Source organism: Streptomyces sp. NPDC107765, assembly GCF_055657085.1.
This window is the reverse complement of record NZ_JBVKBL010000018.1, coordinates 1-57,671: the sequence shown is the minus strand read 5'-3', so window position 1 is coordinate 57,671 and position 57,671 is coordinate 1. Positions and strand designations below refer to the sequence as shown.

Annotated in this window: 47 protein-coding genes and 6 pseudogenes (1 of these 53 running past the window's edge); 29 read left to right on the top strand and 24 right to left on the bottom strand. The window is 68.7% G+C overall.

Annotated features, from left to right (window positions below; genetic code table 11):
* From ACZ7MX_RS33290 to ACZ7MX_RS33240, 11 genes and pseudogenes are all read left to right on the top strand, one after another.
* A pseudogene (locus ACZ7MX_RS33290) lies at positions 1-695 on the top strand (salicylate synthase) (it extends 609 nt beyond the left edge of the window).
* Positions 696-1,031: 336 nt separating this feature from the next.
* Positions 1,032-1,349, top strand: a pseudogene (locus tag ACZ7MX_RS33285) (P-loop NTPase family protein); the annotation flags it as partial.
* Positions 1,303-2,130, top strand: a pseudogene (locus tag ACZ7MX_RS33280) (urease accessory protein UreD). The pseudogenes ACZ7MX_RS33285 and ACZ7MX_RS33280, both read left to right, overlap by 47 nt.
* A gap of 2,026 nt (positions 2,131-4,156) precedes the next feature.
* The gene (locus ACZ7MX_RS33275) at positions 4,157-7,093 is read left to right on the top strand and encodes an HD domain-containing protein (RefSeq protein WP_472137599.1); all 2,937 of its coding nucleotides are present in this window, start codon (positions 4,157-4,159) and stop codon (positions 7,091-7,093) included.
* A gap of 520 nt (positions 7,094-7,613) precedes the next feature.
* Positions 7,614-9,200, top strand: a complete 1,587-nt coding sequence (casA, locus tag ACZ7MX_RS33270; protein WP_472137597.1) for a type I-E CRISPR-associated protein Cse1/CasA — start codon at positions 7,614-7,616, stop codon at positions 9,198-9,200.
* Complete coding sequence (locus ACZ7MX_RS33265) at positions 9,200-9,925, top strand: hypothetical protein (RefSeq protein WP_472137595.1); 726 nt, start codon at positions 9,200-9,202, stop codon at positions 9,923-9,925. Before casA ends, ACZ7MX_RS33265 begins: the two co-directional genes overlap by 1 nt.
* 4 nt (positions 9,926-9,929) lie before the next feature.
* Positions 9,930-11,093 carry a type I-E CRISPR-associated protein Cas7/Cse4/CasC gene (gene cas7e, locus ACZ7MX_RS33260; protein ID WP_472137593.1) on the top strand — a complete coding sequence of 388 codons (1,164 nt, stop codon included), beginning with the start codon at positions 9,930-9,932 and terminating at the stop codon, positions 11,091-11,093.
* Positions 11,090-11,884: a type I-E CRISPR-associated protein Cas5/CasD gene (gene cas5e / locus ACZ7MX_RS33255; protein ID WP_472137591.1), complete on the top strand. Its 795-nt coding sequence runs from the start codon at positions 11,090-11,092 to the stop codon at positions 11,882-11,884. Before cas7e ends, cas5e begins: the two co-directional genes overlap by 4 nt.
* Positions 11,875-12,519 carry a type I-E CRISPR-associated protein Cas6/Cse3/CasE gene (locus ACZ7MX_RS33250; RefSeq protein ID WP_472137589.1) on the top strand — a complete coding sequence of 215 codons (645 nt, stop codon included), beginning with the start codon at positions 11,875-11,877 and terminating at the stop codon, positions 12,517-12,519. The genes cas5e and ACZ7MX_RS33250 overlap by 10 nt, the downstream gene beginning before the upstream one ends.
* A gap of 108 nt (positions 12,520-12,627) precedes the next feature.
* A complete protein-coding gene (locus ACZ7MX_RS33245) occupies positions 12,628-14,142 on the top strand; it encodes a Mu transposase C-terminal domain-containing protein (RefSeq protein WP_472137587.1) in 1,515 nt (504 codons plus the stop codon).
* Complete coding sequence (locus ACZ7MX_RS33240) at positions 14,139-14,972, top strand: AAA family ATPase (RefSeq protein WP_472137585.1); 834 nt, start codon at positions 14,139-14,141, stop codon at positions 14,970-14,972. The genes ACZ7MX_RS33245 and ACZ7MX_RS33240 overlap by 4 nt, the downstream gene beginning before the upstream one ends.
* A gap of 247 nt (positions 14,973-15,219) precedes the next feature.
* Here ACZ7MX_RS33240 and ACZ7MX_RS33235 read toward each other — a convergent pair whose 3' ends face one another.
* Positions 15,220-15,678 (bottom strand): hypothetical protein, encoded by a 459-nt coding sequence (locus ACZ7MX_RS33235; RefSeq protein WP_472137583.1) that lies wholly within the window; start codon positions 15,676-15,678, stop codon positions 15,220-15,222.
* A 775-nt stretch (positions 15,679-16,453) separates the two neighbouring features.
* Between ACZ7MX_RS33235 and ACZ7MX_RS33230 the strand changes: the two genes are divergently transcribed.
* The 3 genes from ACZ7MX_RS33230 to ACZ7MX_RS33220 all read left to right on the top strand — a co-directional run bounded on the left by ACZ7MX_RS33230 (position 16,454) and on the right by ACZ7MX_RS33220 (position 19,260).
* Positions 16,454-16,717 carry a helix-turn-helix transcriptional regulator gene (locus ACZ7MX_RS33230; protein WP_472137581.1) on the top strand — a complete coding sequence of 88 codons (264 nt, stop codon included), beginning with the start codon at positions 16,454-16,456 and terminating at the stop codon, positions 16,715-16,717.
* Positions 16,718-16,876: 159 nt separating this feature from the next.
* Positions 16,877-17,743 carry a DUF6083 domain-containing protein gene (locus tag ACZ7MX_RS33225; RefSeq protein ID WP_472137579.1) on the top strand — a complete coding sequence of 289 codons (867 nt, stop codon included), beginning with the start codon at positions 16,877-16,879 and terminating at the stop codon, positions 17,741-17,743.
* Positions 17,744-17,793: 50 nt separating this feature from the next.
* Positions 17,794-19,260: a UvrD-helicase domain-containing protein gene (locus ACZ7MX_RS33220; protein WP_472137578.1), complete on the top strand. Its 1,467-nt coding sequence runs from the start codon at positions 17,794-17,796 to the stop codon at positions 19,258-19,260.
* A 161-nt stretch (positions 19,261-19,421) separates the two neighbouring features.
* On the opposite strand, the gene ACZ7MX_RS33215 is transcribed toward ACZ7MX_RS33220, so the two are convergent.
* Positions 19,422-19,802 carry a hypothetical protein gene (locus ACZ7MX_RS33215; RefSeq protein WP_472137749.1) on the bottom strand — a complete coding sequence of 127 codons (381 nt, stop codon included), beginning with the start codon at positions 19,800-19,802 and terminating at the stop codon, positions 19,422-19,424.
* 51 nt (positions 19,803-19,853) lie between these two features.
* Between ACZ7MX_RS33215 and ACZ7MX_RS33210 the strand changes: the two genes are divergently transcribed.
* Positions 19,854-20,228: a site-specific integrase gene (locus ACZ7MX_RS33210; RefSeq protein WP_472137576.1), complete on the top strand. Its 375-nt coding sequence runs from the start codon at positions 19,854-19,856 to the stop codon at positions 20,226-20,228.
* Positions 20,229-20,544: 316 nt separating this feature from the next.
* Here ACZ7MX_RS33210 and ACZ7MX_RS33205 read toward each other — a convergent pair whose 3' ends face one another.
* The 7 genes from ACZ7MX_RS33205 to ACZ7MX_RS33175 form a co-directional block, all read right to left on the bottom strand.
* The gene (locus ACZ7MX_RS33205; RefSeq protein ID WP_466972962.1) at positions 20,545-20,670 is read right to left on the bottom strand and encodes a hypothetical protein; all 126 of its coding nucleotides are present in this window, start codon (positions 20,668-20,670) and stop codon (positions 20,545-20,547) included.
* 697 nt (positions 20,671-21,367) lie between these two features.
* Positions 21,368-21,838 carry a hypothetical protein gene (locus ACZ7MX_RS33200; RefSeq protein ID WP_472137574.1) on the bottom strand — a complete coding sequence of 157 codons (471 nt, stop codon included), beginning with the start codon at positions 21,836-21,838 and terminating at the stop codon, positions 21,368-21,370.
* Between the two features lie 404 nt (positions 21,839-22,242).
* Entirely contained in the window at positions 22,243-22,677 is a 435-nt protein-coding gene (locus ACZ7MX_RS33195; RefSeq protein WP_472137572.1) for an SMI1/KNR4 family protein, read from the bottom strand.
* 209 nt (positions 22,678-22,886) lie between these two features.
* Positions 22,887-23,714, bottom strand: a complete 828-nt coding sequence (locus ACZ7MX_RS33190) for a phosphotransferase (protein WP_472137570.1) — start codon at positions 23,712-23,714, stop codon at positions 22,887-22,889.
* A complete protein-coding gene (locus ACZ7MX_RS33185) occupies positions 23,686-24,600 on the bottom strand; it encodes an aldo/keto reductase (RefSeq protein WP_472137569.1) in 915 nt (304 codons plus the stop codon). Before ACZ7MX_RS33185 ends, ACZ7MX_RS33190 begins: the two co-directional genes overlap by 29 nt.
* On the bottom strand, positions 24,597-25,793 hold the full coding sequence (locus tag ACZ7MX_RS33180) for a cupin domain-containing protein (protein WP_472137567.1): 1,197 nt from the start codon (positions 25,791-25,793) through the stop codon (positions 24,597-24,599). Before ACZ7MX_RS33180 ends, ACZ7MX_RS33185 begins: the two co-directional genes overlap by 4 nt.
* A 21-nt stretch (positions 25,794-25,814) precedes the next feature.
* Positions 25,815-25,949, bottom strand: coding sequence for a hypothetical protein (locus ACZ7MX_RS33175; protein ID WP_472137565.1), 135 nt, complete (start codon positions 25,947-25,949; stop codon positions 25,815-25,817).
* 203 nt (positions 25,950-26,152) lie between these two features.
* Between ACZ7MX_RS33175 and ACZ7MX_RS33170 the strand changes: the two genes are divergently transcribed.
* The 3 genes from ACZ7MX_RS33170 to ACZ7MX_RS33160 all read left to right on the top strand — a co-directional run bounded on the left by ACZ7MX_RS33170 (position 26,153) and on the right by ACZ7MX_RS33160 (position 30,389).
* The gene (locus ACZ7MX_RS33170; RefSeq protein WP_472137563.1) at positions 26,153-27,595 is read left to right on the top strand and encodes a Twin-arginine translocation pathway signal; all 1,443 of its coding nucleotides are present in this window, start codon (positions 26,153-26,155) and stop codon (positions 27,593-27,595) included.
* A 354-nt stretch (positions 27,596-27,949) separates the two neighbouring features.
* Positions 27,950-29,578: a DEAD/DEAH box helicase family protein gene (locus ACZ7MX_RS33165; protein WP_472137561.1), complete on the top strand. Its 1,629-nt coding sequence runs from the start codon at positions 27,950-27,952 to the stop codon at positions 29,576-29,578.
* Positions 29,579-30,017: 439 nt separating this feature from the next.
* Positions 30,018-30,389: a helicase associated domain-containing protein gene (locus tag ACZ7MX_RS33160; protein ID WP_472137559.1), complete on the top strand. Its 372-nt coding sequence runs from the start codon at positions 30,018-30,020 to the stop codon at positions 30,387-30,389.
* 113 nt (positions 30,390-30,502) lie between these two features.
* Here ACZ7MX_RS33160 and ACZ7MX_RS33155 read toward each other — a convergent pair whose 3' ends face one another.
* The 4 genes from ACZ7MX_RS33155 to ACZ7MX_RS33140 form a co-directional block, all read right to left on the bottom strand.
* The gene (locus tag ACZ7MX_RS33155; RefSeq protein ID WP_472137557.1) at positions 30,503-31,531 is read right to left on the bottom strand and encodes a helix-turn-helix domain-containing protein; all 1,029 of its coding nucleotides are present in this window, start codon (positions 31,529-31,531) and stop codon (positions 30,503-30,505) included.
* 16 nt (positions 31,532-31,547) lie between these two features.
* Positions 31,548-31,817 carry a hypothetical protein gene (locus tag ACZ7MX_RS33150; protein WP_472137555.1) on the bottom strand — a complete coding sequence of 90 codons (270 nt, stop codon included), beginning with the start codon at positions 31,815-31,817 and terminating at the stop codon, positions 31,548-31,550.
* Positions 31,818-32,713: 896 nt separating this feature from the next.
* The gene (locus ACZ7MX_RS33145) at positions 32,714-33,616 is read right to left on the bottom strand and encodes a helix-turn-helix domain-containing protein (RefSeq protein WP_472137553.1); all 903 of its coding nucleotides are present in this window, start codon (positions 33,614-33,616) and stop codon (positions 32,714-32,716) included.
* A 1-nt stretch (position 33,617) separates the two neighbouring features.
* On the bottom strand, positions 33,618-33,881 hold the full coding sequence (locus ACZ7MX_RS33140) for a hypothetical protein (RefSeq protein WP_472137551.1): 264 nt from the start codon (positions 33,879-33,881) through the stop codon (positions 33,618-33,620).
* A gap of 468 nt (positions 33,882-34,349) precedes the next feature.
* Between ACZ7MX_RS33140 and ACZ7MX_RS33135 the strand changes: the two genes are divergently transcribed.
* The 3 genes from ACZ7MX_RS33135 to ACZ7MX_RS33125 all read left to right on the top strand — a co-directional run bounded on the left by ACZ7MX_RS33135 (position 34,350) and on the right by ACZ7MX_RS33125 (position 36,610).
* Entirely contained in the window at positions 34,350-35,633 is a 1,284-nt protein-coding gene (locus ACZ7MX_RS33135; RefSeq protein ID WP_472137549.1) for an AlbA family DNA-binding domain-containing protein, read from the top strand.
* Positions 35,634-35,680: 47 nt separating this feature from the next.
* Positions 35,681-35,881, top strand: a complete 201-nt coding sequence (locus ACZ7MX_RS33130) for a hypothetical protein (RefSeq protein ID WP_472137547.1) — start codon at positions 35,681-35,683, stop codon at positions 35,879-35,881.
* Positions 35,882-36,085: 204 nt separating this feature from the next.
* Positions 36,086-36,610, top strand: a complete 525-nt coding sequence (locus ACZ7MX_RS33125; protein ID WP_472137545.1) for a hypothetical protein — start codon at positions 36,086-36,088, stop codon at positions 36,608-36,610.
* Positions 36,611-36,655: 45 nt separating this feature from the next.
* On the opposite strand, the gene ACZ7MX_RS33120 is transcribed toward ACZ7MX_RS33125, so the two are convergent.
* The 6 genes and pseudogenes from ACZ7MX_RS33120 to ACZ7MX_RS33095 form a co-directional block, all read right to left on the bottom strand.
* The gene (locus ACZ7MX_RS33120) at positions 36,656-38,410 is read right to left on the bottom strand and encodes a hypothetical protein (RefSeq protein ID WP_472137543.1); all 1,755 of its coding nucleotides are present in this window, start codon (positions 38,408-38,410) and stop codon (positions 36,656-36,658) included.
* Positions 38,411-38,968: 558 nt separating this feature from the next.
* Positions 38,969-40,918, bottom strand: coding sequence for a DUF3732 domain-containing protein (locus ACZ7MX_RS33115; protein ID WP_472137541.1), 1,950 nt, complete (start codon positions 40,916-40,918; stop codon positions 38,969-38,971).
* A 23-nt stretch (positions 40,919-40,941) separates the two neighbouring features.
* Positions 40,942-41,429 (bottom strand): annotated as a pseudogene (locus ACZ7MX_RS33110) (three component ABC system middle component).
* 2 nt (positions 41,430-41,431) lie between these two features.
* Positions 41,432-42,670 carry an ABC-three component system protein gene (locus ACZ7MX_RS33105; RefSeq protein ID WP_472137539.1) on the bottom strand — a complete coding sequence of 413 codons (1,239 nt, stop codon included), beginning with the start codon at positions 42,668-42,670 and terminating at the stop codon, positions 41,432-41,434.
* Between the two features lie 197 nt (positions 42,671-42,867).
* Positions 42,868-43,092 (bottom strand): hypothetical protein, encoded by a 225-nt coding sequence (locus ACZ7MX_RS33100; protein WP_472137537.1) that lies wholly within the window; start codon positions 43,090-43,092, stop codon positions 42,868-42,870.
* Entirely contained in the window at positions 43,089-43,616 is a 528-nt protein-coding gene (locus ACZ7MX_RS33095) for a hypothetical protein (protein ID WP_472137535.1), read from the bottom strand. Before ACZ7MX_RS33095 ends, ACZ7MX_RS33100 begins: the two co-directional genes overlap by 4 nt.
* Before the next feature lie 334 nt (positions 43,617-43,950).
* Between ACZ7MX_RS33095 and ACZ7MX_RS33090 the strand changes: the two genes are divergently transcribed.
* The 5 genes from ACZ7MX_RS33090 (at position 43,951) to ACZ7MX_RS33070 (ending at position 50,445) form a co-directional block, all read left to right on the top strand.
* Entirely contained in the window at positions 43,951-45,174 is a 1,224-nt protein-coding gene (locus ACZ7MX_RS33090; RefSeq protein ID WP_472137533.1) for a VWA domain-containing protein, read from the top strand.
* Positions 45,175-45,301: 127 nt separating this feature from the next.
* Positions 45,302-47,728 (top strand): helicase associated domain-containing protein, encoded by a 2,427-nt coding sequence (locus tag ACZ7MX_RS33085; RefSeq protein WP_472137531.1) that lies wholly within the window; start codon positions 45,302-45,304, stop codon positions 47,726-47,728.
* 266 nt (positions 47,729-47,994) lie between these two features.
* The gene (locus tag ACZ7MX_RS33080) at positions 47,995-48,663 is read left to right on the top strand and encodes a hypothetical protein (RefSeq protein WP_472137529.1); all 669 of its coding nucleotides are present in this window, start codon (positions 47,995-47,997) and stop codon (positions 48,661-48,663) included.
* Between the two features lie 306 nt (positions 48,664-48,969).
* Positions 48,970-49,935: a hypothetical protein gene (locus tag ACZ7MX_RS33075; RefSeq protein WP_472137527.1), complete on the top strand. Its 966-nt coding sequence runs from the start codon at positions 48,970-48,972 to the stop codon at positions 49,933-49,935.
* Between the two features lie 84 nt (positions 49,936-50,019).
* Positions 50,020-50,445, top strand: a complete 426-nt coding sequence (locus ACZ7MX_RS33070; RefSeq protein ID WP_472137526.1) for a hypothetical protein — start codon at positions 50,020-50,022, stop codon at positions 50,443-50,445.
* A gap of 522 nt (positions 50,446-50,967) precedes the next feature.
* Here the strand turns inward: ACZ7MX_RS33070 and ACZ7MX_RS33065 are convergent.
* The gene (locus ACZ7MX_RS33065) at positions 50,968-51,912 is read right to left on the bottom strand and encodes a hypothetical protein (RefSeq protein ID WP_472137524.1); all 945 of its coding nucleotides are present in this window, start codon (positions 51,910-51,912) and stop codon (positions 50,968-50,970) included.
* Here ACZ7MX_RS33065 and ACZ7MX_RS33060 point away from each other — a divergent pair.
* Positions 51,911-52,942 (top strand): annotated as a pseudogene (locus ACZ7MX_RS33060) (ISL3 family transposase); the annotation flags it as partial. The gene ACZ7MX_RS33065 and the pseudogene ACZ7MX_RS33060 sit on opposite strands and share 2 nt — an antisense overlap.
* A gap of 247 nt (positions 52,943-53,189) precedes the next feature.
* Positions 53,190-53,825, top strand: a complete 636-nt coding sequence (locus ACZ7MX_RS33055; protein WP_472137741.1) for an ISL3 family transposase — start codon at positions 53,190-53,192, stop codon at positions 53,823-53,825.
* A gap of 27 nt (positions 53,826-53,852) precedes the next feature.
* On the opposite strand, the gene ACZ7MX_RS33050 is transcribed toward ACZ7MX_RS33055, so the two are convergent.
* From ACZ7MX_RS33050 to ACZ7MX_RS33035, 4 genes and pseudogenes are all read right to left on the bottom strand, one after another.
* A complete protein-coding gene (locus tag ACZ7MX_RS33050; protein WP_472137522.1) occupies positions 53,853-54,596 on the bottom strand; it encodes a DUF6193 family natural product biosynthesis protein in 744 nt (247 codons plus the stop codon).
* Positions 54,597-54,835: 239 nt separating this feature from the next.
* Positions 54,836-55,363 carry a GNAT family N-acetyltransferase gene (locus tag ACZ7MX_RS33045; protein ID WP_472137520.1) on the bottom strand — a complete coding sequence of 176 codons (528 nt, stop codon included), beginning with the start codon at positions 55,361-55,363 and terminating at the stop codon, positions 54,836-54,838.
* 50 nt (positions 55,364-55,413) lie between these two features.
* Positions 55,414-55,598: pseudogene (locus ACZ7MX_RS33040) on the bottom strand (ATP-binding protein); the annotation flags it as partial.
* 29 nt (positions 55,599-55,627) lie between these two features.
* Positions 55,628-56,776 carry a hypothetical protein gene (locus tag ACZ7MX_RS33035; RefSeq protein ID WP_472137518.1) on the bottom strand — a complete coding sequence of 383 codons (1,149 nt, stop codon included), beginning with the start codon at positions 56,774-56,776 and terminating at the stop codon, positions 55,628-55,630.
* A 113-nt stretch (positions 56,777-56,889) separates the two neighbouring features.
* On the opposite strand from ACZ7MX_RS33035, the gene ACZ7MX_RS33030 reads away from it, so the two are divergent.
* Positions 56,890-57,156 (top strand): hypothetical protein, encoded by a 267-nt coding sequence (locus ACZ7MX_RS33030; RefSeq protein WP_472137517.1) that lies wholly within the window; start codon positions 56,890-56,892, stop codon positions 57,154-57,156.
* Positions 57,157-57,671: the final 515 nt, after the last annotated feature.

Sequence of the window (57,671 nt, the reverse complement as noted above, 5' to 3'; positions counted from 1 at the left end):
ACCTACGTCGCCGGGCGGCGGGCGAACACCCCTGCCCGTTCCTTCCTCCTCAACCTCGGAGGGATCCAGGCAACCGGCTTCAGCCCGGAGACCGTGGCCGAGGTCGCCCCGGACGGTACGGTCACCACCCGCCCCTTGGCCGGCACCCGAGCTCGTACTGGTTCCGCCCTCGAAGACGCCCGCCTGCGCACCGACTTGCTCAGCGACCCCAAGGAAGTCCACGAGCACGCCATCTCCGTCAAACTCGCCCTGGAAGACCTCGCCGCCGTTTGCGACGCCTCGTCAGCGAGTACATGACGGTCCAGCAGCGCGGCACCGTCCAGCACCTGGCCTCCGCCCTCACCGGCCGACTCCGTGCCGGTTGCGGCCCCTGGGATGCCTTCGCCGCCCTCTTCCCCGCGGTCACCGCCACCGGCATCCCCAAGGCCGCGGCCTACCCCCTCATCCGTTCACTCGAAGGCAGTCCCCGCGGCCTGTACGCGGGCGCCGTCCTCACCTGCGACGCAACCGGCGCCCTCGACGCCGCCCTCGTCCTGCGCAGCATTTTCCAACGCGAAGGCCGTTGCTGGCTCCAGGCCGGAGCCGGCGTCGTAAGCCAGTCGCGGCCCGAACGCGAACACGAGGAGACCTGCGAGAAATTGCGCAGCGTCGCCCACCACCTGGTCCCCGCTGGGGCGCCGTCAGAGGGTGTCTGACGACGGCCGTTCAGAGGTGCGTTGATGTGTCTTGCCGGGTGAGGCTGTGGTGAGGCTGCATCAAGCTGATGGCTAGTCAGGGGCCCCTTGTAGGAGTCGTCGAGAAGACAACGCAGTGGCCCCTAACCTGCCTCAACCGCCCATAGGACAGCCGATCCGGAGTGGGGCGTACGTCCTTGTGCCTGCGCTGGGACGCGGGCCGCCGGAGCAACGAAAGCCGGCAGGGCCTCCCTCGCCCGCTTTGCCGCCGCCTTCTCCTGACATGCCCGTCAGGGCTGATGGGCAGGCGCAGGCAGAGCGACGTGGGTGAGCCCGGAGCCGACCGGGCCGCCCCGCCTGGTCGACTTCCAGATCTTCGTCATCGACGTCGCCGGTGGCGACGACATCCCCCGCAAGGGGCCCCGGCGTGACCACCTCGGACTCCTGGTGATCAACAAGACCGACCTCGCCCCGTACGTCGGCTCCGACCTGGAAGGCATGGCCCGCAACGCCAAGATTCAGCGCGTCGAACTCCCCGTCGCCTTCAGCGCTCTCACCACCGAGGACGGGATCAAGCCGAGCGCCGACTGGATCCGCCAACGCCTCACCGACTGGAGCGCGGGCCCGCATGACCCTCACCACCCCCACCCACCCGAAGACCGCATCCGCCCCTGACCGGACTGCCGTCGGGGTGCGCGCCACCGCCCGCATCCTGGCCACCGACAGGGGCGGCACCACCCTGCCGGTCCTCGACGGCGACGGCCCCTTCGAACGCGCCGCCTGCGCTCGCACGGGGCTCAGGCCCGGGTGTGCATCGCCGGCGCCATGACCGCCCCCTCGGCAGCGACCGGCTAGGTATCGAATCCACCGCCCAAGAAGGCGCAGCGCTCCACATCACCTCCTGCGCCGCGACCCTCGCCCTACGCGGCCCGACCCCCGAGCGCTCCACCGACGACGTGCACCTGACCGTGGGAGAGCACGCCCAGCATCACTGGCTCCCCGAACCGCTGATCTGCGCGGCAGGCAGCGACCTGCGCCAGACCTGGACCATCGACCTCGCCCCCACCGCACGGCTCGTACTTCGCGAGGAACAGATCCTCGGCCGTACCGGCGAACCACCCGGCCATGTGACCACCCGGCTCACCGTCCGCCGCGGTGAGCACACCCTGCTGGACCAACAGGCCGCATACGGACCGGACGAACCCGGCTGGGGCGGCCCAGCCGTCCTCGCCGGCAACCGCGCAATCGGACAACTCCTGGTCGTTGACCCGGCCTTCCAGGAAAACGCCCCTGAAGCGTAGCTTCTCGGCAGCGCCCCGAAGACGGCCAGGCCGTGCTGACGCCGCTCGCCGGCCCGGCTGCCCTCATCCCTGATGTCGCCCCCGACGGCCTCCGCCTGCGCCGCCTCCTCGACACGGCACAGAACACCTACCGCCAACCCGTCACAAGGGGGTGAGGCGCGCTGAAACAGGCTTGACAACCACGGGCCCCGAAGCCCCGACACATGAGCCTCCGGGACCGCCGGCCGGTGATGCCGGCAGCGCGCCACCGGTCACGTCGATGTCGGTGAGGATCCGCATGGCGGTGGGCCCGTCAAGGGCGTAGGCGAAGACGAGCCCGTCGGCCACCAGGCGCGCGTAGCTCAGCGCCAGCCAGTTCCGTGGTGAGGGACTCGACGGGCAGCAGCCGCGCATGCACACCGCTCAGCAGCTCCGCAGCGTTTTCGTCGCCGCGACTGGCCTGCCGCAAATTGGCGAAGTGGGACTCCACGAGCTCGGGCCAGCGGTCCTCAGGCGCTCGGCGGCAAAGGTGAGCCAAGTTGTGCAGGGAGGAGTGGTGACCGTCTTCGATGTAGGGGTCGGCCAGTGCTCGAAGTCGTACTGCCTGTACGGCAGTTAGGATCGCCATTTCCGGATCGGGAGTGCCTGGCGCGTCAAGAGCGTCGTTACGGTCCACCTGTTCGACTCTACTGCGCACTGGGAACGTGGCTGCGGTTGAGGAGCTGCGCGCCGTGAAAGGCAACGGCGCCTGTGATGGCAGAACGCTCCAACCCGTCCCTCAGCGTGTACACGGCCGCATACGGTGCTGAGTCTCACTTCGGTGTCCGGTGAAACTCTCATTCTGATGTCCTGTGCTTCCCTGTTGCCGTAGCCCTTTTCACGTGCTCATTTGCAGATCCTCGGCAGAAACAAGGACGGCAGTCGGCGCGAAACTGATGTGACGTCATATGGGAAATCGCAGGACATTGAAATGAGAATCCCAATAGCGAGACTCGCTGACCTGCAGGTTCTTCTGGGGTGGGGTGAGTTGCATGGGGCTGGATTCCCATTGTTGGTAGTCGTCCCTGCGTGTGCAGGGTGGAGCGACCTCGTCGCCCTGCTGAGGCACTGATGGCCCGCGTCGTCCCTGCGTGTGCGGGGTGAGGTACGTTGCGTCGTCAACCTCGATCAAGAATTGCGAGTCATCCCTGCGTGTGCGGGGTCGAGTCGCCCAGAACCTTCACCGAGCCCAGGTAGCCCGGGTCATCCCTGCTTGTGCGGGGTCGACGCTTTTTGAGCTGGGACGTTATCAGAGCCACATAGTCGTCTCAGTCTGTCTGCGTTGGGCGTGGCGGGTGATGTTGGTGCAGCAGCGAATAGCCCTGCATCGGGGAAGGTGTTTGGCTCATCGGGACGGGATTGCGGGCGACGCCCGATGACGCCTGCGTGCGTGAGAGTCGTCCCTGCGCGTGCGGGGGGGGAGCATCAACAACCACGAAAGCGGCTCCAGGACGTAGTGTCATCCCTGCGCGTGCGGGGCGGTGACGTGGAGGTGCGCGTCGTAGCGGGCGCCGGTGGTGTCATCCCTGCGCGTGCGGGCGGAGAACCGAAAGGTCAGCCGCACTGGCCGGCCTGGCGTGTCATCCCTGCGCGTGCGGGGCGGAGCCGGCGGCCGACCGGGCAGCCGTCGACAGCTACGTGTCATCCCTGCGCGTGCGGTGCGGAGCGTGGAACGGCGTTGTGCCTCTGCGATGGCGGCGTGTCATCCCTGCGCGTGCGGGGCGGAGACCCATGTCCTCGCCGTCGGCCACTGGGGGATCGTGTCATCCCTGCGCGTGCGGGGCGGAGACTTGCTGAGCTGGGATGTTATCAGAGCCCACTGCAGTTTTTGTCTGTCCTCAAGACGGCGGTTTGCGCGGTTGAGTTTGGGCATAGCGGGTGGGACCAATGCGGCAACGGATTGGCCCCGGCGTCCGGGGGATCGGCGTCGTGGCCGGTACGGGATGCCGCCGGGGACGGCATTCGATGGCACTTGCCTACGCCTGAGAGTCGTCCCCGTGTGTACGGGGCGGAGCCCCGGATCCCTCAGCTCGCTGCTCTGCTGGGCGACTCATCCCTGCGGGCGCGGGGCGGGGCGCGCTGGCGCATCAGTGACCTACGGTCATCCCTAGTGTGCTGGCTGTTATGAGAGTTGAGTGTTGCTGGGCTTGAAGGGGGTTACGGGTGGGAGTGGTTGAGGATGCCCGGTTCGCCGGTATCGACCTGGGGGTGTGGGCGGAGTTTGATGCAGCGACTTGGACGTCGTATCCGCTGCTGTTCCGGATGCTCGACGACGCGGCGGTTGCGGCGGTGCTGTGGGACCGGTTCTTAAGCTCTTCGCAGCGTGCGGTGATCGCCGAGGGTCTGGGTGTGGGTATGGAGCAGGCGCGGTCGCTGGCGGCGTTGCTGGCGGGCTTGAGGGACCTGGGCAAGCTCGTACCGGGTTTCCAGCGGCGTGAGCGTGGCGCATGGGAGCGGCTGGGCGAGGATCTGGTGGCCGGGGCGGGCCGTATCTCGCCGGTACCGGTGGAGGTGGACCGGTCCTCGATGCACGTGGCGTTCGGTGAACTGGGCGCGTTTGGCTTCGCCGTCGGCGGCAACAGCAGCCCGGCGGTACGTTGCGCGCAGGTGGTCGGCGGCATGGGGGGCCGCTTCCTGCAGGTCGATGTGGGCGGTGGCGCTGCCGTGCGGAGGGTCGCGGCTACGGCGGGCGGTCCGGCTTGGCGGGAGTTGAGGGCCCGCTACGCGGCGCTGGTGCGGTATCTGACCGGTGCGGTGACGGTTCCGGAGCGTGTTTCGGTGCAGGCTGCGGTTTTGATGGCCGGTGTGGGGATGCTGGCGGGTCGACTGTCCGGGCAGCGCGGGCACTGGCTGGAGGCAGCGCACATGCCGGCGTTCGGTGCGGCCGAGCACTTCGCGGGTGCCCGCACTCGGGCGGTCGACGTGGTCGGTGAGGCGGAGTTGGAGCGTGTCGACCTGGAGCCGGTGCCGTTCGCCACCGCGCACCCGCACTTGACGGAACCCAACGTTCTGCAGGCCTCGCTGATGGCGCAGATTCCCGGCCTGGTAGGCGAGTACGGCGTCGGCATCACGGTGATCGCCGACGGTACGGGATCGGGTAAGAGTATCGGAGCCCTGGAGGTCGGCCGGATCTGCAATGGTGCGTGTGGCACCGCCGGTGTGGCCTGGTTGATGCCGACCACGGCGACCACCAATGCCGCGTGGGAGATGCTGGAAGCGTATGTGCGTGCCCACCGGCCCGAGCGTGCACCAGTCACGCTGGTCCACAGCCACAGCAGGCTGAACGCCGCATACACCGATGCGCGGCTCACCGCCGAGGCGGCCGGTGCGCAAGCTCATCCTGCCGGTGCCCTGACGGCACTGATGCCTGACGGCACCCACCAGGCCGACATCTCGGCACCGGCCGAAGACGGTGCGGTCGGACCGGACAGCGGTGCGCGGGAGGCTACCGAGGCGGGGGAGCGGGTGACCGCGCCGGAGGGCTTCTTGCGCGGCCAGGACGCTGCGCTGCTGGCCCAGTTCAGTGCGGCCACCGTCGATCAGGCGCAGATGGCGGTGCTGCCCGTGCAGTTCAACGTGCAGCGGTTGCTGGCCCTGTCGGGCAAGACGGTGGTCGTCGACGAAGCCCACGCCCTGACTCCGTACAGCCACCTGCAGTTGTTACGGCTGCTGGGCTGGCTGGGGAGTCTACGTACACCAGTGGTGCTGCTGTCGGCGACGATGCCCGCCTCCACCAGCAACGCCATGGTGGCCGCATATCTGGCCGGCGCCGGACATGAGCCTGGCCGGCTTGAGGCTGCGGACTACGCGCCGGCCTTTCCGGGATGGCTGTTCGCTGATGCCGCCACCGGCACTGCCCACCGGATGGAGAACACGGCCCGTATCCGGCATTCCCAGGCCCAGAGCCGTCCACTGCGGGTGACCATGCGCCCGGTGACCTATCGGCGGTTGGGCGACGGGGACCGGGCCGTGCGACCGGACGAGCGGCTCGCCGTTATCGGTAGGACGGTCGGGCAAGTGGCGCGTGAGGGAGGATGCGCAATGGTGGGGTGCGCGACCGTCGCCGACAGCCAGGACACCTACCGGTATCTGCAGCAGTCCTGGACCGGCGATCCGGGGGAGCTGATGCTGCTGCACGCGCGGTTCCCCGGCTGGGTACGCGAACAGCGCACCGGCTGGGTGCGCAGGACTCTGGGGCCGACCGGGCCCCGCCCGGACCGGCTGGTCGTGGTGACCACGAGCATGCTGGACACCAGCCTGGATATCGACGTTGACATGATGATCAGTGATTTGGCCTCGATCGCCCGGCTGCTGCAGCGTGCGGGACGCCTCGCGCGCTTCTACCACTCCTGGCAGAACACCAGCCGCCGCCCGCCATGGTGGAATCCCGGCCGCGTGCCGCACCTGACGGTCCTGCAGCCGCTCGGTGCAGCTGGCGGCACCGCAGTGCCGGCTGAGTGGCGCACCGTGGAGCCGGCAGTCCTGCTGCACACCACCGCGGCCCTCCTGCAGGCCAAGAATCACGACCTGCAGCTGAACCTGCCCGGCGACGTGCAGGATCTAGTCGAGCAGGTCCACGGCGAACATTCCCCGTTCGCCGACGAGACAGCGAACCTGCGCCGGCTGCTGGCCGGGCACCTGGAGCGCACCATGGCCGAGGAACATCTCAGTGGCGTGCACCTGATCCCGCCGCACGACCGGGTATCGGCCCTGGCTGACCTGCATCGCCAGTATCTGACCGCCGGCCAGGCTGCCACCCGCCTGGGCATGCTGCCGCGACGTCTGCTGCCCTGCTACCTGACGACTGGTGGCGAACTGGCCCTGGACCGTGCGGGTACGCAGCCGCTGCCCGACCAGAGGTACCTCAACCCCCGCCTGGTCCGTCATATCCTGCAGCACGCCGTGCCCGTGCCCGCCGCATGGATCGCCCGCCGCGGCCCGCAGCACCGTCCCCCCGCCGGCTGGGGCCAGCATCCGCTGCTTGCCGACCTTGTCCTACTGCCCATCCCTGCCCGCGACCCCGCGCACACCGAGCACTATGGACGTCATCGCCTGCGCATGGACGACGAACTGGGCCTGATTCACGAAAGGGTGAACTGACCCGCCCGACGCCGGTGCTGCAGGACGAGCTGCCGGCGCCGGGGTCGGGCGGACACATGCAAGAAAAGGCAGTACACGGCTCGTCCAGGATCTGCCGCATCACGGTGGCAGGACGAGCCAGAACACCCGTCCAGAAGATGCCGATAATCACACCTTCTCACGCATTGGACACGGTTGGTTACGGTGTGATTGTCTCTGGGTGTTCAGAGAGCTCAGGTTCGGAGAGGGACACAACCGTCACGCCACAAGCATGAGCGGCGGTCCCAGTCCCAATCCGCAGCCGTCGGCATGAACGAGTGGTCTGCGCAGCGAACCCGCAGAGCCGGACAGCACGTTAGGGCGCGGGGCGCCGCACCTGCCCTGATACGTGGTCAGCCCCTCCCTCCCGTCACCCGTCCTTGGCAGGCCGACGCGTAGCACGTCCCCTCTCCTTCCTCCCTTCCTCTACGTGGCCTGCCGTACCCCGGACTGCTGTTCATGGCCCAGGCAGTGCTGTGTCTTGTCCCCAAGGAGACATCCCTTGACGCCCTGTGCTCCCGCCCGTTTCAGCGCCGCCGACGATCCCTGGATCGATGTCCGGCGCGGTACTACCTACCGTCAGGTGGGCCTGCGGGAATTGTTTCTCCACGCCCACACCATCGATGACCTGGCGATGCCGATCGCGCCGTCCGCGTCAGGGCTGCTGCGCATCGCTGCTGCCATCACCGCCCGCATCACCGACCTGGATGATCCGACGTTATCCGCCGACCAGTGGAACGCCCGCCGCTGGACGCTGCTGTCCTCACCCGACGGCTTCAACTCCACAGCGGTGAACGCGTATTTCGACAACAAAGCCCACTGCTTTGAGGCGTTCGACCCAGTGCGCCCCTGGCTGCAGGACCCGCTGCTGGCATCCCAATGCACAGCCACCTCAGGCATCAACAAACTGGTCTTCGGCCGCCCGGCCGGCAACAACCTCGCCTGGCTGAGCCCGCACCACGACCTCGATCCGGCGCCCGTACCGACCGCCCAGGCCCTGCAGCACCTGCTCATCCACCGCTACTACGGTGCCAGCGGCGGCGGAACACCACGCACCGTCGGCCGCCGCGCCCCCCGACACCTGGGCGGGCGGAGCGGCCCACTGCGCTCGACGGTCTCCTTCCACCCGCTGGGCCGCACCCTGTACGAGACGCTGCTGGCCCAGATCCCCAAACTCACCGGAGAACAGACCGGCACCGATCTGTGCCCGTGGGAAGGCCCCGCCCCGCCCGCCCCGGACGCCCCGCCTGTTCCGATGACCTGGCCTGGGCGGATCCTGACCGGCCGCTCCCAGCACGCGCTGCTGCTGGTGCCCGGCCACGACGGCTCCTGCGTCAGCGACGTGTACCTGACCTGGGCCACCGAACGCCCACTGCTCCCAGCCACCGACCCCTACCTTGTCATCCACACCAAAGGGAACACCAAACCCGAACAGCGCCGGTACCCGCGCCGAGCGGACGCAGACAAGGCCTGGTGGCGGGAACTGGACGCACTGCTGCTGGCTCCGGACGAACGCCGCGCCTTCCGCCGCCCGCAGATCTTCGACACCCTCAACGACCTGCCCGAGCACGTGCGCACCAGCCTCCGGGTCCGCGTCCACGGCTTCGACCAGGACGGCAAGGTCAACAACCGCCGCTGGTACACCGCGATCACCCCGCCGATCCTGGCCTGGGCCCAGGAACATGACCCGGAATGCGCCGAGCGGATCGCCGAATGCGTCGCGACGGCAGAACACCATGCCGGGCGGCTGACCTACTTGGCCGGCCAAGCATGGAAGGACACCGTCAACGGCCCCGGCCGCCCCGCCGATGGCCGCACCCGCGGCAGACCCGAGAAGAAGCCCACATCCCCCTGGGCAGCACCTGCCCGTGCGGCGTACTGGCCACTGGCCGAGCACGCATTCTGGCGCCTGCTCGACCAACCGGACCTCTCCGCCCGGCGGGCGTTCGCCACCGCCGCGGAGCAGGCACTGCGCACCGCCACCGCAGGCGACCGTGTCCGCCTGCGACATGCCGCCCGCGCGATTGCCGCCGCCGTGGCCGAACTCCACCGACCCCCACGCACCCGACCGGAAGAGGACCGCCGCTGATGCCCACGGCCGCCGAACGCCGCCGCCACTACCAGGACTTCACCGCCGAGGTCCTCGAACTGTGCACCGACCCCGGCGTGCGCAGAGATCTCCAGGACGGCCGTGGTCGCCCGGTCAAGGAATGCCTGCGGATGCACAAGTACCTGACCGTGCGCACCACCGGCCATGGCCAGCGGCGCGCCCACTACACCGTCGCCTCCCTCATCGCCCTGGCAGACCCGCTCGAAGCACTGCGCAACCGCCCCACCCCCGCCCCGCGGCAACCCGCCGACGAACCCGCAACACACGCCTCCCCGGCTGCCCGTCGCCTGCCCCCAGACGACCCCAGCAGCACTTCTGCGATTCCCTCCCGCACAGCCGCAGACGACCCTGTGCTCAACCCGCCGGACGCCCCCGGACCCGGGGAGTTCATGCCAGACCCCTATGCGATTGCAGCCTGGCGCAAACGCGCCAACCTCGGCGTGACCCTGGCACGCGCGGTGCGCCGCTCCGACTTCAACGAGGACCGCACGGACGACGTCCTGCACGTCATCGTCCGCGTCGGCGACGACCACCTGCACCAGCACCTGCTGCCACCCCTGACCGACCGGCTGCTGCGCGCCGGACTCGCCTGGGACTGGGCCGTCCTGCTCGACGACCTCGCGGCCCGCGTCTTTGACCCGGACCAGGTCGCCACGCGCTGGCTGGATGCCTTCTACCTCACCCTCAACCCCATCAAGGACTAAAGACATGACCACCGGCTCCCGATTCCTGGACCTCCACATCCTCCAGCCGGTCACTGCCAGCAACTTAAACCGCGGCGAAAGCGGACACCCCAAGACGATCAAACTGGGGGACGCCGAACGCGCACTGGTCTCCTCCGCAGCTTGGAAGCGCCCGGTACGCCTGGAAATGGAGGAAGAACTCGGCGAGAGCGCCGCCCGGACCCGCATGGTCCCCCCGGTCCTCGCCGACACCCTGCGCCAGCAGGGCTGGCCGGACGATCTGGCGGCCTTCACCGCCGCGCAGATCGCCCAGAGCGCCAAGACCGGAGGATTGAAGACCAACCCGCAACAAGGCCACCGCACCCAGGCCATGCTCTACCTGCCCGTCGACGTCACCAGCCGTCTGCTGCAGATCTGCGCCGACCACCGCGACGAACTTGAGCAGGCCCTGGCCGACCAGCATGCAACCGGCAAGCAAGCTCCGCCGGTTCTGCCCACCAAGCAGATCGCCACCGAGCTGACCCGCCGCACCACCACCATCAACCTGTTCGGGCGGATGCTCGCCGAGATCCCCACCGGACACGTAGACGGCGCCGTGCAGATGGCACCGGCGTTCACCGTCCACGAGGCCCGCCTGCAACCGGACTTCTTCACCGCCGTCGAGGACTGGCCCCGCCCCAACGAGGCCGGCAGCGCCCACCTGGAGACCGCGTTCCTCACCGCTGGGGTGTTCTACCGCTTCACCACCGTGAACGTCACCGCACTCATCACCAACCTCGACGGCGACACCGCCGCCGCGCAGAAACTGATCGACCTGTTCGTCTGGACGTTCACCATGGCGATGCCCCGGGGCAAGCAGACCTCCACCGCCCCTCACTGCGTACCCGACCTGGTCCACTACGTCGTACGCGACCAGCGGCCGATCTCCTACGGCGCGGCGTTCGAACAGCCCGTGACCGCCCGAGGGCAGGGCTACACCGCCCCCGCCCGACAGACCTTCGCCGACTACGCCGCCACCATCGACCGCCTGGTCGGCACCCGCCGCCGCATCGCGCACGGCCACGCCACCGCCGCCGGCCACCCCATCGAACACCTGGGCACCTGCCACCCGGGATTCGAGGACCTGGCCACAGCATGCGCGGCCGCCGCACTGAACCCCACCCCCCGCCCCACCGGGGACATGGCATGAGCCGTGGGCTGGTACTGCGCCTGGCCGGCCTGCTGCAGTCCTGGGGAGAAACAGCCGCCTTCCCTCACCGCGACACCGCCGCCTTCCCCACCTGCTCCGCGCTCATCGGCATGTTCGCCGCAGCCCAGGGACGCACCCGAGAACAAGCCCTGGACCCCTACCCGGAACTGCCCGGCACCCCCAGCCACCACGACCTGGTCTTCACCCTCCGCATTGACCGGCCCGGCACCCCCCACCGCGACTTCCAGACCGCCGGCGGTGGACGCCCGCACGGGACGGGCCTGCGCACTGCCGCCGGCGAATACCGCAGCCAGGACAAATCGACGCTGGTCACCTACCGCGACTACCTGGCCGGAGCCGTCTTCACCGCCGCCGTACAAGGCCCCCCGCCACTGCTGCAACACATCGCCGACACCCTGACGCAGCCGCGCTTCTCTCCCTACCTCGGCAGACGCAACTGCCTGCCCGACGAACCCCTGATCATCCACACCGACATCCCCGACCCGGTGGCCCAACTGCGCACCGCGGTACCGCTGAGCCTTCAGCGCCCACCCGACCCAGACGCCACCCACATCCCGGTCACCTTCGTCCACGAACACCCCCCGGCCCACGGCGACGTCCCGCACCGCGAAAGCCCCAGCCAGCCCAGCGACTTCGCCGCCCAATCCCGCACGCACCTGCTGCGGCCGTTGTGGCAGACCACTGAAAGCCTGCCGACCGCCCTGTACGCCGGGCCCCAGCCGATCAAGACACTCACCGACTACATCCTCAAGGACATCTCATGCCCATGACCTTGACCCGCATCATCGTCAACCGCAGTCACCGCCAAGCCCGCGATGACCTTGCCAACCGGCCGGGAATGCACAAGACCCTCATGCGGCTTCTTGCCCACCCCGCCGGCCCCACACCTCGCAAGAACGGCGGGCTGCTGTTCCGCCTCGAGCCCGGCCTCGACCCCGTACTGCTCGTGCAGACCGCCGGTACCCCGGACCTAAAAGGCCTACCCGGCGGCTACGGCACCACCGACACCCGCGACCTGACTCCTATGCTGACCGCCCTCACCCCCGGACTGCCGGTCCGCTACCGCATTACCGCGGCTCCCACCGCATACCGCCCCACCGGCGCGCCCCCCGACCCGGTCACCGGCCGCCGCCCCCGAGGCAAGATCACCAGCCTGCAAGGCCAGGACGCACAGGCATGGTGGCAGCGACAGGCCGCCAACGCTGGCCTGTACCTGACCGGGCCCACCGAAGCCCTCCGCCGCCCCTTCCCTAGCCCCGACCGGCCCGCCCCCTTCTACAAACTCACCCAATTCGATGGCACCGCCACCATCGCCGACCCCGACCTGCTGGCCACCGCACTACGCGAAGGCGTCGGCAAGGGCAAGGCATACGGCGCCGGCCTGCTCACCCTCGCCCCCGCCTGACTCCCGCCCCGCCGCCGAGTCCCAGAAGAACACGAGGAACTGATGAAGCACCCGCCCCCACCACCTCCGCCTCCAGACCCGACCCAACTGCGGGCCCTGGCTGTACGTTTGCTGTTGGAAGACGCCGCCGAGCACACTCCCGCCAGCGGCCGTATGGCCGCTGTCGCTGGTGCCCATGACGTCACCCCCCGCACCGTGCGCCGCTGGATCGACAACGCCCGCGCCAACGGCGGTACCTACACTCCGGCTGGCCGACCGCGCTTCGAACTCACCGAGCACATGCTGGACGTAGTGGCGCGCTGGCACGGCAACGTCACCCGCGCCCACCTGGAACTGAAAGCAGAAGCCAAAAACGACCCCAAGCTGCCCAAGGTGCCCGCCCGGGCCACCTTCCACCGCGCCGTACACCGCCATCTCAACCGCGGACAACTCGCAGGCCTGCGCAAAGGAGAAGCCGCCCGCCGACGCTTCGACGTCTTCGGCAAACGTGAACGCCACCACCGCAACTACGCCTGGGAGACCGACCACGTCGAAGCCAGCGTCAAAGTGATCATCGACGGCCACATCCGCAAACCATGGATTACATGGTTCGTCGACTGCGCCACCGACGGCATCTGCGGCCTATCCATTACCCCACAGACACCCAGCCGCGAAAGCATCCTCGTCGCCCTACGCGATGCCCTGCTCACCACCTCCGAACACGGCCCGTTCGGCGGCCGCCCCCAACGGGTACGCGTCGATGGCGGCAAAGACTTCCTGTGCAAGACCGTCGGCGAAGCAATGGACCTGCTAGGCACCGAACTCATCGTCCTGCCACCCCGCCGTCCCGACCTGAAACCCACCGTCGAAGCGATCAACGGTGCCGTCAAGAAGACACTCTTCGCCGACATGCCCGGCTACACCGAAGCCCCCACCCTGCCCGGCGGCAAACCCATCGACCCCGACCCCGAACTCCTCCACTTCGAGGTCTTCGTCGCCAAGCTTCTGAACTGGGTACGAGAGTGGAACACCGAGCACGCCATCGAGGACCTGGACGGCAAGACCCCCGCCCAGGCGTGGGCCGCCGACCCCACCCCCATCAGAACCATCACCGCCAAGGACATCCACGCCTTCACCCTGGAACGCCTCGGAAAGCCGCTGACCATCACCAGCAAAGGCGTCCGCTGGCGCAAACGCGATTATTTCGCCCCCTGGATGGTGGGCAAGGTCGGTGAGAAAGTCCACCTGCGCTACATGCCCCACCACGACCACAACGTTGAACTGTATGAACCAACAACCGGCCAGTACCTCGGCTCAGCCGTCATGGCCAACCAGGCTCCGCCAGCAGTACGCCGCGAACTGGACCGCGCCCGCCGACGCCAAGCCGACGAACTGCGCAGACGACAGAAGAAAGCAGAGAAGAGCCGCAAAGCCCGCTACGCGGCCGTCAACAAAGGCCCCACACAACGGCTGGACGCCATCACCGAGGACCAGGCCATCCAGCAACTACGCGACCTGGGCGGCGCCCACCTGAGCACCCAAGCACTGCCCAGCTTCCTGCCCCTTCCCGCGCCCACAGACGGCTGGGCCGTTCCCCGCTCGCGCCCCGCTGGCTCCGACCATTCCGACGAAAACAACCAATGAACACCACACCCAGCGCGACGTTCCGCGCCGGCCGACTCCCCGAACAGACCGATGACCACTTCCTCGGCCTTCACCAGGCCGCTCCTGTGGCAACCGACGCGGCCCTGCTCACTGAGGCACTGGTCAGTAAAGCCATCACCCGCAAGGCCATGATCTGCATCCATGGACAGGTCGGCCTGGGCAAGACATTCGCCGTCAACGCCGCCTGCCGCAAACTCGCGCCCGACGCCACAGTCTGGCTTCAGTTCGCCCAAGCCCCTCACCTGGCACAGATCCGAGCAGCGCTGTGGGACGGCCTGGCCCTGCCCGGTCCGGCCCCGGTCAACACCACCCACATCTGCGACGAACAGATCAGGCAGGCACTCGCCGCCAACTTCAGCCTCCTCCTGCTGGACGAAGTACAACACCTGGGGCCCACAGCCCTTGAGTACCTGCGGGACCTGTGGGACAGGAACAGCAAATCGGCGAAGAGCCTGGCCATCGTCCTCGTCGGCAGCGGCAACACCCGTCAGAAGATTCTGCACCGCAACGCCCTGCACTCGCGTGTTCACCGCTGGCAGCAGTTCAGCCCCCTCACACCAGCCGAGATCCTCACCGTCATCCCCAGATACCACCGCCTGTGGAACGGCGTCGAAGATGAAGTGTTGCTGTGGATCGACGACTGTGCGGGACATGGCTGCTTCCGCACCTGGGCCAATCTCACTGTCATCCTTCAAGACGCTCTCGATGACGATCCGAACCTGACCTTCAGCAAGGACCTCGTCCGCTGGGCCTTCAGCCAACTCGACCCCACCACCCGGTTCCCCGGCCAAGTCGGCCCTGACGGCTGAACCGGACTGCCCGCTCTCGGAGTACCCGTGGCCACCACCAACGCCTCCGCAGCGACTGCGGAGACGTTGGCCGGGCTGTGATCCTTGGTTGACTGGCTCTCCAGGAACCGGCACCTTCAACCCCGACACGGGTAGAGAGCCGGAGAGCCCGCAGGGCCAGGACGCTGTGGGTGCCGCACCCGACGTGCAGTGGCTGGTAGGGACCAGAACCAGCAGGAGCGTCAAGTGGATCCGATAGAAGGCAAGATCACCTGACTGAAACGCGCCACTGTGGCCCGGCCAGCATGGAAGGAAGGGTCCACGTGAGGTCTTCCGTCGCCGCGTCATACGCCCATGACGTCGCAGCTCCAGCGACGACAAGACGATCGAGCACCTCGGCCAATGCGACGGGCGTCAACGCACACACGTGTGCCAACCGGTCGGCTTCAAGGAAGCCGCGGGCGCTGCGAGGGGCCAGATGCGCTGCGAGCGCCAGCGCGACCAACGGACCGATGGTCGGTACGTCACGCAGCACAGGGTGGGAGGTTAGACGCAGTGCCCAGTCAGCGGCGCGGGCGCGGTCCCGGCGACCTGGCGCTTGGGCGAGGATGGTGGCATCGAGGAGCTGTACGGCGACGCCACGGGGATCCTGTGATGCACTGGCCGGCAGCCGGCACAGCCACTGGGCCTGTTCCAGCTCCTGCCACGGCGAGGACGACAGCTCCATCCGCATCCCGCGCAAGAACCCCAAGGGCATCCAGAGTCGGCCTGAGGCGGCAGCCCGCAGCGCGCACTGCACGGCCAGTAGCCGTGCGGGAGCGGGGGTGGATGCAGGGAGGGCGGCTGCGAGGTAGCTGAGCATTTCCTGGATGCGGACTGCCGCCTCCGGTCCGCAGGTTTGTCTCCTGCGGTGTCGTGGGGGAGCGGGCTGGGGTGTCGTCGTGAGCGTGGATTCGGGAACGATGGCGCTGTGTGGGGTGGCCCGTGCGCAAGCGCTGCAGGCATCGGTCAGCCGCCACAGGCGCCCGCCGCGCTCGCAGGTCAGGACAAGCGTGATGGGGCCCGAGCATCCGCGGTGCCGTGGATGCCACTGACAGCCCCGCGCGTGGCACTGGCAGGTGCGCAGATGCGTCGGCAGGGCGTCGCGCCGGGCGTGGCCCGCCAGATGCCCCACCACAGTAGGGCGCACCGCTGCCGTCCCCAGCGTCAACGGCCGACTGGCGGGAGGGCAGTGCCGGCAGGCCATCACAGGGCCGCCGCACTGCGGTCGCAGCTCGACTGTCCAGGTGCGCCGCACTGCTCGTCCGGTCGCGCACAGCCTCATGGCACAAGCCTTTCCATCTCGTCCGCATCGAGGTCGATCGGGCCTCTATGTCGTGGTGGGGGAGGGGCGGGCGGAACGGTAGTGCAGACCTCTGCCCTCCCTCGCGTAGCCGTCACCTGCGGAAATAGGGCAGAGGTCTGCACTGACAGGGCAGGGTTCTGCACCGTCGGATGGTGGGGTGACGATCTTCCCGCCCAACCCGAACCTCACCGCCCTGCGCCTGGAGCTGGGACGGCTGAGGGGCGAGCGCGGATGGTCCTACGATGAACTGGCCCGCCGCAGTGGCCTGGCCAGACGCACTCTCATCGAAATCGAGCAGGGCCGCACCATCGGCAGCCTCAAGACCTGGCACGCCCTCGCCCACGCACTCGACGTTCCTGTCGACCGCCTCCTCGGCGCCCTGTGCGAAGGCCACCCACCTCCCACCGCCACCGCGGAATAGTCGCTCGCCTTCGCTCTCCAGCAGATCACCCGATCCGCCCACGTAATGCGAACGTGTGCACGCAATACCGAATGGCTGTACCCGCCGGCTGCTCCGTAAGCGGTACCAACACGGCAAGGACGCCAAGCTTCCGGCGCGTCGCCTGTCACCTTCACCGCCATGCGCCCCACCCACTCACCCCGCCGCCGATGGGACGGCACGCCCATCGCCCCCACCCGCCGGCCACGCGCGCTGCGCATCGCTGCTGACAGCCCCAGCCGCCTCTTGCGCACCGCCCAGCCCGCCCACTGCCGGCACTGCGGCAATCACATCGACTGGTACACCCGCACTAACCAGCAACCCATCAGCCTCCACCCCCACGAAGTCCCCGCCTCCACCACCCCCGCACAGCACCGCTGGCACGTCAGCTCCGGCATCGCCCACCCCGCACACGACGGCACCCCCTGGTGCCGCATCCCCCACACCCCCCTCTGCCCCACCCACTCCACCGACGGCCCCCTCACCCCAAAGCTCACCGAACTGCGCCGCCGCCTAGCCCTACGCACCCGCCACCTCATCGACACCGGCGCCTTCACACCACCCCCCACCCAACCCGCCACACCAGCACAGCCAGCCCCCTGCCGCCCAGCGCGACCGGTGGTGCAACTGCTCTACTGCCGCTACCTCGCCCAACACCCCCTCAACGACATCCAATGCGTCGCCCAGACCCGCCAACGCGACCGCTGCGCCCACCGCATCCTCTCCCCGCAAGCACCAGCAGGAACATGGACGCTCACGCCCGCGACACCGCCCCGCGGACAACTAGCCCTCCCCACAGCGCAAATGGCTGTCTACAGCCTCAACCACCTGCCCTACGCCGAACAGCTGCGTTGGCGCGCCCAACGATGCCCTCTCCACGCCACCTCCTCGCACGCACCCGACCTGGCGCTGGCCGAATGGGAAGTCTTCGATCCCCTCCTCCACCACGCCCACATTCACGCCCGCCTGCCTACGGCCATCCGCCGCCGTGCCGCATCAGACCGATAGCGGAACACGCCCCTCCACCGCCCACCCACCACCGACCAGACGGAACACAGGTGCTCAACCCCACTGACGAGCAAGCAGCCGCCGCAAACCACTTCCACGCCAGCGACCACCTCGTCCTCCAAGCAGGCGCTGGAACCGGCAAGACCACCACCCTGGCGCTCCTCGCCCATGGCACCAAACGCCGCGGCCACTACCTCGCCTACAACCGAGCCATCGCCCAAGAGGCCGCCACCCGCTTCCCCGCCACCGTCACCTGCAAGACCGCCCACGCCATGGCCTACGCCGCCCTCGGCCACCGCTACGCCCGCCGCCTGGGCGGCCCCCGCCAACCCAGCTGGCGCACAGGCCAAGCCCTCGGCATCACCAAACCCCTGCGCATCGGCGACCGCGACATCAGCACCCGCACCCTGTCCAACACCACCCTGCGCACCGTCACACGCTTCTGCCACTCCGCCGACGACCGTCTGAGCCAGCACCACGTCCCCCGCCTGCGAGGACTGGAAGACGACACCCTCCACGCACAGCTCGCCGAGACCGTCGTGCCCTTCGCCTGCAAAGCCTGGGCCGACCTGCAACACCCCGACGACGGTGTGGTCCGCTTCGACCACGACCACTACCTCAAGATCTGGGCCCTCACCCATCCGCAGACCACCGCCGAATTCCTGCTCCTGGACGAGGCCCAGGACACCAACCCCGTCGTCGAGCAAATCTTCACCGCCCAACGCGACCACGCCCAGCTGGTCATGGTCGGCGACTCCGCCCAGGCCATCTACCACTGGCGCGGCGCCCGCGACGTCATGACCGGCTTCCAAGGCACGGCCCTGGCCCTGTCTCAGTCCTTCCGCTTCGGCCCCCGCCTGGCAGCCGAGGCCAACCGGTGGCTGGCCATCGCCACCGCCCCGATCCGGCTGAGCGGCACCGAGACGGTACCCACCGAGGTAGGACCGGTGGACCGGGCGGACGCCGTGCTGTGCCGCACGAATGTCGGCGCCATGGGCACCGTCATGGACCTGCTCGCCGCCGGCATCCAAGTCGGCCTGGTCGGGGGAGGGGAGAGTCTGCAAGCCCTGGCGCTGGCCGCCCGTGACCTGAAACAGGGCCGCCGGACCGGACACCCGGAACTGGTGCTGTTTACCTGCTGGGGCGAGGTCCAGGACTACGCCGCCCACGACCCGGCTGGCCGTGACCTCCAGCCCCTGGTCGACCTCGTCGACACCCACGGCACCGACGCCCTTCTAACCGCCATCGACCGTATCCAGCCCGAGGGCCAGGCGGAGGTGACCGTCTCCACCGCCCACAAGGCCAAAGGCCGCGAATGGCCCCGCGTCCGCATCGCCAACGACTTCACCCCACCCGAAGACAGCGAAAAGCACGACGAGACCGGCCGCCCGATCCCCGGCCCCATTGACGAAGGCGAGGCCCGCCTGGCTTACGTCGCCATCACCCGTGCCCGCGAACGCCTAGACCTGGGAGGCTTGTCCTGGATTAATGACCACCCCGACGGATGTCTGTCCTGAGCATGCGACATCGCCAAGCAGGGTGGATGGGCCCCACTCCAAGATCCTCGCCGGCTATCTCGAAGCCGTCGACCAGTGGGAGGAGAACGCCCTGCCCGAGGTGCCGTAGTCGTAGTGCTTGTTCGGGCTATTCCTGCGCTCAGGCCGTGCCACTTGGTCTTTCAGGCAAACGGGATCGGGTTGGTGTCGGACCGGAACGGCCTACCGGTCAGCGCCAGCCGCAGGGTGGCTGGCTCAAACGCCCTCCGGCACGCCTCGCTGGCGTGCCGGATCTCGTCGAGGATCACCAGGGTCTTGCGCTGACGTTGCGGTGCAGCAGCATGGGGCGGATGTCGATGCTCGTCTAGATCAGCGCGACGCCCTGTGGGCGCGGACCGGCCCCCGCCCTGCTCCTCGCCCACCTGCGAGCCGGCCTGGACGCCACCCCCACCACCCGACTCGGCATCCGCGACCGGGCTATCGTCCTTCTCCAGTTCGCCATCGCCGGCCGCGAGCACGAAGTCGCCCACCTTCGCCTGCGCGACATCGTCGAGGTCGAGCACGGCCTGGAGGTCGACGTCCGCGTCTCCAAGATCATCCCCCGGAAGGTGAGGGTGCCGTTCGGCTCCCGCCCCTCCACCTGCCCGGTCCGCGCCTGGCGGGCCTGGACCCAGGCTGCCAGCCTGGAAGATCCCGACGGCTTCGACTTCCGCGCTCTGCACCCGCGCTGGCACGCCGTCACCGATCGCGGCTTGTCCCCCGAGGCCATCGGCGACGTCGCCACCCGGCCCGGCGAGCGGGCCGAACTGCCCGTGCGGCACACCGGGCACTCCGCCCGCCAGGGCGCCGCCGAGGAGTCCCGCCGCGCCGGCAACGACCGCAAGGTCATCGCCAAGCAGGGCGGCTGGGTACCCAACAGCGACGTGATGGAGGGCTACTTCGAGGACGCCGACGGGTGGGAGGAGAACGCCATGATCGGGGTGCTGTGACAGAGGGGCGCACCCCCACGGAACGCCAGTGGCGTCAATAACCGCAGGCCAGCGGGATTCGACGTGATGCGAGTGTGCTGTAGTTTTCTCAGGGTAAGCTGCCCTTGACTCTTAAGGCATGACGTCGCCCTTCGGGGCACCGACAACACTCAAGAGTTGCTGTGCGGCCGGACCCAGTTCGTACGCACGAAAACCCAGCCCCGGGTGGCAGCCCAGAGCTGGGCCTCATGCAGTCACCGAGCCCGGTCGAACATCACGCGACCGGGCTCGCTGCATGTCCAGCGGCCGCGGTCCCTCCCGGACCCAGGGTGGGCGCTCACTGAGCGAACTGTCCCACCAGCGCGATGATCGCCACCAATAAGCTCGCCGCCGTCAGGATGACCTGCCACTTGTCCGGCTCAGGCCACCTGTCCTTGTCGCGCTTGCCCAGGGGAACGCTCACAGCACGTACCTCACCTTCTTCTCGGTCCGGTCCTGCCGATCAGGCCCGGGGGCTCGTTGAACTGCGTGCAGATACAGCGCAGTTCGAGGAGAAGCCGGTGAAGCAGACACGATGTTATCGGTGTTGACACCCACATGGGGCCCGGGCACCACAACCTCTGGGTTGCATGTCGCACCAACCACTAGATGTGGTGTCGAGCCGCTTACATCTGGCTACCGCGTGTCGGGGTTGAGGCAGGACGGAACGGTCGTCCACGTAGTACGGGAAGCCACCTTGGCGGAGCCTTGCTCGGCGACCGAATGGGGGTTAGCTCGTAAGCGACCAACCCCCTACGTGCTCGAACGTGCGTTTGGCGCAACCTTTCGAAAGCAACTCCCGTTGGTTAGCTGGGGAGAACTTTCGAGAGGTGCCGACATGACCACCTGCACCGCCGGCACCAACCTCCGCAGGTAACACTGTCGTTAGCGGCGTCAGGCCGCCGAGGATGCCCGCGCCGCGGGGGAGACGCTGACTGAGCACGCGGACGTCAGGGCCCTCGGGGCCACAGCACAACCGCGCGCCCGGGGCGGGGTGCCGTCACGCAAAACGCTTCTGCGCCGGCATCTCCATGCGCGTCGTGGTACCGAGCAGGACCGATCTGCGACCCTGACACGCCGCCCGGAGGGCCGACATCTTCTGGGCAGGCGGGCCGTCCGGGTCACGAGGAGGGCAGCGCACGCGGCGGCTGCTCCGACCTGGTAGTCCGTCCGGAGACTTCGATTTCAATGATGGCTCCGGATGCCTCGTCGGCGATTTCCGGCTCACCTCGGTTCAGCTTCGACTTGAGGTTCGCGAAGCCCTTTCTGACGTACGGGGCGGCTTTGACCGCCGCGGCGGTCACCACGATGCCCGCCGCGGCGGCGCCGGCCATGGCCAGCTTGAGCATCGCCTCCGCCTCGGCCTGCGTGAGCCTGACCCTGGCGTCGGCGAGGGCGTCGGCCTCGGCACGGGTGAGCAGGTCGTCGTCGGCCGGGTAGAGCACGCTGTGACCGGCGAGGTGGTTGCCTTCGTCGCGCAGGAGGCCGTTGCGCCCGCCCGGCGTGGTACTTGACTGCGAGAGGCGGGTGTCGGCTGGGTACTCGACGATCATCTTCTCCCGGACCATCCCGGGCCCTTCTTCAGTGGTCATGGGGCAACTGTAGGGACCGGGGCGGCCATTGGAAGGTGTAACCGCTGAGGCTCCCAACCGCCGACCTCCTGCCCGAGCACACGGCCGCCGACCCGGGCGCCCCGCCCCGGAACTGCCGGTCACCCTCGACATGTCGGGCAAGGTCGCCGACTTCCTCCGCACCGCCGTCCCGATCGTGGGCGGCGCCGCGGAGGAAGGCGTCAGAGCGCGGCCTGGCCGACGGCCACAGCCCCATCGGAGCGTTGGTCATGGCCGTTCGGGACGCCGGCGAACGGGCGGAGCACCGCCAAGCATCAGATCATCGGTGAGCCATACTTCGTGGTGCTCGCCTGCAACTCCGAGAGGTCGGCAAGCGCCTCGTCATCGCAATCCATCGGCACAAGCAGACCCCCGGGACCCTGCGTCTACCGGTACCAATTGTCTCCGCCGTGTGCGAGTGACCGGCCGAGGTAGTCGTGCAGATCTCGTGCGACCCACCGTCGGCTGTCGTCCTCGTGCTCCCACACGAAGATGTCGGCACGGCGAGGCGTCCGCACGAACGCGAACTGGTCACCACCGCCGTTGTCGCCGAAGAAGAACAGCGCATCGAAGGGCATGTACAGGTCGGCGAACGAACTGTCCGACCAGAAGCGAAGGTTGTGTTCGACGATCTGTTCCAACGGCCAGACAGTATCCACTCCGTACTGCCCGACGATCCCGTCAGTCTCGCTCAGCAGATCGGAGAGTTCAGCCGGTAGGCGCCACCCCAGACGCCGCTGCGCCTCGGCCAACACTGCCGGGTCGACGGGCGGCGTGAACACCGTCTCAGCGAACGCCTGGCCTGCAACTTCTCTCCACATACCCGCAGCGTAGACATTTCGAGGGCGCCTGATTGCTCTCGAAGTACCGGGAGGGGGAGCGATCAAGCACGCCCCGACCCACGTTTTGATAAGCCTGACCACCGACTGTGTATGCGCTACGACGTCCTCGACAGCCTCGCCTCAAGGGAGGTCATGCTCGCCACCAACGATGCGCTTCTGCCAGGTGGCGTCGGGCCGATTGCACCTGGCTACCTCGCCACGGACGTGACCAGGGCGCGCAGCGGTTCAATGAGTTCGGGGTGGTCGCCGCGGGAGGCGGACTGGAGCAGGTCTGCTGCGACGACGAGTAGTGCGGTGTGGCCGGCTGGGGTGTCCAGGATGGGGAATTCGGCGCGGATGCGGGCGGCGGTGCGGGGTGCGAGGAGGGAGTAGGCGTACAGCAGCGCCGGGTCGTAGCCGACCGGCGCCAGCCCGAAGCCCTCGAAGTCGAGCAGGGTGGGCCCCGCCACGGTGAGGTTGGCGAAGTGGCAGTCGCCGTGTGCGGTTGCCCAGTCGACATCAACCGGCGCGGGGACGCTGGCGTACTGGGGGAGGGCGCGGTCGATCCACTGCCGCCGCACCGCGACCCGTTCGGTGGGTGTGGCGGCGATGGTCTCCAGGTCGGTGCGTAGCGACTTCCACCACGTCTCCGGCAGCTCCAGCTCATCGGTCAGTACGGGCTCCGGTGCGCAGGCGGGGGAGTCGATGAACGCGGTGAGCTCGGCGCGGTAGGCGGTGCCGTCGCGTTCGGTGCCGTCGTGGATGCCGTACAGGGCCGGCTTGCGCACCCCAGGGAAGGCCGCTGCCGCATCCTTGGTGCCCTCCCACAGTTTCCCCGTCGCCTGCGCTGCTGGTGCGGAGATCAGCCGCAACCAGCAGGCACCGCGGTCAGGGTGGTGCGCCTTCTGCCCGAGGGTGCGGCCCTGGTAGCCCCACAGTCGCCGCCCCTGAACGGTGACGCCGAGCGCGGCGCTCGCTTCCTGCTGTGCGGCGAGTGCGCGTTGTTCGTCAGCTGGGGTGGTGGGGGGCGAGTACATCGCACACCTTCCGCAGGGTCCGGGGCGGGATGGCCGCCTGGTCGAGGGCGGCGAGGGCGGCTTCCCAGTGTGCCGGAGTCGACGCCGACAGCAGAACTCTCGTCACCCCTGGGCATGAGGCGGCCGCCAGCAGGCACGCCTGCGCGATGGACAGCCCCGGTCGCAGCAACGCGGCAAGTTCGTCGGTTGCTGCCCGCACGAGTTCACCGCCGTGCAGGGGCGCGGAAGCGAAGACCTGCCAGCCACGCTGGGCTGCCTCACCAATCGGCCCTCGGCCGCCGAGGGCCAGCTCGAGTGCGTCGGCCTCGACCAGGCTGACCGGCAGCTGCACAGCACGCAGTCGGTGGTCGGGCGAGCCGGCGGCCTCGGCGGCCAGGCGGTCCAGTTCCGCGATGGTCATCAGCCCCTGGGTGAATCCGGTCCAGGTGGCGATGCCGTATGTGCTCAGGTGCCCGGCTGCTGCGGCTTCCTCCAGGACGGCGAAAGCTTCGCGGAGCACGATCGGCAGCACAGCTCGGTCGCTGGTGCGCTCGGGGTTGTGCAGGAAGACGGTGTCGAGGCAAGCGCGGCCGAGAGCGGCACGGTTGCGCTCCAGCTGCCAGTGCACATACCCGGCCGCCAGGCTGTGCCCGCGCTCGGCGTCCTTAGGGGGCAGGACGCCGGCGGCCACGGCGGCGGCCGCGCCCGGGGCAGGGAAGCCGACCTTTGCCGAGACCCGCAGGCCTGGATGGTCGGCGAGGGCGGGAGCGAGGAGCCGGTGGGCGCGGCCGGCCAGGTAGTTGGGGGCGGTGTCCACCCATGCGGTGCCAGGGGCGGCTGCTGCCCGGCGGGCGGCGGCGTCGACGTTGCGCAGGCGGTAGGTGCCCAGCGCCAACGACGCCGTCACCACCGGCCTCCCCTTACCGTGGCGGCCTGAGCGTCCACCAGCTCCCTGGCAACCGCAGCGGCGTCGGCGACCGTCAGCTCCGAGGCTGCCGCCAGGTCGGCCAGCGATACCCAGCCACCGCCCAGCAGGCGACGCAGCAGCGGTTCGACGGCTGGGTCGAAATCCACCTCCTGGCCCGCCGCGGCGAAACGGACCACTACCGCACCCTCACCATCGGCCGCGAACGTCAGGCGCGCCCGCCCCGTCGTCAGCCGCACACGCACCTTCGGGTCGGCGGGCATGCCGTCGAGGCGGGGGAGAGACGGGCGGAGCCGGCCCAGATCCTCAGCGTCCCGCGCCGCGGCGAACCGCTCCAGCAGCCCGGGCTCCTCCAAGGCGGCCACCAGATGCTCCCGCAGCAACTCCACGTAGGCAGCCTGGGCGTCGGGGCCTGCGTGCAGGGGCAGGTCGGCCCGCACCTGTTCCCTGTCGCGGAGGATCTCGGAGAGCCAGCCGATCACGTCAGCGCCGGTGTGCGGAGTGAGCCCGCACGTCAGATGGAGGGAGCGGACGCCTTGGTCGGCGGCGACCGCATGCCACCAGCCACGCGGCAGATACAACACATCCCCCGGCTCCAGAACCAGGTCGGCGATCGGCTGCTCGGGCGGGGGTCCGGGGCGGGCGGTGTCGCGGTGCATCGGTGCGATTCGGGTTGGCCCGTATATCCGCCAGTGCTTGGAGCCCTCGACCTGCACGACGATCACGTCGTGGTCATCCCAGTGAGTGCCGAAGCCTTCCTGGGCGCTCCAGGAAGCGTAGGCATTGACCTGGACGTGCGTGCGCAACCAGCCTTCCAGGTGCTGGGCGAGGTCGGCGACCGGCTCATGGAGCTCATCGATCGCATCGATCACCAGCGAGGCGCCCTCGGCCAGGCAGCGGTGCAGCTCGGCCGGGTGGGTGCGTTGCCAGACGGTGTGCCGACGAGTGGTGACGGGGACGGCGTAGCGGTGCTGGGGCAGCATCTGACCGTCGGCGGACAGCCGAAGCCGCGGAACCTCAAGGCGGTGGGTGGCGATCAGGTCGTTGAGCGCGTCGAAGGAGATCAGGACACCGGGGTCGGTCACACCGCCGGGAACATAGGCGTAGTCGCGGTGCAGCGACCGAGCCAGGAACTCCTCCTGGCCCAGCCGCTCCGCGATGAGCCGGTAAGTCATCGCTTCGGTCACCGTGGCCTGTCAGTCGTTGCCGTCCGAGCGGCCGGTGCCGCCCCCGTCGGAGGGCGTCGTACCCCGGACGCGGGCGGCCTGGATCTGCCGACGGGCGCGGACCAAACCGCCACCCTCAACCGTGGACGTCTCCTGCTGCGACATCGCTGCCTCCTGTGAAGAGAACTTCCGGCACCTGAAGCCGGCGTAGAAACAGCGTCACGCCACAACCAGCCGCAGATCATTGCCGGTTGAGGCAATCGACATTGCGGGTTCGCCGCAATGCTCCAGCACTCAGGTGTACTGCCTCAGCACATCAGGCTCAGCTACCGTGAGGCAGCGTCCGCTCACCGCCCGGGGGTTGCGCCATGGCCACCATCACCCGCTCACGTCGCGCCACCATCGTCAAAGAGGCGGCGCAGATCCGCATGCACTGCCAACGCCAAGGCCGCACCATCGAGCGGACCGTCACCGCCATCCGCAACGCTCTGCCGGAAGTCACCGCCCTTGAAGCCTGGCGCCTGGCCCTGGGCTGGTCACGAGCCGACACCATCGCCCAGATCAGTGATCTCTACTTAGCGGACGGACTGCTCCCGCCTGGCCCGTCGCAGTCGATGCTCTGCCGCTGGGAGCACGACCCCCACGAGTGGCCAGGGCGCGAATACACCGCCATGCTCTGCCGCGCCTACGGTGCCCGCCCGGTGCAGCTCGGGCTCCCTCACAGCGGCAGCGATGACCTCGAGACGCTCGGGCCGACGCCAAAGATCCGATACGGTCGAGTCGATGTCGAGGCATGCGAGGCACCCGCACGCAAAGAGGTGGTGGTGATGACTACATCCGCTGGTCTGCCGGCCGTCCGAGAATCCCTCCACCTAGCTCTCCTGGCCGACCCTGCCGGCAGCAGCGCGATCACCGAACTCGCTGATACCGCCGTCGAGCACTACGCCCTGAACTACAGCAAACACCCACCGCACATCCTCTTCACCGAAGTACGCACCGCCCGCAGCCTGCTCACCCAAGCGCTGACCGCGAACAGCGCCGAGGAAGCCGTCGCAGCACAGATGGGGCGCAGCATCGGGTGGCTTTCCGCCCTCCTGGGCAACCTCGCCTTCCATCTCGACGACATCACCGGCGCCCGAGCACACCTGACCGCCGCGCACACCTACGGTGCACGTGCGGGAGATGCACGACTAACCGCATGGGTCTGGGGCGCACAAAGCATGGTCGCGCGCGCCGCAGGCAACTACGCCCGGGCTCTGGCCCACGCCGAACAGGGACTCGCCCACGCCCCCGCCGGCCTCGCCCGTGCTCAGCTGCACGCTTGGGCACAGGCGCCGGCACTGGCCGAACAAGGCCGCGCTGAGGATGTCGAGGCAGCCCTTGCCTCCGCGGCCACGGAGCTGGAGGCGGACGCAGTCGGCCAAGCACCCGGCCGCTTCGGTTTCGACGCCGCCGAATACGCGCTTCACAAAGCCGAGGCGCACCTCGCGCTGGGCCAGTGCGCGCAGGCTGCTGGCCAAGCGCAGGCATCGGTAGCCGACACCGTTGCAGGAACGCCCGGTTGGGCCGCGGCCACCTTGGTCCTCGCCCTGGCCGAGGCCGCCTCCCACTCCGTCGACGCCGCACAACGCGCCCTCGACGTCCTGGAGCAAGTACCCGCTGCCAAGTTGCGCTCAACGGCCCGCGCCCGGCTTACACGTCTGGACCGCGCCGTTGCTGCTACCTCCGCCGCCGCGGCCAGTGATCTGCACGAACGTCTTCGGTCACTGCCGCCGGCCATCAACGCTCACGGAACTGCAGCCAGCGCCTGAACCAGGGCAACTCAACGACTCCACATGTCGTTTCTCGCAGCTTCGACTGGTCGAGGTGTGTCTGCGTAGGCAGGTCGTTGGGTCCGGTGGCGGGATGTGGCGGAGGGTGGCGCGCGGGCACGCGGGAGGCAGGATGTTCGATTTCTCTGCGTGAGTGGCTGGGCTCCGCGAGCGTGGCTGGATCGCTCCCGAGGGCCTTGAAGTGCCTCGCTTCAGAATGCTCCTGACGCCCTTTTGATCATTTCCTTATCGGTGAGATGACCGGGAAGGCGGCGCATTTGGGAGGATGTGCCGGGCGGCTCACGCTCCAAGGCCGCTCCCCTGATCCTCCCCGTGTTTCGAGGTAGCCCTGTAATGACGGTGGGCGAAGTTCCCCGGGTCGGCGGCTCGAAGAAGGGGCCGTTGTTCCCGGACCAGGTCGAGGCAGTGCAGCGAGCGGTAAGGCATCTGCGGCGTACGGGGACGCGTGGGCTGTATGTGGCGGCGACGGGCACCGGCAAGACGCTGGTGTCCATCCGCATCGCGGACGAGCTTGATGCCCGGCTGGTGCTGTTCGTCGTGCCCACCTTGGACCTTGCGGCGCCGACGTCGCTGGCGTGGCGCCGGGACGGTCACCTGGAGCACATGGTGATCGTCTCCTCGATGGACACCGCCGGGCGTGAGGATCTGACAGCGGCACGCATCGGTTCCACCGCGGACCCCCAGGCGCTGGCGAGCCTGCTGTCGGTGGTCGGGCCAGGGTCGGATCAGCTCCCGGCTTTGACGGTGGTCTGCACCTACGACTCCCTCGACAAGATCGAACAGACCCAGAACACCCGGTACACGGTGCCGCCGTTCGACCTCGCCATCATGGACGAGGCGCACCGGATCGCCGGCCGGACGGACAAGAAGTGGGTCGTCGTCAACGACGCCGACCGGATCTTGGCCGACCGCCGCCTCTACATGACCGCCACCCCGCGGACCTTCGGCTCGCCGGAGCTGGCGGAGTCCGCCGACACCACCCGCCCACGCCGCCGCCGGATCCGCACCGCGCCGGACATCGAGGCCTTCGCCAACTCCATGGGCAACGAGGCCGTCTACGGCAAGAAGCTCTTCGAATACCCCCTCGCGACCGCGGTGGCCGACGGCCGGACGGCGGATTACCGCATCGTGGTGCCCACCCTCGCCGACGTCGACCTGCGCACGACGCTCAACCTGACCCCCTCCGGCACCACCGCCTCCGACAACAGCGACAGCGAACCAAAGGCCCAAACGGCGCTGCGCACCACCGCCTTGCCCCTGGCCGTCCTACGCGCGATGAGAGAGCACGGGCTGAAGAAGGTGCTGGTGTACTTCAACCTGGTCTCCGACGCGCGCCGCTTCGCCCGCGAACTGCCCCACACCTTGCGCCTGCTGCGCCGCACGGCCCCTGACCTCTGTCCGGACATCACCCCGGAGCTGTTCTTCGCCCACGGCGATCACACACCCGCCGAGCGCGCCGAGACCTACGCCAACTTCGCCGCCGCATCCTGCGCGATCCTGGCCAACGCCCGCCTGATCGCCGAGGGCGTCGACATCCCCAGCGTCGACGCGATCGTTTTCGCAGATCCGACCCGAAGCGTTGGCCGCTGCGTCCAGGCCCTCGGTCGTGCCCTGCGCCTGGACGTCTCTGGCAAGGTCGCCAGCCTCATCGTCCCGGCCTACATCCCGCCCGGCGACGACCCGGAGAACATCCTCGGCACCGCCTACGAACCGGTGTGGGCGATCGCCTGCGCGCTGGCCAGCCACGACCACCGCATCCTGGAGCGCCTGCCCGACAAGGCCAACCGCCTCCCACGCGAGACCAGCGACGTCATCGAACGCCGCTGGCACTTCGACTTCACCGTCCACCCCGAACGCATCGCCCGCGCCATGGACCTGGCCTCCTTCGACCCCCGCGACCCGGCCGTCTCCCGCTCCCGCCGCCTCGGGCTCGCCGCCGCCCAGGCATACCGCGATCAGTAGGGCCACCTCGACGTCCCCGCCGACTACACCGACCCCACCGGCTACCGGCTCGGCACCTTCATCACCACCATGCGCCACGCCCGCACCGCCGGCCGCCTCGAAGCCGACTGGATGGCCGAACTCGACGCGCTCGGCATTATCTGGGACAAGCACGCCGCCGCCTGGCGCGCCCGTCTGGCCGCGGCCGCCGACTACCACCGCGCCCACGGCCACTCGCCGCCCCCGCCACCCCCCCGTCGGCGCCTGGCTCGCCGAACAACGCCAACTCGCCGCCAAGAACGAACTGGCCGGCACCCGCGCGGACGCCCTCACCGCCCTCGCCCCCGACTGGTGCCTCCCGCACGGCGCGGACTGGCACCGCAAATACCACCTGCTGCGTGCCCACCTCGCTACCGGAGCCGACCCCGCCACCCTCACTCCGAGTACCCAGCTCGCCGGCGTGAAGATCGGCTCCTGGCTGGGTCGCCAGCTCACCACCTGGTCGGCCCTCGCCGACGGCCAGCAGCAGCTGATGACCGCGCTCGGCCTAACCCCGGAGGCCAACCCGCTCGCTCTCGCCCGCCGTACCTGCCGAACGTTCGAGGAGACCGTTCAGCTGCTGGAGCTTTTCCTGCACCGCGAGGGCCGTGTTCCCGCCGCCCGTGAGACGGTCCGCGTCGACGGCGACACCGTCAAGCTCGGCGCCTGGCTGGCCAAGACCCGCCACCGGCACCGCGCCCGCCAGCTCCCCGACCATCACGTACGCCTGGTTGCCGCCCTCTTCGAGGGGGACTGGACGGGCGAGGACGCCGTGCCGGCCGTCCTTGTGTAGGCACCGCCCCGCCCGCTCACGGGGCCGAGTGTGTGGCCTCGGCTCGATCCCGGATGAATCTGCCGTGGGCCACCAGCCGCGCAGCTTCCCCCTGACGGTGACCGGTCCTGCCGTCATGCGCCTTGGCCCCCATCAGGCCGGTGGACCCTGCGCGGTTCCTGCCACCCCTCCGCCGCACGAAGGGGAGCCCTCCCGTGAGGCCGCTTCCCGCGCCCGTTCGACCTGGACGGCCGTGCAGCGTTGGACTGGGTCTGCACGAGATGTACGGAGCCGTCGCCGGACACGAGGATGGCGTCGCCCCCGGTGTCGGACGCGAGGCCGTTGCGCCGCGCGGGACCCATCAGCTCCCGGTAGAGATCGGCGAAGGCGGTGTCCAGCTGGGAATCGCGCATAGGCAACGTCAAGGTGTAGTGCGTCCGGTGGTCAAGGGCGGAGCCACCCGCGGGGGTCGTCTGAAGGACACGGCGGAGCTGCTCCCTGGTCCGCACAGGCTGCTGCGCGTCGTGAGGCACCGTGACGGGCCCCGTGGAGGCCCGACGCCACGCCCTCTGCCACTGGGCGAGCGTGCGCTGGCCGGTGACACCGCAGCCCCGCAGGAAGGCCTCGCAGTGGTTCCAGGCGGGGAGCTTGACCTTCCGGTGGACGATCCGGAAGAGGGTCCCGAGGGGAAGCAGGAACACCTCACGCTCGCTGGGGATCCCGTTCGGCTCCGGGACCGTGCCGGCACGCTGCTGAACGGTGCGCAGTGGTGGCGCCCCGGCGCTCTCGTAGACGGCCGCGAGTGCGGCGGTGAAGTCCTGGCGGGTGCGGATGTTGTCGACCCCGGGAGCGTGGAGGTGGCGCAGGACGCCGCGGTCCTTGGCCCGGGCCCGTCTCCACAGCTGAAGCGCCTTGTGCTCCTGCTGCGGGGTGGCGTCGCAGCCGCGCACATACGCCACGACCGTGGTTTCCTTCGGCAGGGCGTGACCGCCGGCCGCGCGCTTGAGGGTGGCGGCCGAGACGGCCAGGGCCGGATCGCCGAGCGCGGCGGTGCGCTCGGCGAGTTCGGTGAAGGTGAGCTGGGCTCGATGCCGCAGGTTCTCCAGCACCGAGCCCAGGGCGGCACCGGGCGAGCCGGCGGGGGCGGTTCGCACCGCACGCATGGTCTTCGTTCTCCCTCTACCGGCGGGCGGCGGCGTTCAGCGCCGCCGCGAGGGCCTGCAGCAGCAGCCGGCCGCTCCCGCCGACGGCGTAGACGGCGGCGCCGATCGCCCCGCACCCGGCGAGGAGGACGAGCACGTCACGCACCGGCATGCCGGTGGCGGCCAGACCGGCACCAAGAAGGGGGAAGACGCTGATGCCGAAGGCCTGCGCGGCGGTGACCGGCGCCCGGGACGGGCGGCCGCGGCCGCGGGCGGGCGCGGGGGTGCCCTTGGGGGTGGTGGACATGCTGGACTGCCTCCCTGGCAGACGGGCGGGCCGCCGACGACTGCGATGCCGACGACCCACACGGGGGATGTGCTACTGGCCGCAAAAACCGGCGCGCCTATGGCAGTTGACGCTGCCGCGCCCCGGTGCAGTGCAGGATGCCACGCCCCGTCACCCCCGCGTGACTCCTCGGCTCACGCACGTTCCAGGCGTCCTATCAATTGCTCAACGGCCGGAACGAGAGCGTCCGGCCGACCCACGCCTCGCCGACCAGTGCCTTTGCCGAGTCCGACGGCCAGGCCGCCTCGTCTGTGGGCTCACCGGCGTTCCACGTTGCCTTGCCGCGGCGGGGCTGTGACGGGAACCTGGATACCAACCACGGTCGAGCGTCGGGGCGGTATGGGGGGTGCGGCCCCAGCAGACCTGCTGGGGCCGCACCCCCCATACCGCCCCGACCTCGGGCCTCCCTGACACGCTACTGGCCGCAAACCGAAGCAATCCAGGGACACTGCAGACCGGTTGACGCCGGGCCTGCACCGGCGGGACCGGCCCGACAGCGGGCCGGTCCCCTCACACCTTCTCGACGGGCAACTCGCACGCCCGCAGTGCGCCCCCGGCATGGTGCTGTCTGCTCCTTCCTGCTCACAACGCCGTCCGGGCTGGGCCGGCCGCGAATCTCACGGTGCGGGGCCGGGGTCCGCCGTCCCGGTCCCGCACCGTGTACCCGTCGGGCAACCACGGATGGCAGGAAGGCGACGATCTTCTGCCATCGGTCGGCCGGGGGCTACTGGGCACCAGCTCGGCACACCCTCGACGTGCTGTCCCCGCACCTACGCCGAGCCGTGCAGCGCTGGCACGCTGCTGGGAGCCGCTGTGCTGAGGCCGGTTGGTACGAGATGGCTGGCCGACCCTGCGAGTCAGGCCGGGTCGCTGCGGTCGATCATGACGCGCAGCTTCTCGCGCAGGTCGACACGCTTCTGGACGGGAAGCCGGGCCGCTGCCTCGGCCTCCCGGGCGGCGATCTCCTCATCGTCATATTCCGGCCACAGGAAGTCGGGCGCGGGGGAGTTGAGGTAGCCCAGGCCGAGGAGTTCGTGGTCGTCCGGCTCTTTGAGCTGTCCGGTCTTCCGTTTGATGTCCTCGTCCTGCTCCAGGCGGGGGAGTGCGCGTTCGGCTGCCTCACACGAGGTGAGTGCAGGCGGCTCATCGCGTACGACGGGGGGCGGCTGTCCCCAGGCGCGCCGCGCGGGGGCGTCGGCGAAGAGACGGCGGTGGGCGTCCAGCCAGTGTCGCCTGTGGGCGGCGGGCATGGACAGGGCTTTCGCGAAGGCGGTGAACAGCGTCTCGGTGGGAGGTATCTGTCCCTGCAGGACCAGGTGGAGGGTCGAGTGGGGCAACCGCGTCCTGCCGTCCTCGTCGCGGCCCGCGTTCTTCTCAAGCCGGCGCAGCGGCGGATACCCCCCATCGATCCGCATGAAGATCATCGACTCGACGAACTGGGCGCGCGAGGTGACCCTCTCCGGGCCCACATTCCGCACGCCCGGCGGCAGGACCTCCTCCGCCTTCGCGGCGTACCAGGCCCGCGCCATGTCGTCCTCCTTGCGGCCACAGGCGCGGGTGATGGCCTTCACGGTCTCCAGCCGCGGCACCCCCTTTCCCACGAGGGAGCGGCGTACGACGCTCTCCGAGACCCCGCTGTCCTTGGCGAGCGCCTCGAAGGTCTTGCCCGAGGCCTCCTTGGCGTTGCGCAGCCGCTGGACGAGAGCCCACAGTGCAGGGGGCGTGCTGGCGGGGATGGGGCCGAGCGGTCGGCCGGCCATCTCAACGCGCACCGACGAACGGGCGCCGCACGTCCAGGCGGAGCCCCGGCCGGGCCCGCGCGAGCCGGCCGGCGGCCGCGGCCGCCAGCACCCCCAGCACGGCGGGCACCTCGTGGCCGGTCGCGGCCAGCGCGGTGACGGCCAGGACGACGATGACGATGACGATGGCCGGGAGACGGTCGGCGAGCGGGTACGCGATGCCGCACTCAGCAGCCACCGCGACGACGGCACCGGCCGTGGCCCGGCGGGCGAAGAAGACGAACATGGTGCTCCTCGAACTGATGACGTAACAGATGAAGGTCGCCGCAAGGCTGTTGTGGGTGAGACGCCCGCGGGCCTTGGCGAGGCCTCGATCGTGGCACCTGACCGCCCCGGCGGGCCAGGCCGATCACCCGCATTCCGGCACCCGTGTCCACACGGACGTGCCCTCGTCGCGCGAGGCCTCCACCTCCCATCACCACAGGTCAGCGAGGTGCGAACACGCCGTTCCGTCTCTTTGCCCAATGTGGCGAGGCCCGAAGCGGTAGCGCTCTCAGCCCCACCCCTCGAGAAGCACGGACCACCGGCCCGGACACCACGTCCTGCCGCTCACCGCAGAACAAGAAGCGGACGACTCACCACGTTCGCCCGGGCCTCCGTCCCGCAGCAGCCCACGACCGGCGGCGCGCCAGAGAGGATGCACCTTCCCCTCGACCGTCCGGCGTTGTCAGTGTGGCGCCGTAGGGTGCCGGGCATGGCCCGTTCCTGGACACGACTGCATGAGCATCTCGGGGCTGCGCCCGGCCCTTTGGACTTCAACATGGTCGCCAAGGCCGCTGCCGACCGGCTGGCGGAGTCCGACGACCTGGACTGGAAGGAACAGCTTCCCCAGCCCCCGCGGGAGGGCCGCTGGAACGAACTGGCCAAGGACATCGCCGCGATGGCCAACACCCGCGGCGGTCTGATCATCTTCGGCGTGCGGGATGCCACGTGCGAGCTGGTCGGCATCGACCCCGACAAGGTGAACATCGAGCAGTACGCCCAGTGGGTCCGCAACCACGTCCAGCCCTACCTGCCGGACCTCACCTTCACGGTCCTCACCTCGGCCGACGGCGCCACCAGCGTAGTGGTGGCCGACGTTCCGGCCAGCCCCATGGCTCCCCACCTCGTCTACGGCACCGCCGCCCGGGACAAGGACCAGCAGGCCGCCGTCGCCCCCTACCGCGACCGCGACCACACCGCCTGGATGGCCGAGCACCAACTCGAACGCTCCTACCGCGACCGCTTCACCCGCGCCCAGCGCGCCGAAGACGAAGCCCACCACCTGCTCGCCCACGCCAAGGAGGCCGTGGCCGCCCAGCACAGGGAGCCGGCCGCCTACTTCTTCGCCCTGGCCCGCCCCGAGCGCCCGCTGCCGCGCACCGCTCCGCGCCTGAACCGCGAAGAGACCACCGCCGTGGCCCAGGCCGCCCGCCGCCGGGGTCGTGATCCGATGAGGCCCGGCCCTCTGGCCAGCCTGGAGGTCGTCACCGGCAACCCGCGGCCGGGCCTGCGCCGCTGGGTTCTCAGCACTCTCCTCCTACAGGGCGCCCGCGAGGTCCACGCTGAACTGCACCACGACGGGACTGTGCTGCTGACCGCCAGCGTCTCCTGGCACGCCGCACGCAACTTGGCCGCCGACGACCTGCCCGACGCGGGCGTCGCAGTGTCCCAGGACTTCATCGGCGCCTGCTGCCGCGACCTGACCACCACCGCCTGGGAACTGGCCTGCCGGCTGCGGGTGGACAGCGCGCTCCAGCTGACCGCGACCCTCACCGCCGTCACCCCCTCTCCCACGACGCCGCCACCCGCCCTGGTCCCGGTCGTTACCGGTTTCGGGGGCTTCACCGACGTTCTGGACCACGCCCGCCACCCCCGCCGGATCCAGCCCGTCACCGCCACACTGACCCCGCTCGACGAGGCCGAGGCCCTGCACGAGACCGCACAGGAGCTGTTCACCGACGTGATGAACCAGTTCGGCCTCGATCCGCAGCTCTGAACCCCGCCGACGCCCGCCCCACCCCGACGAAGCGAGCAGGCCCCGCCGTGTTCCACGACACCCCCATCTACAGCCGCCTCATCGCCGAGCACGGCGACGTCCCCGCCCAGGTACGTGGTGAAGCCGACCGCATACACCGCCACCTGGCACAGACGATGCGCCTGCCCGCACCGCACGGCGCACCCAACCCGGGGCTGCCGCACGCCGCTTCGCGACCAGGACCCGGAAGGGCGGCCGCCGCGCCGTGACCCCGGCAGGACGACCCTCGTTGTCCTGGCTGGTGCCGCCCATTGCCGCGTTGTGACGGTGCCCGGCCGAGTGCCGCATCAGCCCACGACTGACGCGGACAGGTAGGCCCTAGACGCGCCGCGTCACTCACAGCGCCCCGCACGTGTGGCCAAGCCACCCAGCAGGCACCGGATCGTGGGACCGGCCGCAGGAACGGCACCGCCATGACCTCCACCCACCCCCGCAAACGACCGCAGCGGCGCAGCGAGATCCCCCACGGCCCGCAGCAGGACACGGGCCTGCAGCAGATCCGCGACGCCCTGCCGCCCGCGCCCGCCCCCTGCACGGTCGAGCCCGCCCCACGCCCGGTAGGCGACGAGGTGCCACCTGAGCTGCTGGCGCTGGTGACCCACCACTGCCGCCGCATCAACGCCTATCTCGCCCGCGCCCAGCACCTGCAGACCCTGCACGGCGACAGCATGAAGCAGTGGCAGCGCCTGGTCCTGTACGCCCTGACCGACGCCCTCGCCCACAACCACCTCCTGGTCGGCACCCTCGCCGCCTACCTCCAGAGCCAGGACGTCGACGCCGACCTGCTGCGCCGCTACCTGCAATCCCCCGACCCCCACCGCTACATCACCGTTGAGGCCGTCCAGCACCTCGACGGCCTCACCGGCGCCGTGCCCGAGAAAGCGGCCGAGCCGGTCTGGACCACCCTCGGTCGGCACGTCGCCCGCGACGGCAGCTGACAACCGGACCCGGCAGGACACCCATGCTCACCTTCGGCGGCGAGGTCACCGCGGGCGCCAGTACGCGTGCGTCTGACGTACGTCGGCGTCGATTACATCGCGCAGGAGTTCGCGATCGTCTGCGGGCAGGTGGCCGCCGAGAAGGTTCGCGGACAGCCGGTACGCCTCGGCCAGCTGTGGATCGCCGGCCGCGAGGACGCTGGAGAGCAGGGGTTCGTCCCGTTCCGACGCCGCATCCACCAGGGCGATCAGACGCTGCCGCTCCTGATCCGTCATGTCGGGCAGGGCGGTGCCCAGTTGTGCTTTCAGGACGGCCCAGGTGAGGGTCTGCTGGGCACGCGCTACCCGCTGCAGAGCGCCGCGCACCGCTGCGGCCGCCGTGGCGAGGGTTTCGTCCGACAGGCCTGCGGCAGGGCGCGGGACGTGCCGGGAGGGCGCCGTCTCGTCCACGGCGTACTCCTCCCTCAGCGCCCGGATCTGCCGCAGGAGTCTGCCGGTCAGGGCACCGTCAGCTGCGGTCACGGCGTCTTGGAGTTCCCGGAATTTCTCCTCGCGGCGTCTGGGCGACATGTGCGTCTGCTGGTGCTCGGCCACCAGACGCCGCACCCTCAGCACGGCTTCCTGCCGCTGCCATCGCGCGCGTGCGTCGTCCGCGTCGGGCCGAGGCGGCAGCACCGCTCCTGCGCCCGGCCGGGCCGGAGCGAGTCGGCCGAGCGCTTGGCGTCGACGGGCGGCTGTGTCCGGCGCCGTCTGGTGGTTCTTCTCCTGAAGAAAGAGACGAGCGTTCTGCAGCATCTGCAGCTCGGCGTCGCTGGCACCGCGCCGGGTCAGGGCGGTGGCCCGGTTGTAGTGCTCGCGCACATCCCAGGCACGCTTCTCGTCCACGGCGCGCTGCAGGTCCGCGAACACGCGCTGCTGGTAGCCCATATGGCCGTCCAGCCACCTGCGGGCTTCGGCGAGGGCCTGCTGAGCTTTCGTCCGCGCGTGCGGCTCCAGGGACTCAAGGAGGGAGTCACTGTCTTCGCAGAGCCGGCGGACGTGCTCGACCGTGCCTGACCGCTGTGCCGATTCCAGTCCCCGGACCAGTTGCGTGACCGCTTCCGGCAGCGGCTGTGTGCGCGGGTGCGGGTCTGCCGGCAGCTCCTTCAGGATCCGCTGCGCGGCCTCGGTGACAAGTCCGTCCGCCGTCCACCCGCAATCCGCCAGGGGCACCCATTCCGTGGGGCGGGCGAGGCTCTCGGTGCCGATCCAGACCCGGCGGTCCGGCCCCTCGCTCCGCACACGCACCCGGTACACGTACCGGCAGCGAGCAAGCGTTCCGGGCTCGAGCGGGACACCGGCTGCGAGGATCGGGGTGCCGCCGTCCCAGGCCGGGCGGATTCTCCCGTCGAGGTGAACGATGAACTGCCGTCCGTCGTCCAGGTCGACGTCCAGGGCGGAGCCGATCGGGTCGGGATAGGAGAACCGGGCCGCGCGCCCGTGCGCCGCCAAGGACGTCTGCAGCGCGCCCTTCACGTACAGGTGGTCGGCGCTCGACTCGCCGACACCGCGACGCCGGCACACCGCCTCGCCCCCGTGCTGCCCGGCGGGATAGTGCTGGAAGTGGCACTGCCTGTCGACGTACAACTTGTCCGCGAGACGAGCCCCGCACCCCCCGAGCAGCAGGCCGCACCAGAAGGAGTCACCACGATGACGCCGCCGGAACGCATCCAGCTCGATGGCCGCTACGGGCAGAACCACCGGCACGTCCGAATGCTCGTTGCCGATCACCGCCGTCTGCACAAGCCGTGAGTCACGCACCAGCGCCCCCCTCAATCCCCGCTCCATACAGTAGATGCCCCGTCCCCGCTACCGGCCGAGAGTCGCAAGGCCGGGCGGGGCATCGTCACTTCGCGGGCCCGGCGACGGCCCGAGCGACGCTGGGTCGTCCTGTTGCGCAAGGTAGCCTTGTTGCTGCGTGGTGGCCGTGTGGAGCGGTACTGCTATCGCCGGACGGCGGCCGCTGCAGTGCGACGGGAAGTCGAACTAGCCGGCTCGGCTCTCAGAGCGCCTAGGCACGAAGCTTGGTGTAAGGGGTGAACAAGAAGAAGAGAACCTGGGCCGGCAGGCGGGGCGGGAAGAAACACTGTGACAGGCGAAAGCGCACAGTCTGACGGCAGACACGTCATCTGCGGTGATGACCGACCGAGTATGTCCGAATCCGGCGAGGGCCAGGACGACTGTTTCGCTGTTCCGTACCTCACGTGGCGCTCTGTCCGGGACGACGCGTGAACCCGACGGCCTGAAGGCTGCCGTATCCGGCGCCTGCGTTTCCCAGAGGGGCACCACCGCCCTGTCCTGAGGCTGGGCGGGCCCGGTCTATGCCTCGGTGATCCAGTCCGTGGGGATTAGGGCTTTGCCTTGGCGCCAGTTTTCGATGACGGCGTCGCGGAACCAGTCGTCTCGCAGGTTCACGTGATCGCAGACGATGATCTGCAGTTCGTGGCCGTTGCGGTTGACGACGTCTCGCATGAGGGAGAAGTAGCTGCGGACTGCTTCCCAGTCGGCGTCGGTGAGGGCGTCCACGTCATGAACTTCTTCGGGGAAGAAGGCCTGGGTGGGCTGGTCGAACATGATGAAGTGCGGGACGGGCCGTTGGTGTTTGAGTAGGTAGGTGTGCAGGGCCAGGTGCGCGACGAGGTGGTATCCGATCCAGTTTTTCGCGCTGCCGATGCGGGTGAGGGGGATACGACTGGCTTCCGTGCGCAGGACGACGTTGAGGAGGGAGAGGCTGATGCGTACTTCTTCAGCCTCGTCTGCATGCTCCAGATCCAGCTCGCGGGCCCAGTCCGTCATCTCCAGCGCGATACGGCTGAGGCGGCTTTCCGTTTCCGCCCTCACGTCGTCGGCGTCGACCAGTTCCTGCAGTTCTGCGATCCGCTCCTGCATTCGAGCCGCCTGGCGGCGCAGCGATCCAGGTTCGTCTGACGACTGCGGCGTAGTTCGTTGCAGTTCCTGGAGGATTCGCCCTTGCACGTGAGCCTGCCGCGCGTGCTGGTCATTGATCTCTTGGAGACGGCGGTTACTGGCCTGCAGGGCCTGGAGTGCTGAGGCATTGGCCTGGAGGCGCCTGCGGACGTCGGCGATCTGCTCGTTGAGTTCTTGGCGGTGACGGGTCCGTGATGGTTGCAGTGCTTCTGCGTCGGTCAGCTCATGCTGGAGACGGCGTGTGAGGTCGTTGAGCTGCTCGATGTCGGGGTCGGGCTCTTCCAAGGTCTGATTACACAGAGGACAGACCTCGGGCGCCCCTGAGTCTTGTGGGCTGAGGAGCTGTAGAGACGTGAGGCGGCCGAGCTGGGTGTGGAGTTCCCCGGTGAACGCCTGACTCTCCTGCTGCCATGAGTCGAGAAGGGCTCCGGCCTCGTTGAGATCCTGAAGTTGTTCCCGCAGAGCCTGTCGTTCCGCAGCCAGTCGTTCTTGCATCCCGTCTCCGCCGAACGTCGGAGGCGTCGATGGATCAGCAACTGCGTCCGCCGCCTCGCGCAGCAGGATGTTCAGTTCGGCTGCCGATGCGCGATCGGGCACAGCTTGGAGCATCCCTGCCTCTTGGGCGAGGCGGGCGAGGCCGTGAAGGGCGGCGTTCGTGGAGTCGTTGTCGCGCTGGCTCTCATCAATCTGTCGCTGGACACGCCGCAGGGTTCGGGTGGCCTCTGCGAGCTGTCGTTGGCGTGTGGCCTGTTCCGGCCCGGCAGCACCGAGGAAGTACGGCAGCGTGTCCTTCATCATCTGTGCCATGCCGGGTTCGGACTGGCGATGGAACAGTAGCTGCTGGTTGGCGATTTCGGTCTGCTTTTGCAGGCACATGTAAACGGCCTGGGCGATAGAGACATTGAAGGCGTAGCGTTCGGCGCCCGCCGGAGGTTCGAAGCGGAAGTCGTCGATGCCCAGACGAGCGCTGAGCTCTGCGCGCAGCGCGTCTGTGTCGGCATTCGCTCTCATGCGGTCGCCTGCCGGCAGCTCGAGTGTGTGGTCGCCGATGATCAGCATGGCTTTGTTGGTGGAGGCTCCCGCTGGCCGGGGCCGGCCCAGTAGCAGGCGGGTCGAACCGATCTGTACGAGCAGGGCGTACCAGCCGACCGTCTGAGTGATCACACCCTCTGGCAGAGAAATGTGTTGCCGTCCCAAGCAGTACTCGATGATGTCGAGGACCGCCGATTTTCCGGTCTCGGACTCTCCGGTGAGGATGTTCAAGGCTCCGGGTTTGAAGGTGATGGTGCGCGGTGCTTGCCTGCCATCACGGTGATACAGGGCCAGAGCGAGCAGATGCATGCTGAGGTGGCTTCCTTGGAGAGCTAGGGGCGGACCCCAAGCAGGGCGAATGCGGTTGCAGGCGTTGTCGCTGCAAGCCAGCGGCCGACGAGGGCCGCAGCGCGTGTGCAGTCGACGAGCTCCGCTCCGTGACTGTTCGCGTTGGGACGCCTGGGCTGTCTGGTCACTGCGAGGCCGCTGGAGTGCACCGTCAACACGTGGTGCCGGACGCCGAACCGCTGGGATGCACGGGTGTACTCAGTCAGCGAGGCGGCTCGGTGCGGGTATGACGCGCGCTGGATCGGATTGTCGGCCAGCCAGCTGGCCAGCGGCGTGCGGACGTCTCTCGGGAGAGCAGCGCGGGAGTCCGGGGGAGCACCAGGGGAAGGACCAGGAAGCCACTCGGCAAGGGGAGAGGAAGACTTGGGCCCGCGGCCATGTGGGCCGCTACGCAGTGCGCCAGTACATAAGCGCCGAAGGCGGGATTGAACAGCGCCGCAGTCTCGGGGAGTTGACGCGCGAGAGCCGACATAGCTATTCCTCCCCGTCAGCAGTATCGGACGACCGGGACAGCAGGTTCTCGAAATCGGGATGCCAGCCCACTGGGTCGTCGTCCTGCGTAGCCAGATCGGCCAGAGCGTGAAGCGTGCCGCGGGCGACCCACCTCTTCTCCACCTGCGGCCGCAGCCGCAGCGTCTCTACAGCAGCCATGGCCTTGTCCAGAATGTCCACACCGGCCTTGACCGCATCGGCTCCGTACTCGCCAGCGTCGAAGGCGTCAGCGCGTTTGGAGAACACCTGCTCCCATTCACGCCGGAGATCAGCCTCGAACTGGTCGAGTTCGCTCTGGGCGACGTAGTGTCGGTGGAGCCAGCGGGATCGGTGGGTCCATGCGTGGTGATACTCACCGAGATGGAAGCGGATACTCCGGCGCCCCAGTTTCAGGAGCTGGAGCTGGGCAACGAAGACGCGGTCCTGGTACCGGGCCACCTCATCCTCGGTGAGCCGTTCCAGCCGGTCGCTGATGGGCAACGAGGTCTGCGCGTATTTGCTCATCACGTAGTCGATCTTCGTGCGCAGTTCCTCGGCGGAAACGGTCGCCCTCCGGCTTGGGTTGGATCGGTCGAGCATCTCTTTGGAGACCCCCCACCACCAGCCCTTCAGCTCCTCCAGGATCTCCTGGCTCTGGCCCTGATCCGTTTTCCATACTCCGATCACTTCACGCAGCTTAGAGTCCACCTCTGACACCCGAGGCGCCAGATCGTCCACAACGATCTGGCCCACCAGAGCTTCCCGAACCACTGGGGTGCACCGGAGGAAGCGCTCCCGCCAAGGGCGGGTCGTCTTCGGCCCCTCGGCATTACCAGCGAGCTCCTCAAGAGCTGCCAAAGCTGCGGCTACATCGCGCGTCTGCGGATCGGCCCGCAGCTTTTCCAGAAGGCTTCCGGCAGCGACCTGCTGAGTGGTGACCAAACGGAGCAGCGGCAACGGCGCATCTCCGAGGATCTCCAAGGCATCGCACCAGGAATTGACTGAACGCCACAGATCGGCACTGGTCGAGCCGATCTCTCCATGGCCGCCATGATGCTTCGACTGCACAAGCTCGACAGGCACTGACCCGTGCAGCAGGTCAATGTCGTCCAGCATCTCCATGCGTAGTGCGGCCTCTGCGTCTTTAAACCACCGCTGCGCCAGCTCCACCAACGCCCACTCGCACTGGTAGAGGTAGCCCAGCATCTGGCCAGCCGCTGAGTGGGGCATCTTCTCTGTCACGATGCCGTCACTCTAGAGACAGCACCTAACAGGATCAATACATACTCATAAGATCGCACATCGGTGCGAATGCCGATTTGCTCGCTGATCGTAAGCGGGTGTCCCCGCTGCAGGAGCCCATAGGTTCCGGCACACAGTCATCGATCGCGATACCCGAGGTACTTCCGCCCCGAGACAGGCAAGGAACCCGACCGGCATTACAAGGGGCGTCGACCCGTCAGTTCCTGCCACACGTCGCATGCGTCGTCGAGAGCCGCCCGAGCCTTCGGTAGCTGCGGATCGCTGCCGTGCCGGGCGCGCATCTCTTCCATCAGTTCCCGCGCCGTCTCCACCGGTTCGGTCGCATCCTGAGCCTCACGCAGCTCGGCCTCAAGCTTTTGGATATCGACATCCCGAAGCGCCTGGAGCTGGTTCGCTGTCACGGCCGCATTCTGAAGCCGCACGCTGAACTGACGCACTGAGTCTTCGGGGAATTCATCCCCCGCAAAGCGCTCCAGACGCTCCTGCCCGTCAGGCTGGGGGTCAGGTACACGTACGACACGTGGGTGGAGCGGGCCAGATCGAACCGGACCTGCAAGCCGGCCAGCGGTACCTCGTCGTCCCCGACGAGGAGCGCGTGCTCGTGCAGAGCGATGTGGCCCAGCTGATCAACATGATCCCCGCGGTCCGGCGTGCGCAGTTGCTGCAGCTCAGCCTCCACACGGGAGATCCGGTTCCGGTACGCCTTCTCCGCCCGCCTCACGGCTGTCTGGGCCTGCCGCAGCTCTCGGCGAGCCGTGCCCTTCAGCTGCCGCACAGCACCGCGGGCAACGTCCAGGGCTTCCCGGTCCGCCCTGTACTGCTCATGGAAGGCGTAGGCCCAGCCGCCCGGGAACTGCGCGAGCCGCCAGAGCACCCAGCCTACGCCGAGAACCACTACGACGACGAGCCACCAGATCGCAGACATGTGACCTCCCCCGCTACGCCTCGCGGCCGCACGGCCACAGTCAACAACACCAATAGCGGCGGGAGTTGCTGCCGGTCAACCCGACCTTGCCTCGAACACGCGACGCGCCCGGCAGACCGGGCGTGGTCGCCTTCCGCAGCTTCGGATGCTGCAGGGCCCCGGGCAGCGGCTGAATATTCGGCGCCGGCGCCCAGGGCGCTGCTTTCCCGTGACGTCTCGAAAGTCTGATGACGTTGGCGGTGACGTGACCGTTGTGAGCGGATTCTCGGATTGCCTGCGGTGTGGTCCGGGACGGAGGAAGAATCGCTTCCGTATCTGTGACAAGGGGGCCGATATGATGACGTCTTTGCTCAAGGGCCAAAACGCTGCCCTCATGGCGGGGCAGGTTACCTTCACCGTTGCCGCGGCGAATCCTGAGGTGGACGTCTCGGCGCTGTTGCTGGGCAGCAACGGCAAGGTCCGCAGTGACAACGATCTCGTCTTCTACAACCGCCCGGCTCAGGACGGTGTGCAGGCTTCGGGCCACACGGTGACCGCTGACCTGGACCGGATTCCCTCCAGCGTGGCCACGGTGGTGCTCGTCGCGAGCGTCGACCCGCTTCAGCCCGGGGCAGTGTTCACGACCTCGCCGCAGGTGAGCATCACTCAGGCCGGCACAGCTTGCATGGCTTTCATGGCCCCCGACTTCACTGCCCGCGAGACAGTCGTCGTGCTCGCTGAGCTCTACCGCCGCGGTGACGGCTGGAAGGTCCGCGCCGTGGGCCAGGGCTACGCTTCCGGACTCGCGGGCCTCGCCACCGACTACGGCGTCGATATCGACGACGATGCTGCCACCACTACCCCGTCCGCCAGCGCGGTACCTGCACAAGCAGGGCCCGCTGCAGGAGCGACGGTCAACCTGTCCAAGATCCAGCGCCAAGCCCCTGCCTTACTCGAGCCGGCTCGGCAGGCCGGGCAGGCCCTTGTGAACGGAGGCATCGCCAACCGGCGCGCCGCGGTCTACCTGATCCTCGATCACGACTATCACATGGAAGAGACGTACGAGTCCTTCGCCGTTCAGGCCTTCGCCGAGCGAGTGCTGGCGCTCTCGGCCAACCTGGACGACGACGGCACGGTCCCGGTGGTCTTCTCCAGCGGGCGGGAACCGTTCCTCGAGGAGATCCGGCTGGACAACTACCGCGGCCGTATCGGGCAGCTGCACACCCAGGTCGACTGGGGCTGGGGCAACGTGGCAGACGCCATGCGTCGTACGGTCGTCCATTACCAGGAATCAGGTGCTTCCGACCCCGCCTTTGTGATCGTTCAGGTCGGCGACGAGCCCTGGGACAAGTCCGATGTGCGCTCCCTGCTGCAGAACACCGCCACTTTGGGGGTCTTCTGGCTCTTCGTAGGCTTCGGCCGCGGCAAGCTCGCCTTCTACAAGAACCTCAACGCCTCCGCCTCGGCGTCCTTCAACAATGTCGCTTTCTACGACGCCAGCAAGAACCCCGGGTCCGTCCCAGGCGACCGCTTCTACACTGGCCTGGTCGAAGCGTTCGGCAAATGGATGAAGCCGTAAGCCACGAACGGTATGAACTGTGCGGGGAGCCGCGAGGCCTCGGGTTTGGTGTCAGTCTGCGAGGATGCCCCGAGTGGCTCAAACAACGCAGCCCTCTGGTACGTCCTCTCTGCTGAGGTAGCCCTGCATGACGGTGGTCGAAGTTCCCCCACCCAATGGCCAGGACAAGCGGCCGTTGTTCCCTGACCAGGTGCAGGCGGTGCAGCACGCGGTCAAGCAGCTGCGCCGCCCCGGAACACGGGGGCTGTACGTGGCGGCGACAGGGACAGGCAAGACGCTGGTGTCCATCCGGGCCGCCGACGAACTCCATGCCCGCTTGGTACTGTTCGTCGTGCCCACGCTGGATCTGGCCGCGCAGACCGCGCTGGCGTGGCGGCGGGATGGCCACGGCGAGCACATGGTGATCGTCTCCTCGATGGACGCGGCCGGCCGGGAGGATCTGGCCGCGGCGCGGGTCGGCTCGACCATCGACGCGACCTCGCTGGCCGGGCTGATGTCGGTCGTGGGGGAGGGGGAGGACCAGATCCCGGCACTGACGGTGGTCTGCACCTACGACTCCCTCGACAAGATCGAACAGACGCAGAACACGCGGTATACGGTGCCGCCGTTCGACCTTGCGATCTTGGACGAGGCGCACCGGATCGCCGGCCGCGCGGACAAGAAGTGGGCCGTCGTCAACGACGCCACCCGGATCCATGCGGATCGCCGCCTCTACATGACCGCCACCCCGCGGACCTTCGGCTCGCCGGAGCTGGCGGAGTCCGCCGACATCACCCGCCCACGCCGCAGGCGCCCACAAGCCCCGGACCTCGACGCCTTCGCCAACTCCATGGACAACGAGGCCGTCTACGGCAAGAAGATCTTCGAATACCCTCTCGCAACCGCGGTGGCCGACGGCCGGGCAGCTGACTACCGCATCGTGGTGCCCACCCTCACCGACGCCGACCTGCGCACCACCCTCAACCTGCCCGCCCCCGGCACCACCAGCGAGAGCGACAACACGGCGCAAAGCGCACTGCGCACCACCGCCCTGCACCTGGCCGTCCTGCGCACCATGAGCGAGCACCGGCTGAAGAAGGTGCTGGTGTACTTCAACCTGGTCTCCGACGCCCGCCGCTTCGCCCGCGAGCTGCCCCACACCCTGCGCCTGCTGCGCCGCACCGCGCCCGAGCGGTGCCCGGACATCACCCCGGAGCTGTTCTTCGCCCACGGCGACCACACCCCCGCCGAGCGCGCCGACATCTTCGCCGACTTCGCTGCCGCTTCCTGCGCGGTCCTGGCCAACGCCCGCCTGATCGCCGAGGGCGTCGACATCCCCAGCGTGGATGCGGTGGCCTTCGCCGACCCCACCCGCAGTGTCATCCGCTGTACACAGGCTCTTGGCCGCGCCCTGCGCCTGGACGTCTCCGGCAAGACAGCCAGCCTGATCGTCCCCGTCTACGTTCCGCCCGGCGCCGTCCCCGAGGACATCCTCGGCACCGCGTATGAGCCGGTGTGGGCGATCGCCATGGCGCTGGCCAGCCACGACCACCGCATCTTGGAGAGGCTGCCCGACAAGGCCAACCGCCTCCCTCGCGAGACCAGCGACGTCATCGAGCGCCGCTGGCACTTCGACTTCACCGTCCGCCCCGAGCGCATCGCCCGCGCCATGGACCTGGCCAGCTTCGATCCTCGCGACCAGACCATCTCCCGCTCCCGCCGCCTCGGACTCGCCGCCGCCCAGGCTTTCCACGACGCCTTCGGCCACCTCGACGTCCCCGCCGACCACATCGACCCCACCGGCTACGAGCTCGGCCGCTTCATCACCACCATGCGCGACGCCGCGACGGCCGGCCGCCTCGAGGCGGACTTCATCGCCGAGCTCGACGCCCTGAACATGATCTGGGACAAGCACGACGCCGCCTGGCGCGCCCGCATCACCGCTGCCGCCGACTACCACGCCGCCCACGGCCACCTCGCCGCCCCCGCCACCACACCCGTCGGCGCCTGGCTCGCCGAACAACGCCACCTCGCCACCAAAGACCAGCTCGACCCTGCCCGGGCCGCCGACCTGGCCGCCCTCGATCCTCACTGGCGGCTGCCCCACGGCGCGGACTGGCACCGCAAATACCACCTCCTCCACGGCCACCTCGCAGCCGGCCACGACCCGGCCGCTCTCACCCGCGACACCCTCCTTGGCACGGTGAAGATCGGCTCCTGGCTGCACCGCCAGCTCACCACCTGGCACGCCCTCCACCCCAGCCAGCAGCAACTCCTGTCCGGCCTCGACCTGACCCCCGAGACAAACCCGCTCGCCCCAGCCCGTCGCACCCGCCGCAGCTTCGAGCAGACTGTCCAACTCCTGGAACTCTTCCTCCACCGCGAACGCCGCGCCCCCGCCGCCCGGGCGACGATCTGCGTCGACGGCGAGACGGTCAAGATCGGCGCCTGGCTCGCCAAGACCCGTACCAAGCACCGCGCCGGCCAACTCCCCGACGCCCACGCCCGCCTGATCGCCGCCCTGTTCGACGGCGACTGGACCGATGACACCGCCACGCCTGCCACCCTGGCCTGAGGCAGGCCACACCTGCGCTCCAGGCCCGCGCGGGCTCAGGGTGGGGGTGGCGGTCCCGCACAACGTGCGAGGGAGCGCGGGACCGCCCGGCCGCGCTGTCCTGTCACAAGCGGCTGTGTGCCGACCGGAGTGTTCACGAGAGTGCCTGGCCTGGGGCTTCTGGCGGCCTTGAAGATCGTTTCCCGGTTGTTGAGTGATCGTTCTCCATTACCTGTGCCCGGCAACTATGCTCTGCGAGCAGGCGAGGTACGGGGGAGGGGCAACGCGTGCGCCGCAAGGAGTTAGTGACAGGTGTGTGGGCGTCGGTGGCGGTGATCGCCGTACTGCTGTCGGCGGTGGGATGCGGAAGCAGCGGAGCGACGCCTGGCAACAAGAACCACGGCACACACGCCACCACTCCGGACCTGGCGACGGCCCTCGACTCTTCGAAGCTCAAGCGGGCCCTTCCGGATTTGCAGAGCATGCCCACCGGTTGGAAGGTCGGAGCAACACCTCTCGGTGCCCGCGACTATCCCAAGGACGCGCCATGCCGCAAGCCCCCCGCCACCTGTGCGGGGATGGCAAGCCACGGGGTAGTGCAATACGACAACGCGGACAGCACAGGCAATGTCTACATTGAACTCACTGCGTACGAGGACAGGGAGGCTGCTCGGGCCGGGTACAAGAGCCGCAGTGCCTCTTACGCCGACGACAAGGACCGTGAGATCTCCATGCCCAGGGTCGGCAATGCCAGCGTGGCACGCGCAGGAGGCGGGTTCCCCGGGAAGCCGTATGCATCGATGGTGATGCGGGTCGGCACGGTGGTGGTCGCGATGGCCTATACCCATGAGCCGAAAGCTGATCCACAGGCCCTGCTGTCCGTGGCCCGGATGCAGGCCAAACGGATCGAGCAAGCTCAACAGGGCGAAACTCCCACCGCAACCGCTCGCCACTGAGCAGAACGCCCAGAGGCTGAGTCGGCGAGTCCTCGACCGCACGGCGGGGGATGCCGCCGCGCACACCACCGGCTCCGAGAAACCGCCGGCCGAGTGACGACAGAGTGCCGGAGACAGCGCTGGGTAAGTCTGGCGAGGCTGCGTAGCCTCTATCGAACGTGCATCGAGTGCGGGCGCTTCAATTGAAGCGGTTGCTGCCAAGGTTCTGGCGGACGAGGCGCTCGCGCCGCCTTGCACAAGCCGCGGGCCATACTGTCCTGCAGCGAACCGGTTGGCTGTGCTCCTGCGTGGCGGCATCATCGGGAGATGGACGACGTCGACGACTCAGCCCCGCCGCCTGATCTCACGCACGCCGAGGCCGCGGCGACCCGTCCGGTCCAGGCCGTCCTGCGCTTGGCGGCGCGGCGCCGGCGCGCCCTGGACGACCACATGTTTCGCCCACCCGGTATGTCGCCAGGCCAGGAGACCACTTTCCGGCTGCAGTTGTTCACCGCGCCCGGCACACGGCCGGTTGCGGTGGCCACGCAGACCCGGGGCGAGGGCATGGCTCTGACCAATGGCGCGGAAGGGTTCGCTGCGGCGGTGTGGCAACGCCACTGCCCCGATGAGGCGTTGCCGCCGGTGTGGATCCAGCGGCAGCTGACCAATGAGCCGGACCCGTGGCCTAAGGAGCGGTTCGAGCTCGTCACTTTCGCCGAGGCGCAGCCCTATCGGCTGCGCACGCCTGGCTGGCGGACGATCACGCCTGAGCAGGTGGAGGCCCTCGTCGGCTCGGAGGTAGCGACCGACCGCGGCAGCGGCTACGTGCCGCGGCCGGCCGAGCCGGAGCCGGAGGTGAGGTTCGAGGTGATGGCGGTCTCCCGCCTGGCGCGGCCGATGCCGTTTAGGGCACCTGAGTGCATGCCGGTCGGAATCGGATGGTGGCGGCGTGGGGTGCGTCAGCTCTGGCCGCGGCGCGGCGGGCGCGGGTGCTGCTGGTACCACGGCGGTGACTGGCACCAGGTCTGCACGATGGCGCGGCAGGTCCTGGCACAGGCCCTGGAGACCGGCGTGGGGGGCGAGGAGATGGAGGAGTTCGCCCGGAAGCATGCCCAGGCGGCCGGGGCTGGCCGTTGGCAGGTTCAGGCGCTGGCCACCTTGTTCAGCACGGCATGGGCGATCCAGCCCTATGAGGGCGGCTACGTCAACGGACAGCACCGGGCACAGGCGCTGATGGACGCAGGCGTGCGCCGCACGGTCGTGCTGCAAGACGTGGGGACACCTACCAGCTGAGGCCTGCGCAGCCATGGCCGCCGGACAGCTAGGGGGAGACGGGCGGCTATTGCGATCAGCGCAATTTTTTGCGACCATCGCAATATGAACTTGATCGGTGACATCGCAGCGATCCGTTACCCACTGCCCGTGCCGGGCTCGGTCACGCCGGCGGACCTGTACTTCGACGCCTGTGAGCAGGCCGAACACCTCCGAACCGAGGAAGCAGAGAGGCTGGAAGCCGCGAGCGACGGCCTCGACACCGACCCACTGCTCCTGGCCCTCGAAGACGCCAAAGCCCGGAAGGCGGAGGCGGATGCCGAGATTCGCCGACTCCTTGCCTACGGCCGGGAGTTCCACGGCCCCCGGGGCTATCCCCTGGAGACGCTGGCCCAGGCCAGCGGCCTGACGATCTCCGGCGTCCGCACCGCCTACGGAACAGACCAGATCCAACAGGTGGAGCATGCGGTCCGCCGAGAACCGAACCGGCGCACCGCCAAATCGTCCACCAAGGAGGCCCATGACGGATAGCCAGGACACCTGCCTCTGGGCGCGGCGCCGAACTCACCGCCCGCCGCCCGGACCTGGCCGTCCAGGCGCCGGGTATCACCGGGCCGGCCGCTCAGGTCGGCGTCCCCCACGATGTGGGAGAGGCCCGCGCCGCCGAGGCGGCGGGCACGGCGACTCAGCACAAGCTGGAGCTGGTCGAGCACAACGTGGTCTAGGCCCAGCGTCGCGAGCGGCCCAGGTGCGGTAAGCGCGGGGCGGGCCGCACTCACCCAGGCCGGGAAGGGCCTCGTTGCCGTCCGGCAGCTCGGTCATCCGTCGCTGTGGGTAGGGCGCGGAGCGCGACGTCGTACGCCATCGTGCCGAGGGCGAGGACCACGAGCGGCCACACGAGCGGGGATGCTGCCGGGATGGTGCCGTGGACCAGGGCCGCGCCGACGCTGCCGGTACCGAGTACCGCGGTGCAGGACGGGATGCTCGGCAGGGCGATCCGCAACACCACCTCCCGACGCCGGGCCGGGCGGGCTGAGACGGGGTTGAGGGCGCTCATCGGTCGCTCACCGTGATCCCCTCGGCCACGGCAGAGCGGTCGGTGATGCGCGCAGCGAGCCGCTTCACCTTCCGGCGGACCTTCTCGCCCTGGATCTCCGGCTGCGCAGCACCAGCGGCCATGGCCGCTTCAGACCAAGTGGTGACCCCAGGGGTGCCGAGGGCGAGAGTCACCTCTCGCTCGGCCGGAGAGAGGGCCTCCAAGATCGTGTTCAGGCGCGGGTCCTCGAAGCCGACCTCGACTCCGGTGCCGGAGGCGGCCTGCCCGGAGACCAAGTCGTACAGGGTCAGCCCGTCGCCGAGCGGGGTGTCGAGCAGCAGCAGCAGCCGCGAGTGGTTGACCTTGCGGCGCCAGACCGGGGTGAGCTGCCGGTGGATGACACTGGCCTCTGACCTCAGCTTCTCCAAGGCATCAGGGGTCAGGTGACCTTGGTCGTAGAGAGGGTCCGCCCAGTTGCCGAGCAAGGCGGTGGAGACCGGCTCATTCCATCCGCTCCACCTCCCCAGCACCTCCGACGTGAAGGAACGAATCGTGGCTCCGTCGCCGACGAGCGCGGCCTCGCGGGCGCTCAACGCCTGGATCACGTCGGGGACCGGGATGTTCAGAGACCGGAACCCGGACTCGATGGTCTGGTTGGCCGGGTGGTCGGCCCTGAGTACCGCCATACCGGTCGTGGTGGTGATCAACGTGGGAGGAACGGCACGGTCGAACGGCTCCGGAAGATCGAACGTGCCATCCATGTCGAAGGCGACACTCCCGTCCTCCCGAAGGGTCACGAGATCGCCTGTGTTCCCGGTCCAGCGGACCGGGAACAACGCCGTGACCGCCGCGCCGCTATCCGGATCCCAGTTGAACTCGTTGATCCGCTCCGCCAAGTCGGCGTGAACAGAACAGTCATCCTCGACCATGGTGTAACTGGGCGTCGGGTCCTCGGTGGCCATGGGTGCCTCCTTGTCGGGAAAATCCTTCTCCTCTCGGTCCCGGCACGGACCCCATCCGACAACGCATCCCCCGAATCTTCCTGTGATCCGCATCACAGGTGCTCCCGGGGCTTCCAGAACTCGTCGGAGCCGGCCGGCAGCCCTTCGAGGCGTAAGAACCGACCGATGCCATCCTGGCTTTGTTCACGGGAACCGGTTCTGGTCCAACTTCTGTGGTGTGCCTACTCACTGTGACTGTTGGTCTTACTGTTGGTCTCGCGAGATCGTCCGGAAACTGAGGGCGTCGACGCGTACGGGCAGATGGTTCTGGACTGTGCGCGAGGTACTGCTCCGGCTGGAAGAGATGCTCTTCCTGGCGGATCCGGAGATCAGGGTGGTGTCGGTGCAGGACGATGGTGAGGTGATCCGAGTCGGCGTCAGATGCCGGACGGATGGTGCTCGGTGCCCAGGCTGCGGAAGCTGGTCCGGGCGGGTACACGGTTCCTACCTGCGGTTTCCAGCAGATCTGCCTGTGGCGGGACGGCAGGTGGTGCTGCGACTCCGCGTCCGGCGCTTCACGTGTGAAGTCGTCTCCTGCGGGCGGCGGACGTTCGTCGAACAGGTCGCGGGCCTGACCCGGCGGTACAGCCAACGGACCGAGCGAATGCGGTCGGTGCTGGCCGAGATCGGCCTCGCCTTGGCCGGTCGCGCCGGTGCCCAGCTGGCCGACATCCTCGGGGTGAGAGCCAGCCGGAACACGGTCCTTCGTCTGGTCGACGCTCTCCCGGAGCCCCAGCCACAGGCCCCGCGCGTGGTCGGGGTCGACGAGTACGCGATGCGCAAGGGCCGTGTCTACGGGACCGTGCTGGTCGATGTCGAGACCCGCAGGCCGGTGGACCTACTGCCGGATCGCGAGTCAGGCACTGTCGCGGCTTGGCTGGCCGGTCACCCGGGGATCGAGGTCGTCTGCCGCGATCGCGCCCCGTTCTTCGCCGAGGGCGCCAGCATCGGGGCACCCACCGCGGTCCAGGTCGCCGACCGGTTCCATCTCTGGCGCAACCTCGGCGAAGCGGCCGAGCGGTGTGTCTCTCGCCATCGCTCGTGCCTCCGGGCGACCTTCGCCGAGCCGGTGCCGGAGCCTTCTCCGGCACCGGCACCGGCCGAGAGCGGGTCGCCATGGCCCACCGGGCACCGGTTCGCAGACCGCACCCGCGCCAATCACCCCACCGTCCACGCGCTGCTGGCAGCCGGCCACAGTCGACGCTCGATCCAGCGACAGCTCGGCATGACCTACCGCACTGTCCAACGGCTGGCGGACGCTGCGAGGCCGGAAGACTTGTTCCAGGGGCAGTGGCAGAGCCGCAGGATCAAGCTCGACGACTTCAAGCCCTACCTGCACGAGCGATGGACCGGGGGCTGCACGAACGCCTGGACCCTCTGGAAAGAGATCAAGACGCAGGGCTACACCGGCGGTTACGGAGCTGTCCGCGCCTACCTCCAGCCATTTCGCACAACCCCCGACCGCGCCGGCAGCCCGTCCGCCGTCCCCACGCACGGTCACCGGATGGATCCTCACCCACCCCGACACCCTGCCGGAGAGCGAGCACCTGAAGCTCAAAGCCGTCCTCGCCGGCTGCTCCGAACTGGATTCCCTCACCGGGCACGTCCGCGCGTTCGGGAAGATGCTCACCCAGCTCCAGGGCGACCGGCTCCCGCAGTGGATCAAGGCGGTCCGCGCCGACGACCTGCCCAGCCTCCATACTTTCGCCAACGGGCTCGAACGCGATCTCGCCGCCGTCACCGCCGGCCTGACACTGCCCTGGAGCTCCGGAGTCGTCGAAGGCCACGTCAACCGGATCAAAATGATCAAACGTCAGATGTACGGCCGGGCCGGCTTCGGCCTCTTGCGGAAACGAGTCCTGCTGGCATCCTGACCACCGCCTTTGTCGCCGATGTCGCCCTCAGGAGTCTTGTGCAGAGTGCTCAGAAGATTTCTGGAGCAAGTCGGCCGGGATCCGGCCCACGGCGATGGTGATCGCTTCGGCAGCTGTGGTGACGTGGTGCAGTGCGGGGCCGTTCCACCACTCTCTGATGGTGTATTCGCCAGTTCCCCGGGGTGAGCCGATCGAGACGAAGGGCGGGGAGAACGGGTAGTCGGGCGTCTTGGAGAAGCTCAGTGCCCAATGGCTCGTGAAGGGGTAGAGCTTGCGAAGCTTCGGTTCGGCGTGGGCGGACTCGATGAGCGCCTGGTACTGCGGCCAGTCGGCGTGATCAGCATCCTTCAGCAGCCACTGCCACTCTGAGGCGATGACGTCTGCGGGGTTGTTGTCGGGGACCTCGAAACGTCCGGTCAGGAGGTCAAAGGTCGCGGCCTGCCTGATCTCGTCGAGGCTGGCCCCCTCCGCCCAGCCGCGGATCACTTGGGGAAGTTCACGTATGTCCTTGGTGTCGCCGCAGATCATGAGCCTGTCGTTAGACGAGCCCCAGACGGTCCAGTTTCGCTCGTGATGCGCCGCCGCGATGTAGGACGAATGGCGATGTGGGACGACACTGGTGATCGTGGCATGACGCAGTGGATCGGACGGGGTGACTGACAGGGGAAGAGACATGCCTTGGTCAGCGGCTGCGGCTTGGAGTGCTGCGGCAAGGCTGCCGTGGGCGGCCACATCGGGGTAGAGGACGGCTGGGTCTGGTTCGCGACTCATGATGTTCCGATCCTCATGCCGGTGTTGCGCGCCGGGTCGGCCATCATAGAGGGCTGAAAGAGGAGGCGGACCTCGGGATCGGCCTGTCCTGAGAATTTACGGAGCGTCACCGTTTCACAGAAGTTGGACCAGAGCCGAAAAATAGCAGCAGTCCATGGGGCGGCCCGCCGCCCTCCGGGCGGCGGGCCGCCGAAAACCTGCATCCTCGGCGGGCTAACACGGGTCTGGGTCCGTGCAGCTCAGCTGTGGTTGATGCTGGATGCGACCTCGCGGGTCATACGTAGGTTGGGCAGCCTTCCTTGCCAAAGCTCTTTCTCGCCCGTGATCTTGAATCCGTGGCGTTGGTAGAAGCGGACCGCGCTGTCGTTGTAGTCAGTGACCCAGAGGCATATGGGTGCGGCTCCGGCCCAGGCGAGGAACTCGGTCATCATGCGGGCACCGAGTCCCTGGCTCTGGACGTGGTTCAGCAAATACATCGGTCCGAGGGTGACCACCTCGTCGCGGCGCCCACAGAGGACGCCGACAATTTCGGTGTCGGAACGGACAACACGGCAGAACAGCAGGTCCGGTTGCTGGTTCGCTGCCTCAATGAACTCCCGCCACTGGGTGATGCCTTCCACGGTGGCTGACGAGCCGCGATGCTCACGGATCCAGTCCTCGTCGATCCCTACCTCCGGGTTGGGGTATGTCTGCAGCCAGGCCCTCAGCACCAACGGCCCCAACCTCGCGGAGTCGTTCGGACGAGCGGCTTCGATCACGTAGGTCATGGCGACGATCCTCGTCGATCATCCACCGCCTCAGACCGCCCAGACGGACATCAACCGACCCTGGCTGGCTGCTCCGTTCGCGCCCTGGTACTGGCGAGCCGGTAGGAGCCGGTGCCGGTCTCGATGATCGCGCCGTTGAAGGTGAGCCGGTCGACGATGGCCGCGCAGAGATGGGGATCGGTGAAGGTCTTCGTCCACCCCCGAACGACTCGTTGGAGGCGATCGCGACGCTGTTCAGAAGCAGGGGATCCTGAGCCACAGCCCCTAGGGTTGCTCACGGCTCGCATCCACCGGCTCCCGGGCCCTTGCGGTTTGCTCACGCAGGGCGCGGGTCCACGTTTCCATGAAGCCAGCCGCGCCGGCCTCGTTTCCGGGGATCTGGAAGAGGCCCGGGTCCTCCGCGAGCTGCTCCATGAGCGTCTCGTACAGCCCGTCGAAGAGCGGCTCGAGGCAGACGGCCAGGCCCTCGGCGAAGTGCCTGACGGAGGCGCTCAAGGAGATGACGTGATCCAGGATGGGGAACATGCCCCCCTCGTCGATCTTCGCCCGCAGCGCGGCCAGCGCCGGAGTATCCGGCATGAACAGGGCGTGCATCGCGTACAGCCCGTAGAACATCCGCAGCCCGCCCAGCACCGTCCGGGCCCGCAGCAACTGCTCATCGCTAGCCTGCTGAACCGGTCTCAGCACGTCCGCGCGCTGCTGGAGCAGTCCCCAGTCCACCGGCGGACTCTCACCGCGTTCAACCGCCCCCAGCATCTGCGCCCAGTCCTCGGCAGTCAGCCCGAACCAGCCGTAGGCGGCAAAGGCCTCGGCCAGCGCATCCGCCCCCACCTCCTGCGCTCCCAGACCGATCGCCGCGACCAGGTGCACCAACCCCTTGAAGTCCGGGCCCTCCGGCACGTCCTCATCGGCCTCAAGCGCCGCGCGCACCAGGGCAGGATTCGCAGCACCGCGGTACGGTCGTGCCGCCAGAAGCCGGCCGGCGACCTCATACAGCGCATCGGCTGCCTCTTCACCCGCCCCCGCCGCACCGCGTGCGACTTCCAGCAGCCGATGCGACATCGTCCCCCGCAGCACCCACACCACGGCCTCACGCACAGCCGCCAGCGGCGGCTCCGGCACCGCTCCCGGCTGCGCAGCCGCGCCCGCCTCGGCGAACCACTCCAGCACGGCCAACCGCCGATCCCGCCCCTGGCGAAGATGCCGCGCCAGCACCGCCGCGCTCTCCACCACCACCGGATCAACCACGTCCACCACCGCCCCCCGGCCCCGCCCCAGCCCCCGCCGCCGATGCCGCGGCAACAGCCCCGCCCGCCGCCAGCTCTCCAACTGGCTGGCCGTCACCACCAGGCCACACGCAGCCAGTTCACGGATCACCTGCAGATCAGCCGGACTCGGCTCTCCTCGTGCCATGGCCACCATTACAACCCCGAGAGGTGCAATTTTCTGCGGACCCGCGGCTCTGGCTCACTGGTCTCGGCACCACCCAGACATCCACCCACTCCAAGAAGACAAAAGGCCCGCCCATGACCCCAGAGCACCGAAACCGCATCCGAACCAGGACCGCCGCCGGCCTCGCCACCGCGCTCCTCACCCTCCTCATCGCCAGCGCACTCCACCACCCCGGCCACCTGAAGAGCATCCTGCTCATCCTCACGGCCGCACTCGGCGCAACAACCGCCACCCTCGCCCTCGCCGCAGCCTTCGCCCCCACCACCGCCACCCGCACAGCGGCCCGCCACACCCTCGACCTCCTGCTGCGCCTCGTACCCTGGTACACACCCCGAAACTGACAACACGAGCGGTAGCAACAACCTGGATACCTGCGCAGCGAAGCGGAACTGACATCACCACACCTGCCCGGGACACCCACAGCGCAACGACCGTGATCTCCAAGCCGTCAGGCACCACCCCCGAATCCGGATCCACCAAAATTTTCACTCGAAGGAAACGGCTGATCCCACCCCGCCCACCCGCCCCTCTGTAGCCAGCCGCCCGCGAATGCGGGCCGGGTCCGGGAGCGCAGCGAACGGACCCTCAAGGCTTCTTCCAGGAGCGCAGCGACGAAGAAGCCGCCGGCTCGAAGCGCAAGCGGAGAGCCGGAAGGGCACTCACCCAACCTCCGGATTCAGCAAAAGTTCTGACAGAAGGAAACACAGGCTCGGAGCGCAGCGCAGAGCCAACTCCTCGCAACGCGAGGAGTTTCACTCCGTCACCCGCGCGTAGCGCGGGGCTTCGCTTCAACTCTCGTGCGCAGCACGAGAGTTCTCTGGAAGCCTGCGCAGCAGGCTTTTACCCGCTCCGCGGG

Coding starts and splice junctions, on each gene's coding strand:
- ACZ7MX_RS33265 (WP_472137595.1), top strand. CDS start 9,200: ATGCCCACGGCCGCCGAACGCCGCCGCCACTACCAGGACTTCACCGCC.
- cas7e (WP_472137593.1), top strand. CDS start 9,930: ATGACCACCGGCTCCCGATTCCTGGACCTCCACATCCTCCAGCCGGTC.
- cas5e (WP_472137591.1), top strand. CDS start 11,090: ATGAGCCGTGGGCTGGTACTGCGCCTGGCCGGCCTGCTGCAGTCCTGG.
- ACZ7MX_RS33250 (WP_472137589.1), top strand. CDS start 11,875: ATGCCCATGACCTTGACCCGCATCATCGTCAACCGCAGTCACCGCCAA.
- ACZ7MX_RS33240 (WP_472137585.1), top strand. CDS start 14,139: ATGAACACCACACCCAGCGCGACGTTCCGCGCCGGCCGACTCCCCGAA.
- ACZ7MX_RS33235 (WP_472137583.1), bottom strand. CDS start 15,678: ATGGAGCTGTCGTCCTCGCCGTGGCAGGAGCTGGAACAGGCCCAGTGG.
- ACZ7MX_RS33225 (WP_472137579.1), top strand. CDS start 16,877: ATGCGCCCCACCCACTCACCCCGCCGCCGATGGGACGGCACGCCCATC.
- ACZ7MX_RS33200 (WP_472137574.1), bottom strand. CDS start 21,838: ATGACCACTGAAGAAGGGCCCGGGATGGTCCGGGAGAAGATGATCGTC.
- ACZ7MX_RS33195 (WP_472137572.1), bottom strand. CDS start 22,677: ATGTGGAGAGAAGTTGCAGGCCAGGCGTTCGCTGAGACGGTGTTCACG.
- ACZ7MX_RS33190 (WP_472137570.1), bottom strand. CDS start 23,714: ATGTACTCGCCCCCCACCACCCCAGCTGACGAACAACGCGCACTCGCC.
- ACZ7MX_RS33180 (WP_472137567.1), bottom strand. CDS start 25,793: ATGACTTACCGGCTCATCGCGGAGCGGCTGGGCCAGGAGGAGTTCCTG.
- ACZ7MX_RS33175 (WP_472137565.1), bottom strand. CDS start 25,949: ATGTCGCAGCAGGAGACGTCCACGGTTGAGGGTGGCGGTTTGGTCCGC.
- ACZ7MX_RS33170 (WP_472137563.1), top strand. CDS start 26,153: ATGGCCACCATCACCCGCTCACGTCGCGCCACCATCGTCAAAGAGGCG.
- ACZ7MX_RS33165 (WP_472137561.1), top strand. CDS start 27,950: ATGACGGTGGGCGAAGTTCCCCGGGTCGGCGGCTCGAAGAAGGGGCCG.
- ACZ7MX_RS33155 (WP_472137557.1), bottom strand. CDS start 31,531: ATGCGTGCGGTGCGAACCGCCCCCGCCGGCTCGCCCGGTGCCGCCCTG.
- ACZ7MX_RS33150 (WP_472137555.1), bottom strand. CDS start 31,817: ATGTCCACCACCCCCAAGGGCACCCCCGCGCCCGCCCGCGGCCGCGGC.
- ACZ7MX_RS33145 (WP_472137553.1), bottom strand. CDS start 33,616: ATGGCCGGCCGACCGCTCGGCCCCATCCCCGCCAGCACGCCCCCTGCA.
- ACZ7MX_RS33140 (WP_472137551.1), bottom strand. CDS start 33,881: ATGTTCGTCTTCTTCGCCCGCCGGGCCACGGCCGGTGCCGTCGTCGCG.
- ACZ7MX_RS33135 (WP_472137549.1), top strand. CDS start 34,350: ATGGCCCGTTCCTGGACACGACTGCATGAGCATCTCGGGGCTGCGCCC.
- ACZ7MX_RS33125 (WP_472137545.1), top strand. CDS start 36,086: ATGACCTCCACCCACCCCCGCAAACGACCGCAGCGGCGCAGCGAGATC.
- ACZ7MX_RS33115 (WP_472137541.1), bottom strand. CDS start 40,918: ATGCATCTGCTCGCTCTGGCCCTGTATCACCGTGATGGCAGGCAAGCA.
- ACZ7MX_RS33095 (WP_472137535.1), bottom strand. CDS start 43,616: ATGTCTGCGATCTGGTGGCTCGTCGTCGTAGTGGTTCTCGGCGTAGGC.
- ACZ7MX_RS33090 (WP_472137533.1), top strand. CDS start 43,951: ATGATGACGTCTTTGCTCAAGGGCCAAAACGCTGCCCTCATGGCGGGG.
- ACZ7MX_RS33085 (WP_472137531.1), top strand. CDS start 45,302: ATGACGGTGGTCGAAGTTCCCCCACCCAATGGCCAGGACAAGCGGCCG.
- ACZ7MX_RS33075 (WP_472137527.1), top strand. CDS start 48,970: ATGGACGACGTCGACGACTCAGCCCCGCCGCCTGATCTCACGCACGCC.
- ACZ7MX_RS33070 (WP_472137526.1), top strand. CDS start 50,020: ATGAACTTGATCGGTGACATCGCAGCGATCCGTTACCCACTGCCCGTG.
- ACZ7MX_RS33065 (WP_472137524.1), bottom strand. CDS start 51,912: ATGGCCACCGAGGACCCGACGCCCAGTTACACCATGGTCGAGGATGAC.
- ACZ7MX_RS33050 (WP_472137522.1), bottom strand. CDS start 54,596: ATGAGTCGCGAACCAGACCCAGCCGTCCTCTACCCCGATGTGGCCGCC.
- ACZ7MX_RS33045 (WP_472137520.1), bottom strand. CDS start 55,363: ATGACCTACGTGATCGAAGCCGCTCGTCCGAACGACTCCGCGAGGTTG.
- ACZ7MX_RS33035 (WP_472137518.1), bottom strand. CDS start 56,776: ATGGCACGAGGAGAGCCGAGTCCGGCTGATCTGCAGGTGATCCGTGAA.
- ACZ7MX_RS33030 (WP_472137517.1), top strand. CDS start 56,890: ATGACCCCAGAGCACCGAAACCGCATCCGAACCAGGACCGCCGCCGGC.